Source organism: Bradyrhizobium sp. cir1, from assembly GCF_014198245.1.
Classification (GTDB): domain Bacteria; phylum Pseudomonadota; class Alphaproteobacteria; order Rhizobiales; family Xanthobacteraceae; genus Bradyrhizobium.
Window position 1 is genome coordinate 169,957 of the sequence record NZ_JACIHE010000001.1, and the last position, 56,440, is coordinate 226,396.

Sequence of the window (56,440 nt, forward strand, 5' to 3'; positions counted from 1 at the left end):
AATGGCGTGATGGCCGAGCTCACGGGACGCCGCGGCGGCTATTCCAAGGGCAAGGGCGGCTCCATGCACATGTTCAGCAAGGAGAAGCACTTCTACGGCGGCCACGGCATCGTCGGCGCCCAGGTTTCGCTCGGCACGGGTCTGGCCTTCGCCAATCACTATCGCGGCAACGGCAATGTCAGCGTCACCTATTTCGGCGACGGTGCGGCCAATCAGGGCCAGGTCTATGAGAGCTTCAACATGGCGGAGCTCTGGAAGCTGCCGGTGATCTTTGTCATCGAGAACAACCGCTACGCCATGGGCACCTCGGTGTCGCGCGCCTCTGCGCAGCAGGATTTTTCCAAGCGCGGCGCGTCCTTCAACATTCCCGGCAAGCAGGTCGACGGTATGGATGTCCGCGCCGTGAAGGCTGCGGGCGAGGAGGCGGCGGCCTGGTGCCGCGCCGGCAAGGGTCCCTTCATCCTGGAGATGCAGACCTACCGCTATCGCGGGCACTCGATGTCCGACCCTGCAAAATATCGCACGCGCGAGGAGGTCGAGAAGGTCCGTCACGACCAGGACCCGATCGAGCAGGTGCGCAACCGCCTGCTGGCGGCCAAGGTCAGCGAGGCCGATCTCAAGGCGATCGACGCCGAGGTGCGCGACATCGTCAATGCGTCCGCCGACTTTGCCCAGCATGACCCCGAGCCGGATGCCGCCGAGCTCTGGACCGACGTTTACCGCTGAACGCGCGCAAGCTTTCTTTTGGAGTCGATATGCCAATTCAAGTGCTGATGCCCGCGTTGTCGCCCACGATGGAGAAGGGCAACCTCGCCAAATGGCTGAAAAAAGAGGGCGAGACGATCAAGTCGGGTGACGTGATCGCCGAGATCGAGACCGACAAGGCGACCATGGAGGTCGAGGCGACCGACGAGGGCACGCTCGGCAAGATCCTGATTCCCGAGGGCACCGCCGACGTCGCGGTGAACACGCCGATCGCGACCATTCTCGCCGACGGCGAGAGCGCAGCCGATCTTGCCAAAGCACCTGCACCGGCCGCGAAGGCTGCCGAGTCCGCGCCGCCCGCCGCTGCAAAGGCCGAAGCGCCTGCGCCCAAGCCTTCTGAGATCAAGGCCGCGCCTGCGCCGCAGGCCGTTGCCGAGCCCGATCCCGAAGTGCCCGCCGGCACCGAGATGGTGACGCAGACCATCCGCGAAGCCCTGCGCGATGCCATGGCCGAAGAGATGCGCCGCGACGCGGACGTCTTCGTGATGGGTGAAGAGGTCGCCGAATATCAGGGCGCCTACAAGGTCACCCAGGGCCTGCTCCAGGAATTTGGCGCAAAGCGCGTCATCGACACCCCGATCACCGAGCACGGCTTTGCCGGCGTCGGCGTCGGTGCCGCCATGACGGGGCTGAAGCCGATCGTCGAGTTCATGACCTTCAACTTCGCGATGCAGGCGATCGACCAGATCATCAACTCGGCGGCCAAGACGCTCTACATGTCCGGTGGCCAGATGGGCTGCTCGATCGTGTTCCGCGGGCCCAACGGTGCCGCCGCGCGCGTCGCCGCCCAGCACAGCCAGGATTACTCGTCCTGGTACTCGAACATCCCGGGCCTCAAGGTCGTCGCGCCGTTCTCGGCCGCGGACTACAAGGGCCTGCTCAAGGCTGCGATCCGCGATCCCAATCCGGTGATCTTCCTCGAGAACGAGGTGCTCTACGGCCACACCGGCGAAGTGCCCAAGCTCGACGACTTCGTGATTCCGATCGGCAAGGCGCGCATCGTGCGCGCCGGCAGCCACGTCACCATCATCTCGTGGTCGAACGGCATGACCTATGCGCTGAAGGCCGCCGACGAGCTCGCCAAGGACGGCATCGAGGCCGAGGTGATCGACCTGCGCACGCTGCGTCCGATGGACACCGAGACCATCGTCAACTCGGTCAAGAAAACCGGGCGAGCCGTCACGGTGGAGGAGGGCTGGGCCCAGAGCGGCGTCGGCGCCGAGATCGCCGCGCGCATCATGGAGAACGCCTTCGACTATCTCGATGCGCCGGTCGCGCGCGTCTCCGGCAAGGACGTGCCGATGCCCTATGCCTCGAACCTGGAGAAGCTCGCGCTGCCCTCGGCGGCGGAAGTCGTCGAGGCCGCCAAAGCCGTCTGCTACAGGTAGACCATGGCGGGCCCGAAGGAGCAGCCACTTCCGCCCGACGTCATGACCCGCGACGACGCGGTCGAGATCCTGCGCGTGTTCGTGCTGGACGGCGGGCTGTCGATGGCGTTCCAGCGCGCCTTCGAGGAGCCCGACATGTGGGGCCTGCTGCTCGTCGATCTCGCTCGCCACGCCGCGCGCGCCTATGCGCGCGAGAGCGAATATACCGAGGAGGACGCGCTGAACCGGATCCTCGACATGTTCCAGGCCGAGATCGAGCGTCCCACGGACACCGGCACCACGACGCCCCGCGGGAAGGGACACTGAAAGTGGCGATCGAATCCTACCACTTCAACTTCATGCTGGAGGCGATCCGCGAGGCGGAAGCCTCGATCGCGCAGGGCGGCCTGCCGATCGGCGCCGTGCTGACGCGCGACAACAAGATCATCGCCCGCGGCCACAACAACCGCGTGCAGGAGAACAACGTCATCCTGCACGGCGAGATGAGCTGCCTGCGCGAGGCCGGCGCGATCACGTTCCACGACACCGTCATGTACACCACGCTCTCGCCATGCTCGATGTGCGCCGGCGCGCTCGCACTGTTCAAGGTCAAGCTTGTGGTGATCGGCGAATCCGTCACCTTCGAGGGATCCAAGGACATCCTCGACAAGTTCGGCATCCCCTGGATCGACCTTGCCGACGACCGCTCCATCAACATGATGAAGAATTGGCGTTCCATCCCTGCCAATGAGCGCCTGTGGCAGGGCGACATCGGCAACTAAACCTGGTCTGTTCGTCTCCGCTGTCGGAGACGACGTTTTTGCAAAGTTCTTCTTGAGGTCAGCATGCCCATCAACATCCTGATGCCCGCTCTCTCGCCGACGATGGAGAAGGGCAACCTCGCCAAGTGGCTGAAGAAGGAAGGCGACAAGGTCAAATCCGGCGACGTCATCGCCGAGATAGAGACCGACAAGGCGACCATGGAGGTCGAGGCGATCGACGAGGGCACGATCGCCAAGATCCTGGTCCCCGAGGGCACGCAGGACGTTCCGGTCAACGACGTGATCGCCGTGCTCGCCGGAGAAGGCGAGGACGTGAAGGCTGCGGGTAGCGCCAAGCCCAGCGCGTCGGCCGCGCCGCCGAAGGCCGCTGAAGCTCCTGCTGCCGCACCGGCGCCTGCGCCGGCCGCGCCCAAGGGGGCGCCGCCGCCCGCTGCTCCTGCGCCGCAGGCGACAGCTCCCGCTGCGCAGAGCAACGGCCATGGCGGCCGCGTGTTCTCGTCGCCGCTGGCCCGTCGCCTCGCCAAGGATGCAGGCATCGATGTCTCGATGGTCACCGGCACCGGTCCGCATGGCCGCGTGGTCGCGCGCGACGTCGAGCAGGCCAAGTCCGGCAAGGGCCTCAAGGCGCCCGCCGCGGCGCCGTCAGGCGCACCCGCGATCGCGCCGACCATGTCGGACAAGCAGATCCTGTCGCTGTTCGAGCCAGGCTCCTACGATATCGTCCCGCATGACGGCATGCGTCGCACCATCGCGCAGCGCCTGACCGCGTCGATCCAGAACGTCCCGCACTTCTATCTCACCATCGACTGCGACATCGGCAAGCTGCTCGTCGCGCGCGAGGAGATCAATGCGGCTGCTCCCAAGGACAAGGAGAAGAAGCCGCTCTACAAGATCTCGGTCAACGACTTCGTCATCAAGGCGATGGCGGTCGCGCTGCAGAAGATCCCGAATTGCAATGTCAGCTGGACCGAAAGCGGCATGGTCAAGCACCATCATTCCGATGTCGGCGTCGCCGTGGCGATGCCGGGCGGCCTGATCACGCCGATCATTCGCAAGGCCGAGACCAAGACGCTGTCGACCATCTCCAACGAGATGAAGGATTTTGCCGCGCGGGCCCGCTCGCGCAAGCTGAAGCCCGAGGAGTACCAGGGCGGCACCACGGCCGTCTCCAACCTCGGCATGTACGGCATCAGCCACTTCACCGCCGTGATCAACCCGCCGCATGCGACCATCCTCGCGGTCGGCACCAGCGAGGAGCGCCCCGTCGTGCGCGGCGGCAAGATCGAGATCGCGCACATGATGAGCGTGACCTTGTCCTGCGATCACCGCGCCATCGACGGCGCGCTCGGCGCCGAGCTGATCGGCGCGTTCAAGCAGCTGATCGAAAACCCTGTGATGATGATGGTCTGACGCGGCCGCAGAGGGGGCAATTTTGCATGTCCGGACCCGCTGGCCATGGATATCGCTGCTGCTTGGGGCCGTCGTCGCGCTCAACCCGGTTGGGCTCGATTTTCTTCACTCTGCGTTCTTTGCCGGTGAGCAACTGGCACGGAACATCGCCCAGCCCATCGTGCTCACCGCGCTGGCCATCATGGTCCTGGCGGTGCTGCTCGAATGGCTGGTGAGGTCTTTTCTGGTCAAGCGCCGCGCCCGCGGCGACTCTTGAGTTGAACGGGAGCCGACATGGCCGATACATCCTTCGACGTCATCATCATCGGCTCCGGTCCCGGCGGCTATGTCACCGCGATCCGCGCCGCCCAGCTCGGTCTCAAGACGGCGATCGTCGAGAAATCCTATCTCGGCGGCATCTGCCTGAACTGGGGCTGCATTCCGACCAAGGCGCTGCTGCGCTCGGCCGAGATCTACCACTACATGCAGCACGCCAAGGATTACGGCCTGTCGGCGGAGAAGGTCTCGTTCGATCCGAAGGCGGTGGTGCAGCGCTCGCGCGGCGTCTCGAAGCGGCTGAACGACGGCGTCGGCTTCCTGATGAAGAAGAACAAGGTCAGCGTGATCTGGGGCGCCGCCTCGATCGACGCGCCCGGCAAGGTCACCGTGAAGAAATCCGACGTCGAAGCGCCCAAGGGATCGCTGGGCGAGGGGACCTATCAGGCCAAGCACATCATCGTGGCGACCGGTGCGCGGCCGCGCGTGCTGCCGGGCCTCGAGCCCGACAAGAAGCTGGTCTGGACCTATTTCGAGGCGATGGTACCGGATCGGATTCCGAAGTCGCTGCTGGTCGTCGGCTCGGGCGCCATCGGCATCGAGTTCGCGTCCTTCTTCCACACCTTGGGGTCTGACGTCACTGTGGTCGAGGTACTGCCGCAGATCCTGCCCGTGGAGGACGCGGAGATCGCAGGGCTCGCGCGGAAACGCTTTGAGAAGATGGGCATGAAAATCATGTCCTCGACCAAAGTCACAAAACTCGAGAAGAAGGCCGACAGCGTCGTCGCCACTATCGACGATGGCAAGGGCAAGCCCGTCACCACCGAGTTCGAGCGCGTGATTTCGGCCGTCGGCGTCGTCGGCAACATCGAGAATCTCGGTCTCGAAAAGCTCGGCGTCAAAACCGACCGCGGCTGCATCGTCATCGACGGCTACGGCAAGACCAACGTTCCCGGCATCTACGCCATTGGCGACGTCGCGGGCCCCCCGATGCTTGCGCACAAGGCCGAGCATGAGGGCGTGATCTGCGTCGAGGCGATCAAGGGCCTGCATCCGCATCCAATGGACAAGAACATGATCCCGGGCTGCACCTATTGCCATCCGCAGGTCGCGTCCGTCGGTCTCACCGAAGCCAAGGCCAAGGAGAACGGCCGCGAGATTCGCGTCGGCCGCTTCCCCTTCGTCGGCAACGGCAAGGCGATCGCGCTCGGCGAGGATCAGGGCCTGGTCAAGGTCATCTTCGACAAGAAGACCGGCCAGCTGCTCGGCGCTCACATGGTCGGCGCCGAGGTCACCGAGCTGATCCAGGGCTACGTCGTCGCCATGAATCTGGAGACGACGGAAGAAGAACTGATGCACACGGTTTTCCCGCATCCGACCCTCTCGGAGATGATGAAGGAAGCCGTGCTGGATGCGTATGGACGGGTGTTGAATATTTAATCGTCGCCGTCATTGCGAGCGAAGCGAAGCAATCCAGGCTGCCGCTGCAGAAAGATTCTGGATTGCTTCGCTGCGCTCGCAATGACGAGCAGAGAGAGCTGTTTGCAGAACAAGAAGGAAACCACCCCATGCACGACAACGACAACCTCACCATCGAACGCCCGACCTTCGTCACGCATCTTGAATGTGCGATGGAGGGCGACCACTACGCCGCCGATCAGGTTCACAATCTCTCCAAGGCGGGCAAGCCGCTCTTGGTCCGCTACGATCTCGCCGGCGTGAAGAAGGCGCTGACCAAGGATGCGCTCAGCAACCGTCCCGGCGACATGTGGCGCTACCGCGAGCTGCTGCCGGTGCGCAAATGCAAGGACATCGTCTCGCTCGGCGAAGTCACGACGCCGCTGATCCGGCTGCCGAAGCTCGGCAAGAAGCTCGGGGGCGGCGAGATCATCGTGAAGGACGAGGGGCGCCTGCCCACCGGCTCGTTCAAGGCGCGCGGCCTGGTGATGGCGGTGTCGATGGGCAAGGCGCTCGGCATCAAGCACATGGCGATGCCGACCAACGGCAATGCCGGCGCGGCGCTGGCGGCCTATGCGACGAGCTGCGGCATCAAGACCACGATCTTCTGCCCGGCGGACACGCCTGAGGTGAACGTCAGCGAGATCGAGCTCCAGGGTGCGACCGTCTACCGCGTCAACGGCTATATCGACGATTGCGGCAAGATCGTCGGCGAGGGCAAGGCGAAAGTCGGCTGGTTCGACACCTCGACCTTGAAGGAGCCGTACCGCATCGAAGGCAAGAAGACGATGGGCCTCGAGCTCGCCGAGCAGCTCGGCTGGGACGTGCCCGACGTGATCTTCTATCCGACCGGCGGCGGCACCGGCCTGATTGGCATGTGGAAGGCTTTTGACGAGCTGGAGAAGATCGGCTTCATCGGAAGCAAGCGCCCGCGCATGGTCGCGGTGCAGGCCTCCGGCTGCGCGCCGATGGTGCGGGCTTATGAGGCCGGCACCGAGCATGCGACGCGTTGGGAGGATGCCCACACCATTGCGTCGGGCATCCGCGTGCCGCAGGCGATCGGCGATTTTCTCATTCTGCGCGCCGTGCGCGAGAGCAAGGGCTTTGCCATTGCCGTGGATGACGACAAGATCTCCGCGGCCCTGAACGAGGTCGCGCGCGAGGAGGGGCTGCTGCTGTGTCCCGAGGGCGCAGCCACCTACGCTGCCTACAAGGAGAGCCTTGCCGACGGCCGCGTCAGCAAGACCGATCGCGTCATGCTGTTCAACTGCGCAACCGGTCTGAAATACCCGCTGCCGCCGGTCACCCGTACGCTCGACCGCCACAAGCCGATCGACTACGCGCAGTTCTAGCGCCGAGCAAAGGAGGCCGCGGGCGAGTTCGTAGTTCTCCCTCGCCCCGCTTGCGGGGAGAGGGTTGGGGTGAGGGGGAGTCTCCGCGGGGACGGTGACAGCTGAATTTGCGGAAGCTCCCCCTCACTCGAAATCCGCGCTACGCGCGAATTCCGACCTCTCCCCGCAAGCGGGGAGAGGTGAAAAAGAAAAACGATGGGGAGAACACGAATGAAGAAGGCCGTCTGGGCCGGACTGATCGGTATTCTCGCTATTGCAGGCGCAGCTCGCGCCGACGACTATCCTTCGCGCCCCATCACCATCATCGTGCCCTTTGCGGCCGGCGGCCCGTCGGATGCGATGGCGCGCGTGCTCGCCGAGCGGATGCGGGTCTCGCTCGGCCAGCCCCTGGTGATCGAGAACGTCACCGGCGCGGGCGGCTCGATCGGCGTCGGGCGTGCCGTGCAATCGCCGCCGGACGGCTACACCATCTCCTTCGGTCATCTCGGCACCCATGTCGCCAACGGCGCCGTCTACAAGCTCAGCTACGATCTCGTCACCGATCTCGAACCCGTGGTGCTGCTGCCGAGCAACCCGATGATCGTGGTCAGCAAGAATGCGGTGCCCGCGACCTCGCTGAAAGAACTGATCGAATGGCTGAAGGCGCGGCCGTCGCCGCCAACAGCCGGCACCGCCGGCGCAGGCTCCGGCAGCCACATCGCCGGCGTCTATTTCGAGAGTGTGTCCGGCATCAAGCTGCAATACGTCCCGTACCGCGGCACCGCGCCCGCGCTGAACGATCTGATCGCCGGCCAGATCGATATCATCGTCGACCAGACTTCCAACTCCATCAACCAGGTCCGCGCCGGCACCATCCGCGCCTACGCCATCACCGACAACAAGCGCCTCGCCTCCGCGCCAGACATCCCGACTGCGGAGGAGGCGGGCCTGAAAGGCTTCAACATGACGCTGTGGTCGGGACTGTGGGCGCCGAAGGGTACGCAGAAAGAGATCGTGACCAAGCTCAACGCCGCGGCCGTGGAGGCGCTGAACGATCCCGCCGTGAAGAAGCAGCTCGAAAGCCAGGGCCTGGAGATGACGCCGCAGAACCAGCTCACCCCGGAGGCTCTTGGTGCACGACAAAAGGCCGAGATCGCAAAGTGGTGGCCGATCATCAAGGCAGCCAACATCAAGGTGGATTGAGCGCCCCGCTGTGGCTGCAGCGCACAATGTCCCGGCCGTGAGAACCGGCGGGACGCGGCGCCGCCGCGTCACATCGTGGCTTTACTAGCGCCAGACAGTGCAGTCTCCAGGCACTCGATCAGGGCTCGCGTTGAAAACGGCTTGGCGAGAAAGCAGATCGCGCCGGCCTTCAGCGCGCGGTCGCGCACGGCCTCGTCCGGAAAAGCCGTCATGAAGATGAAGGGCGTGATGCGCCCGAGGCCGCGTATATGCGTCAGCAGCTCGACGCCGCTCATGGCCGACATCTGCACGTCCGTGATCACGCAGGAACTCGTCTCCAGTTCGGCGGATTGAAGAAATTCGTGAGCGGAGCCAAAGGTGTAGACCGTGTATCCTCGCGACGTGAGGAGGTTGTTCGTCGCAAGGCGAACGGAGGGATCATCATCAATGACGGAAATGATCGAAGACACTGACAATAGGATCGCTCCTGCACGGGGGAGCCGCCGGCCGCGGTTCAGGCGCTTGAGGGAAGGTGGGCCACCAGAGCGAGCTTGGAAAGCATACTTAGGTTTGCAAGTGACCCCTATTGCGCGGGATTCCGAGCGCGTCCGTCATTCTGACGAGATCGGCCAATGACTTCGCTCCCATCTTCCGCATGATCTGCCCGCGATAGATCTTCACGGTGATTTCGGCCAATCCGAGCTCGGCGGCGACCTGCTTGTTCATCAGCCCGGATGCAACCAGCGCGAGGACGTCGCGCTCGCGTGCCGTCAGCCCCTCGAAACGGGATCGCACACCTGAGATCGACTTCTCGGCATCGCGCCGCTTGCGATCTCGTTCGATCGCCGCCTGCACCGCATCCAGCATGTCCTGGTCGCGCACCGGCTTGGTCAGAAAATCGACGGCACCGCTTTTCATGGCTCTCACGGTCATGGGGATATCGCCATGACCGGTGATGAAGATAATGGGCGTGTGAATATTGGCCTTGGCGAGGTCCGCCTGGAGGTCGAGGCCGCTCGAGCCCGGCAGGCGGATGTCGAGCACGAGGCAACTGGGGACCGCAGGCGGTTTGGCTTCCATGATCTCCGCTGCCGAACTGAAGGCTTCAACCTTGAGACCGACCGATTGAAAGAGATTGGTGAGCGCGCGGCGCATCGACGGATCGTCGTCGACGATCAGGACGATCGGATCGCCGGCGCTCGCCTCGGTCTGCTTGGCATGGTCGGTCACGACGTGTCCTTGTGTGGCAAGGGCAGGGCGATCTGGAATGTTGCACCGCGCCCCTCATTTTGGAAGGCCGAAAGCCGGCCCGCGTGAGCCTCGATGATCGATCGGCAGATCGAGAGTCCCATGCCCAGACCGCCCGATTTCGTCGTGAAGAAGGGCGTGAAGATGCGCTCCTTGACGTCTTTGCCGAGGCCGATACCGCGGTCCGTCACGGTGAGGAGCAGGCGGTCGTCATCGTCCGCCCGGCACGAGCGGATCGCCAGTTCGCGCGGGCGGTCGACATTGCCCTGCATGGCTTCGATGCCGTTCATCACCAGGTTGATCAGTACTTGCTGGAGCTGAATGCGGTCGCCGCAGATCCGGGGCAGGTCGGACGCCAACTCCATTCGCACCGACACCGCATGGGTCGCGAGCTCGCGCCGGACGAGCGCCACAGCTTCCCTGACGACCTGGTTGACATCGAGTGGAACGACTTCGATCTCGGTCTTCTTCGCAAGCGCCCTGATCCGGCGGATCACCTCGGTCGCCCGGTTGGCGTCCTCGACAATCCATTCGGCGGAACGGCGCGCGGCTTTCAGATCGGCCGGTTCGCGGTCGAGCCAGGCGATGCAGGCGTCCGCATTGGAGATCACCGCGGCAAGAGGCTGGGTGATTTCGTGGGCAATCGAGGTGGTCAATTCGCCGAGCGTCGTGACGCGCGTGACATGGGCGAGTTCGCTTTGCGCCTTGCGCAGCGCCTCTTCCGCCTGCTCGACGCGGATCGCCGCCGTGATGTCGCTGCTGACGCCGCGATAGCCGAGAAAATTGCCTTGCTCATCATGAAGGGGCTTGCCGCTGGTGCGCACGTAGATTGGAGATCCGTTACGATCCCTGCTGCGGTAGATCAGATCTCGGAACGGAACGTGGGCATCGAGCGCCGCGCGATGCTGCTCCCATTTCTCCGGCTCGAACTCGGCATCGGGGGGAATGTCCCAACGGGTCAGGCCGATCCAGCCCGTCGGCGCGGCGCTGGAGGTATCGGCATGTTCCGATATCCGCGTAATGCGGTGGTCCGGCCCGGTCTCCCAGAACCAGTCCGATGCGGTTTCGGCATAGTCGCGGAAACGCTGCTCGGATGCCTTGAGCTCGTCGAACGCCTTATGCAGCGCATCCTTGGCCGCGAGCTGCTCGGTGACGTCCACATGCGTGCCGATGATTTCCACCACCTCGCCGTCGCCGCCTAACACGGGATGTCCCTCGCTGTGGACGCGTCTGATCGAGCCGTCGGGGCGCAAAATCCGGAAGTCGATCTGGAAGGGCTGCTTCTGCCTGATAGCTTCGCGCTCCACCTTGATAATCCGCTGAAAGTCCTCCGGCAGGATGCGTTGCTGAAAAGCCTTGGCTGGGACATCGATCTGGTCCGGCTCAAACCCGAACAGGCGAAAGAGTTCAGCCGATCGGTAGGCGAACTCCTGACGATGAACGTCCCAGGCCCAGCTGCTCGTATGGCTGAGGCGCTGGGCTTCACTCAAATAGGCTTCGCTGCGACGAAGCTTCTCTTCCGCTTCCTTGGCAATCGTGACATCGGTCACCGCGCCGACGAACTCGATGCGCCCGGATGGATGTCGAACCGCGCGCGCCACGGAATGAAGATATTTGACCGATCCGTCGGGCATCAGCAGGCGGTATTCGTGGTCGAAATCCTCCGCCAGGCGGTAGGCCCGATCAAGGGTGCTCCGGACCCTGTCGCGGTCTTCCGGATGGATGCGCTGAAAGACGAAGCGCAGGGTCGGCTTCGTCGCCGGGTCGCACTGGAAGATGCGGAAGGTCTCCCTCGACCAGACGGCCTCGCCGGTCGCAAGGTTCACGCCGAAGCTGCCGGTGTGGCTCAATTCCTGAGCCTGGGCGAGATAGGCCTCGCTCTGCCGCAGCGCGTCCTCCGTCTCCTTGCGCTGGGTGATGTTCTCGCAGGCGACCAGCAGGATCGGCGTGCCGTCGCCGCGCAGCATCGCCTTGGCGTTTTCGCGGACCCAGAGCACCGACCCGTCCTTCCGGAACTTGCGGATCTCCCAGGTATGCGACTGGTTCACGGTCGTAAGGCACAAGGCGACGCATTGACGAACGAAGTCGTGGTCTTCCTCGAAGAAGACGTTCAGCACGGATTGGCCGATCAGCTCGTCCGTCGTGTAGCCCAGTTGTGCGGCGCCGAACGTATTGACGTTGAGCACCGTTCCGGCCGGATCGACCATGAAGTACATGACCGGATTGTGCTCGAACACCTCGCGCCATTGCTTCACGGCGTCACGCAGATCGGTGTTCTGCCGCGCGGCGTCTGCGACCGCGGGCCTATCCTTCTCGCCGTTGCCGAATGATCGAAGCGCCGCAAGGCCGCCGAGCAGGAATTGAGCGGCGGAATTCCCGATTTTCGTGATCTGGCCAGGCATCATCGCAAGCGTCCCGGCTCGCCAGCCGTCGAGGCGAGTAGAGCACTTTGCCATAACAGGGGCAATTCCCTCCGACCAAAGTCGGTTTCCCGGCAGAATTCCCGATTGCCGTGCAACTTGCGCGCGTTGCGCTGTCTCGTTGCGCAGGTGGGGCGGAGGTCCGGAGAACTACGGCACAAACCTACGTATAGCTCGCACAAGCCTAATTCTAGCGCACATTTACCTCCGTACAATTGAGCGGTGCGTTGCGAGGAGCCTAGTCTTGCGGCCAATCGAGAGGAGACGATTGCGGAGCACAATTGCTGAAAAGCTCGGCGTATTGCCTCCAAAGAACCAGCCTCTGCGTCCGCCGCCCTGACTTGCCGGATGAATCAGGCGGTCGCGATTGAGAAGCCGCATTTTCCGTGACGACCGTGGCGACCCCTGCATTTGCGCAAGAGGAAGCCAGGACCCCAAGAGGTCAAGAGGAGAGGATGATGTGCGATAGCCCCGAGTACTCAGAACGCCGTCCCGAGTCCAAAGGCTGTGCCGTCTGTGCCGGGAAGTTTGGCCTGATCCGATACTACTCCTGGCGGACGCCGCTCTGCTCGCGGAAGTGTCTCGACCGGTTCAGGGCGCGTCGCGAGCGCGACCGCAGCTGGCTGTTCCGATGTCAGGCGGCATGACGATCGGCTGCCGCACCTAGCCCGTCAGGCCATTTCTTCGTCCGGAGGCTGTGAGTTGAACCCTGGCTGCAAGCTCCTGTTGGCGATCGCACTGCCGCTTCCGCTGCTGACGGGCGTGCAGGCCGATGAGGTCGCACGGGATGGTTCACATCGTCACCATCCGCCTCAGGATCAGCTGCTGCACGAGAAATTCTATTCGGGCTGGCGCATGCCGGACAATCCGGTTCTGAGCTGCTGCAACAACGCGGATTGCTACCCGACCGAGATACGCTACGTCGACGGCAGGATCTATGCGCGGCGCCGGGAGGACGGGAAATACATCCTGATCCCGTCCCAGAAGGTCGAGCGCAACAGAGACAATCCCGACGGCCGCAACCATATCTGCGCGCCGCCGCCGTCCGCCTCTCTGGTCGACACGGTCTACTGCTTCGCGCTGGGAGGTGCCACGTGAGATTCATATTGGTGAACGGCAGGACCCCGTTCCGCAAGACGTCGTGCCTGTGGTGCTGCGAGGAGGTCGAGGGAGGCTATCTGCGCGACGCCAGGACGCTGCTGCCCTATTGCAGTTACGAATGCTACGCGATTCACCAGGAAGCGGCGCCGTTGATCGAGGGACGAACGCGCGCGGCATCCTGAACAGCCAGCCTGAGAGGCGCATCGACGGATATTCCATCGGCAGGAGAGGACACGGCATTGAGATTCATGCTCGTCAATCAGGAACATCCCTGCCACGACGCCGCATGCAGCGCATGCGCCCGGCCGCTGGGTTCGAGTTACGTCCGGCATGTGTCCAAGCAAGAGCGGTACTGCGACTACGATTGCTATCGCCAGCGGACGACCATGGACATGCTGTGGCCCCGCAGCCCGTTCGAGGCGATCGCGGTGCTGACGGTACTTACGAGCTTGAGCTGGATGATTCAGATGGGCGCGCTGTCGCGCTCACTGGCCGAGGCCTATCTGCGCGAGTACGACCTTCTGACCACGGAAGGAGGTGACCGCTAGCTGCTCGATGCCGGCCGCGCAGAGTTGTCGGCCGCAGTCACCGCGTCCAGCCCGCGCCGCGTCCAGCCCCGGCGGTCGCGAGGCTAGGGCGACGGGGCTGCGGCCGATACCGTTGGCTCCGCGCTCACCTCCTGCGTCGTGACGCGCTGCTCGGATTTCGACGCGACCATGTCGCTGCTCTCGAACCGTGCGCGGTAGACCAGCACGTTCTCAATCACGCGCTGAACGTAATTGCGCGTCTCCGACAGCGGGATGCGCTCGACCCAGTCGACCGGATCGACATTGGGATCCCTGGGGTCGCCGCGCGCCTGCACCCATTCGCGCACCCGGCCACGGCCGGCATTGTAGCCGGCGAAGGTCATGATCTGGTTGCCGCGATATTCCGACAGCAGTGCGCTCAGCTCGGCCGCGCCCATCTGCGTGTTGTAGACGGGATCGGAGACCATCCTGTCCCAGTCATAGGTCAGGCCGAAGCGTTTGGCGGTGTCGCGGCCTGCTTCCGGCGTCACCTGCATCAGCCCGACCGCATTGGCGGGCGACTTGTCGCGCTGGTCGAACGAGCTCTCGGTGCGTGCCACCGAATAGATTACGCTGGTCTCGATCGGCGGAGCGAGCTGCTTGTGCTCGGGGATGCCGATGGTCGGGAAGGCGTAATGGTCGAGCGCGAGCCCGCGCGCCAGCGCCGACTTGCCGACCTCAAGCATCACGCGCGCATCGTTGCGCCGGCCGGCGAGTGCGCCGAGCGCCTCGAGCGCTGCGACGTCGGTGCTCTCCTTGGCAAAATCCTCGGCGTAATAGAACACCATGTCGCGCTCGCCGATCCCGTACAGCATGTCGGCGGCGCGCACGCGATCGTCGGCAGGCGGCGTGTCGGCAGAGGCCAGAACCGGCGAGGGTGCACGCAGCTCGATGCGGTCGAGCCCGAGCTTGGCGCGGGCGAGCTGGCCGTAATAGGCGGTCGAATAGCGCGCCGCGGCCTTGTAGCTCATGCGGGCGTCGGCGGCCGCACCCATGGCTTCCGCCGCGCGGCCGCGCCAGTAATGCGCGCGCGACAGCGCGATCGGATTGGCCGAGCCCTCGTCGATCGCGGCGAAATGCACCATCGCCGTCCTGGGGTCGTTGAGATAGCGCAGCGCGATCCAGCCGCACATGAAGTGATAATCGACGCGATAGACCTCCATCGCCGGCACGGCCGCGGCGCGGACCACGTCGTAAGCGGTCTTGAACTTGCCCTGGTCGAGCAGCTTGCGCGCCAGCAGGCGTCGCTCGCGCCACCAGGCGTCGGTGTCCTGCGCGGCCATCGTGTCGGGCGCGGCGGCGAGGATCACCTCGGCCGCATCGTCGATGCGGTCGTTCTGGAGATGCCATTGGGCGCGGCACAGCACATAGCCGAGATCGCGGCGCGCCTCGGCTGAGACATCGTCGAGATAGTCCTTGGCCTTGTTCGCCTTGCCGGTGACCGCAGCGCAGGCCTTGACGATCGCGAGCGCATCCTCGCCGAGCCGTTTTGCCACGCGCCTTGCGCCGGCGTAGTCCTTGGCGCCGAGCCGCTTGTCCATGCGGGCGCGGTGATCGTCGGCGTTCAGGAGGTCGCGGAACGCCTCGTAGGAATCCTCCTCGCTGCGCTCGGACAATTCGTCCGTGCGCCAGGCCTCGCGTACGAGCCGCGCGGCCCTGTCGGTCTCGCCTTCGCTCAGCAGCACGCGGGCGAGCGCGAACTTGCCCTTGGCGCTGGTCGGGCGGTCCATCGTGAATTTGTGCACGGTGGCGGCGTCTGCCTTCTCCTGCCACAGCCGCGCCTCGGCGCGGCGGCGCAAGAGCGCGCTGCTCGGCCAGTCCGGGTTGGCGGCGAGGAAGCCGGCGTAGCGCCTGAAATTCGCGGTGCTCTCGGAATGGCGCAGCATGAACCAGTCGGCGAGCTTCTGCCCGGCGGGGTCGGCGATGCGGTCGCGCGCCGCGCTCGCGTCGTCGGTCTTGCCCTTGCGCGCGAGATCGATGGCGTCCTTCAGCGCGGCGAGATCGCCGGTGAGCGGCGGGGCGGCCGGCTTGTCCGCGGGCGCGTCGTCCTGCTTCTTCGACTTTCGCTTGGCCTCGGCATGCTTGCCATGACGGGATTTCGCCGCGGCATGGCGCTGCTTGCCGGCTTTCGCCTCATGCGTCTTCTTCGACGCCGACGATTTGTGACTGCTTTTCGCCGCCAACTCGGTGGGAACAAGGGCCAAGGCGGCCACGGCAACGACACACGCGAGCGAGCGTAGGCACTGGTTCATTGGATGGTCCCCCTGCGAAACCACTACAAACCAAGGTCCGCGACGACATGCGGCTTGAGAATCAAAAACGACACCAAAACGATGCCATGACATCGTTTCGCATTCCTCACGCTGTCGCAACAATGCGGCAAAATACGGATGAGGCGAGGGAACTTCCGCAAAGGAGAAAAGGGCAGGCGCTTTAACCTTTGTTAACGATTTGGGCTCGCGCGACGGTTGTGCGCGGTCTGGTGCGTCACAACGGCCAGATTGCGCGTGTTCCCGCCGCCAAATCCGGTGTATTGAGTTCCCTAAGCCGTCCTTTCAGCCTTTGCCCCGCAGCTATGCCAATTTTCAACCAGTCGATCCGGCGCAAGATCGTCGGCATCGCCCTCGGGCTAATCGTCCTGATGCTGGTCACCTCGGTCTTGTCGATGGTGATGTCGAGCCAGGTCGGAATCCTGCTGGACGAGCTGACCAACCGCTACATCCCGGCCTATGGCGATCTGGCGCGCGCCAATATCCGCTCGCTGGAGCGGGCGGTGGCGCTGCGGCGCATGGTCATGATGAGGATGCAGTCGCCGACGGACGAGGAGGCCTATGCGGCGCGTCTGCGCGAGTTCGAGGAAGCGGACCGCAGGATCGAGGAGGAGGCCGAGCGCGCGCGCAAGCTGATCAACGCGATCATCGACGATCCCAGGACGCAGTCCGACAACGCGGCGCTGGCGCGGATCGAGATCCGCATCGAGGCCGCCGTCAGCGAGCTGCGTCGCGACCAGAGCGAGGATCACGCCAAACTCCTCAAGCAGATCGACGCAAAGCAGATGGCGGAGGCCCGCGTCACGCTCGAGCACATCGACCTGCTGCGCGACCAGTTCAACCAGAAGATCGACGGCATCCGCGCCGACATGCTCAAGCAGGTCTTCGCCTCGACGTCGCAGGTGATCAGCCGTCAGCACCAGGCGATCATCGTATCCGGCCTCGTGACTTTGCTCGCAGCGGTGGTCGGCTTTGTCTTCGCGTTGCTGGTCTCCAGCGGCATCACGCGTCCGGTGCGGCTCCTGCTCGCCGGCACCCGCGAGGTCGAGGCGGGTCGGTTCGACAAGCCCATCACGGTCTCGACGCAGGACGAGATCGGCGAGCTCGCCGCCGCCTTCAACCGCATGATCGAGCAGCTCAGGCACAACGAGCGCATCCGCGAGACCTTCGGCCGCTACATCGACCCCAAGGTGGTGGAGGGCCTGATCGACCGGCCGGAGGTCGCCATCGACGGCCAGCGCCGGGTGATGACCATCATGTTCTGCGACATGAGCGGCTTCACCTCGATGAGCGAGGGCATGACCCCGCGCGGCCTCGTCAAGGTGATGAATCACTACTTCACGGTCATGTCCGCGCCCGTCAGGAGCAATCGCGGCGTGATCGACAAATATATCGGCGACGCCATTATGGCCTATTGGGGTCCGCCCTTCATCGAAGGGGACGAGCCGGCGCTGCTCGCCGGCCTTGCCGCCATCGAGATGGCCGACCAGGTGCCCGCGCTGCAGAAGCAGCTGCCGGATCTGCTCGGCATCCGCGCCATGCCGGCGCCGTGCGACCTGCGGATCGGCATTGCCACCGGAGAGGTCCTGACCGGCAGCATCGGCTCAGAGCTGATGATGAGCTTCACCGTGATGGGCGATGCCGTGAACCTCGCCTCCCGGCTCGAGGCCGCCAACAAGGTCTACGGCACCCGCATCCTGATCGCGCAGGCAACGGCGGATGCGATCGGCCCGCAGCTCGAGCTGCGTGAGGTCGATCGTCTCGCGGTCGCCGGCCAGACCGCGCCGCAAGCGATCTTCGAGGTGATGGGCAGGGCAGGCGCGCTGACCGAGGCGCAAGCGAGCCTGGGACAGCACTATGCCGCAGGCCTCGCCGCCTATCGCACCTGCCGCTTCGCCGAAGCCCGCGCCGCCTTCAACGCAGCGCTCCAAGCCGTCCCAGGCGACGGTCCCTCGCGCACGCTGCTCGGTCGCATCGCGCAGTTCGAGGCCAATCCGCCGGAGGCGGGCTGGGACGGCGCATGGCGGTTGGAGCAGAAATAGGTAGCGGCATCCTCTTCTCGCTGCGTAGGGCGGCGAAAATTGATGCTACCCCATAACGATGTTCGTCGTGACCTATTTCCCGGGCTTAGGTTGATTGTCCTTGAGGCGTTTGAATGGGGACACGCCGATGACAGAACTTGAGGACAGGCTGGAACGGTTCGAGACACTCACCGCCGAATGCGAGCTGATCGCCAAGCTCGCCACCGACAGCACCAAGCGCGAATTCTACCTGAAACTGTCAGAACAGTACCGCCAACTCGCGGTGGACATGCGGCAGGCGATCGCGACCAAAGCCGCGGCCTGACGCCAGCTGCAATCCGTTTTTAATCTTTGGCGCGCATCCTCCGGGGATGCGAGCGTCGAGCTTCCATGGTTGCTCGCGGTGGGAATGCCGGGGTCCGTTGCGGTGCAACGTGCCTCGCTGACGTCGCCTTGCCGCTCCTACAGGGCAATCCCATGCGTCTTCTTGCAGTCCTTGTTCTCACGCTCGCAACGGCAGCCTGCAACCAGGAGCAGGACATCACCGGGTCGACCTCGACCTGTCCGATGCGGAACTACAGCTCGTACAATGCGCGCGACATGAACCAGTGCGTTGCCGCCTGCAAGGCGTGCGACCGCGGCACCACGGTCACCTGCACCACCTCCTGCACCCTCAAGGGCGCGCACTGAGCCTTTCGGAGGCCGGCGGATCGGGAACAGCGAGGCTGTTGGCTCCGCAGGGCGCGAGGCTGACGGTGCCACGGCACCGGAACGATTCACTTGGGTTAATCATTGAAGGGGCGGGCAGGACGCGGAGTCCGATGGAATGGGTATGCTCGATCCCGGGCGGTTTCTGGTGTCGTGCTCGAAATGCGAGGCGTGGCCGATGGCGGCCAATGTGAAGCGCTCGAGCTGGTCGACGTCCCCGCATGAGGTTCGTTTCGTGTGCCCGCGCTGCCGCCGCGAGGAAACCGCGATCATCTCCGCCTCGGGCGAATTGACCCCGATCCGGCGCATCGACGTTCCGCCGCGCGACGTTGCCGTGGCCTGGGCTCTGGCGCAACGCCCGAGAGGCCGGACGTAGACGGCCGGCACATCCTTCGCTTTCCGTTTTGGAACCCGGCCGATCGCCACGGCGTTTCCGCCTCCGACGTCAACGCGATCGAGGCCGTGCGAATGATCAGCGAGCATTTCGACACCCGCACCCGTATCAACATGAAGCTGGCGCTGGAACGGGTCTGCCGCAGTCGCCCCCGCGGCGAGGACCATGGCTTCCGCAAATCCGTGGCCGAAAACATCATCCGCTGTGCGCTGGCGGGCCGGACCGGCATCAGCCAGCTTGTCGACGCCGGCGAGCGGGCGGTGATCCGGACGCATACGGAGAAAAAGTTCGGCTAAAGCATGATCCGGAAAAGTGCGAAGCGGTTTTCCGGAAAGGTCATGCGTAAACAACAACCTAAAGCGTGATGACGATTCATCCCAATCTCATCGCGCTTTAGCTCCAACTGCGGCCGCTTCTCGCGTGCATGTCATATCGTGGCCCCTCGGCATATGTGCTAGGATCACCAGCGGAGATCCATGATGCCTGCCGAGATGCTTTCGCCCGACGTTGATCGTTCCCGCCTTCACCCGGTCGCGCCGCGCCTCGCGCCGATGTTCTGCCTTGCGCTGCTGACGATGTCATGCGCGCTGGCAAGCTTCGCGCTCGCCTGCGCAACGCCGTTTGCAGCGTTCGCCGTCGTCGCGGCCGCGATGTTGCCGCTGCGCCCGGCACTGCTCGTCGTCACCGGCGCCTGGCTGGTGAACCAGAGCATCGGCTTCGGTGTGCTGCACTACCCGGTCGATGGCAGCACTCTCGTCTGGGGTTTTGTGATCGGTGCCGCTGCGCTGGCCGCGACCGCGGCGTCGTCTGCCGTGCTCCGCACGCTGCCGCAGGGCCGCACGCCGCTGATGCTGGCGAGCACGCTCGCTGTCGCCTACGCGACCTATGAGTTCGTGCTGTTCGCCGCGACGCCGCTTCTGGGTGGAGAGAGCGCCTTCACCGCCGCCATCGTGATGCGGCTTGGGGTTCTCAGCGCAGTCTGGCTCGCCGGCCTCGTCGCTGCCTGCGAGATCGTCTGCCTGGTCGCTCCGTTCCGGCGCAAGACGACGTCGGCCTGAGCAGCCACCCGGATGGAGCGCCGCGAAATCCGGGAAAAGTGTCTCGCCGAACGAGCGGTCTCGGATTGCGCTTCGCTCCATCCGCGCTACGGACCGGCCTGTGTCGCCCGGCTGTCAACCGGCCACCGTGAAAATATTCCGCTTTACCGAAATTCGGAAATGTCGTATGCCTTGCCCATCCCGGCTCATCCTTGAGGGGCGATCATGTGGTCGTCATTTTCGCGAGCCGGGCTTGCGGTGGACGCGGCAGCGTCGGGCGCGAGAGGTTAGGGCAGGGCGGATTGCTCTCCGTGAGCCCAAAACTTCGCGCGGACGAACGGCGCTGTCAGGTTCGTCTCGTCTGTAAGTTTCCGGCTCCGTCGACAGGGCTGGGAAAACTGCGGCGAAATGGCGGGCCGCGCGTACGGCAAAACCGTGTGGTTCCGGCCGTCGTTGCTACGGTCAAGCTCTTGCGGATGCGGCAGTTGCGTCAACCGGCGCGGTGCCGGTGAATTCCGTGAGAGTGAGGGAGGCCAGAACGAACTCGGCTCCCGGGAGAGCGCGGCATAAGCCGTCCAACCACTGCGCAGGGAAGGCCGTGTGTTGGGCTCCACCTGTATGCTGCTGTGCGGTTCTTTTGCGCACCATTTTTGCGCAGCGGACCGCAGGTGCCAGCCGGCACCCGGCCTTCCCTGTGCCCTCTTGGACAAGAGGGTGGAGAGATCAAGCAAAGCTCGGGCGAAATCAGCCGCGAGACGGCGAAGGCGTGTCTGCGATTCGAAATGCGAGCCGAACGAGCGACGCTGCTGCCTCGTACTCCGTCATTGCGAGCGCCACACTTCGCTCTCGTGCCCCGGACGCAGCGCAGCGTCCCTTCGACGGTGCGCTGCAGAGCCGGGGCCCATCCATCCGTGCGGCGCCGTGCTGCCCTGGGTCCCGGCTCTGCGCCGCAACGCCTTACGCGTTGCGGCTTGTCCGGGACGCGAGCGATGCATCTCACTCGCGAGGGGGGCAGCGACTCACTTCGTGGGTGTGCGTGTCCGCCGGTCCAAGTCGGATGCGCGTTGCCTATCGAAAAACCTCAAGTTGTGCCCCGTCATCTTCGCGGCGGTATCCAAGTAGCCATCTCCGTGTCTTCCCGGTAACGATTGTGCTGTCTACGCAACACCCATTCCGGATTAAGCCCTCATCGCCAGCCGTTCGCATCACCGCCGCTTTTTGGCCACACCCGAACATGAATAAAATCGCTCTAAGTTTTTCAGGGAAGCGGCGGTCCGCGAAGGCGACGGGAAATCCCCAAGGTCGATTCAAATCTTGGCTCTGATTTTTCGGGTCTGAAAGGGTTGACCGGGGAAACTGGTTGCGATGGACGCGAAGAGTAACATCAAGCAGAGGCTGCCGAGCCGTCACGTGACGGAAGGCCCTGCGCGCGCACCCCATCGCTCCTACTTCTACGCCATGGGTCTGACCACCGAGCAGATCCACCAACCCTTCGTCGGTGTCGCCTCGTGCTGGAACGAAGCCGCTCCCTGCAACATCGCCTTGATGCGCCAGGCGCAGGCAGTGAAGAAGGGCGTCGCGTCCGCCGGGGGCACGCCGCGCGAGTTCTGCACCATCACAGTGACCGACGGCATCGCCATGGGCCATGACGGCATGCGCTCCTCGCTGCCGTCGCGCGAATGCATCGCCGATTCCGTCGAGCTGACCGTGCGCGGCCACGCCTACGACGCGCTCGTCGGCCTTGCCGGCTGCGACAAGTCGCTGCCCGGCATGATGATGGCGATGGTCCGCCTCAACGTGCCCTCGATCTTCATCTACGGCGGCTCGATCCTGCCCGGCAATTTCCGCGGACAGCAGGTCACCGTGCAGGACATGTTCGAGGCCGTCGGCAAGCATTCGGTCGGCGCCATGTCGGACGAGGATCTCGACGAGATCGAGCGCGTGGCGTGCCCCTCCGCGGGCGCCTGCGGCGCGCAGTTTACCGCCAACACCATGGCGACCGTCTCCGAAGCGATCGGCCTTGCGCTGCCTTACTCGGCCGGAGCCCCGGCACCCTATGAGATCCGCGACGCCTTCTGCATGACTGCGGGCGAGAAGGTGATGGACCTGATCGCCGAGAACATCCGGCCGCGCGACATCGTGACCCGCAAGGCGCTGGAGAATGCCGCCGCCGTGGTCGCGGCCTCCGGCGGCTCGACCAATGCTGCGCTGCACCTTCCGGCGATCGCGCATGAGTGCGGTATCAAGTTCGACCTGTTCGACGTCGCCGAAATCTTCAAAAAGACACCTTATGTCGCGGATTTGAAGCCGGGCGGCCGTTATGTCGCCAAAGACATGTTTGAAGTAGGTGGCATACCGCTTCTGATGAAGACGCTGCTCGACAACGGATTTCTCCACGGCGACTGCATTACGGTCACCGGTCGAACGATCGCCGAAAACCTCAAAAGCGTGAAGTGGAATCCGCACCAGGATGTGGTGCACCCGGCAGACAACCCCATCACCGTCACCGGCGGTGTGGTCGGTCTGAAGGGCAATTTGGCGCCAGAAGGTGCGATCGTGAAAGTCGCGGGAATGTCCAACCTCAAGTTTACCGGTCCGGCCAGGTGCTTTGACCGGGAGGAGGACGCGTTCGAGGCCGTTCAGAACCGCACCTACAAGGAAGGCGAAGTCATCGTCATCCGCTACGAGGGCCCCAAGGGCGGCCCCGGCATGCGGGAAATGCTCCAGACCACCGCAGTGCTGACCGGCCAGGGCATGGGCGGCAAGATCGCTCTCATCACCGACGGGCGCTTCTCCGGCGCCACCCGCGGCTTCTGCATCGGCCATGTCGGCCCTGAGGCGGCGGTCGGCGGTCCGATCGGGCTGCTCGAGGACGGCGACATCATCGAGATCGACGCGGACGTCGGGACCCTTAACGTAAAATTGAGCGACCAGGAGCTCGCCCAGCGCAAAACCAAATGGAGCGCTCGCGCGACTAACCACACGTCGGGTGCGCTCTGGAAATATGCTCAGCAGGTTGGACCAGCGGTCGGGGGGGCTGTGACCCATCCGGGCGGCGCGCACGAGAAACAGTGCTATGCGGACATCTAGGCGTGCCATAGTTGCGTTTGTGTTGGGGGCCAGTGCGCTGGTCGCGCCTGCGCTCGCCTTTGACGGCGCGCCGGTCAACCAGAAGGACGCGACCATCCCCGTCGTGACCACGCTGCCGGGCGCCGCGGGTGCGGTGCGCGGCAAGGTGGCGCCGGCGACCCAGGAAACCTCGCTCAGCGCCCTGCAATATGCCGCCGAGGGTGGTCATCCCATCGCGCAGTGGAAGCTCGGCCGCATGTACGCCAATGGCGACGGCGTCGCCCAGGACGACGTGCGTGCCTTCGAATATTTCAGCCGGATTGCCAACGCGCATGCCGAGGACAGCCCGTCGGCGCCGCAGGCACAGGTCGTGGCCAACGCCTTCGTCGCGCTCGGCCGCTACTATCTCAGCGGTATCCCGAACTCGAAGATCAAGGCCGACCCGGAGCGGGCGCGGGAGATGTTCTCCTATGCCGCCTCCTATTTCGGCAACGCGGACGCCCAGTACGATCTCGCCCGGCTGTACCTGAAGACGCCGGACGCCTCGCGCGAGGACTTCCGCTACGGCGCCCGCTGGCTCGGCCTTGCCGCACAGAAGGGCCAGCATGAGGCGCAGGCGCTGCTCGGCCAGATGCTGTTCAACGGCGACCGCCTGCCGCGGCAGGCCGCGCGCGGCCTGATGTGGCTGACGCTGGCGCGCGACAGCGCAGGTGCCGAGGAGACCTGGATCAAGGAAAGCTACAACCGCGCCTTCGCCAAGGCCTCCGACGACGATCGCGCCATGTGCCTGCAAATGCTGGAGCAATGGGTGCAGGGCCGTAGGGAGTAATCACGACACGCAGTCATTCCGGGGCGATGCGAAGCATCGAACTACGGTGCGCGCTTGCGCACCTGAGAATCTCGAGATTCCCCGGTGCGCAATTGCGCACCTGAGGTTCGGCTCTTCGAGCCGCCGTGGAATGACGACGCCGCAGGCTACGCCGCCTCCAGATCCAGATCCGCCCACACCGGCACGTGGTCCGACGGCTTCTCCCAGCCGCGCACATAGCTGTCGATCCCGACATTGGCGAGCTTGTCGCTGGCCTGTGGCGACAGCAGCAGATGGTCGATGCGCAGGCCCTGGTTCTTCTGCCAGGCGCCGGCCTGGTAATCCCAGAAGGTGTAGAGGCCCGGCTCGTCGGTCACCGCCCGCAAGGCATCGGTCAGGCCGAGGCCGAGCAGGGACTGGAAGCTCTCCCGCGTCTCGGTCTTGAACAGGGCATCCTCGGTCCAGGCGGCCGGATTGGAGACGTCGCGGGCATGCGGGATGACGTTGAAGTCGCCTGCGAGGATCAGCGGCTCCTCGGCCTTGAGGCGCTCCTTCGAATACTCAAGAAGCCGCGACATCCATTTGAGCTTGTAGGGATATTTGTCGGTCCCGACCGGATTGCCATTGGGCAGATAGAGGCAGGCGATGCGCAGCACGCCGGACTTGAGCGTCACCACGCCCTCGAGGAAGCGGGCATGGGCGTCCTCGTCGTCGCCGGCGAGCCCCGACTTGGTCTCGTCGAAGCGGAGCTTCGAGAGCAGGGCGACGCCGTTGAACGTCTTCTGCCCATGGGTGACGACGTTGTAGCCCAGCGCCTCGATCTCCAGCCGCGGGAAGGCCTCGTCGACGCATTTGATCTCCTGCAGGCAGACGATGTCCGGCTGGCACTCCTTCAGCCAGGTCAGGAGGAGATCGATCCGCTGCCGGACCGAGTTCACGTTCCAGGTGGCAACTCTGATAGGCATTGGGGGAGGCTCCAGGCAGGGGCCATGGTTAGAACAAAATGCAAACGTGCCCGTCAAGGACGCCGCAAAATCTCCCACAAAATTAACCCGGCTTAAGCGGGCCGCAGGCCATTGATACGGAAAAGGTTCCGTGGATGGGATGGCCGGTCAAGACTTCACAACGCATTGAGCCGCGCGACGGCCTCGTCGGCGCGTTCCTGTATTGGCTCGGCGGCTTCGAGATCGAGGACGGCCTGACTGCCGATCTCAGCGAGCGCGAGCTGCGCCGCATCCGCGCCAAGCAGATCGACGCCGTGATACGGCTGATCCCGGTGACGATGGCCGTCACCATGCTCAACGTCGCCATCGTGCTGATCCTGTTCTGGGGCCGGGGCTGGAACGACTTCCTCGCGATCTGGGGCATGACCCTTGCCGTTACCGCCTCACTCGCGGTGCGGGCCTGGCGACGGTCGCATCAAAATCCGCCGCAGGAAGCCTCGCCCCGTGCCGCGCGGCAGATGCTGCGGCAGGCCTTCTTCCTCGCCGCGATCTGGGCCACGCTGCCGCTCGCCCTGTTCAGCCGCATCGAGCCGACCAGCCAGCTCATCCTGGCCTGTCTGATGGTCGGCATGATGTCCGGCGGCGCCTTCACGCTCTCGACCTTCCCCCGCGCCGGCCTCGTCTATCTCGCCACCATGACGATAGGCTGCGCCGGCGCGCTGCTGCTCTGCGGCACCGGGCCGTATCTGGTGACGGCGGTGTTCCTGCTGCTGTTCGCGTTCTTCATGGCGCGCAACATCGTCTCGCAGGGCAATCTGTTCCTCGGCAATCTCAAGGCCCAGCTCGAGCTCGAGCGGCAGACCGAGATCATCTCGCTGCTGCTGAAGGACTTCCAGGAGAACGCCAGCGACTGGCTGTGGCAGACCGATGCCGAGGGGCATCTGGTCGACGTGCCCCAACGCTTTGCCGACGTCGCGCAGCTGCCGCTTCCGCTGCTGAAGGGCTCGCATTTCGCGGACGTGCTCGACATGCTGTGCCCCGAGGACAAGAGCGCTGCCTACAATGTCGTCGGCCTGATGGAGCACAAAGAGCCGCTGCACGAGATGAACCTCAAGGTCGTTGCCGGCGGCGAGGCGCGGCTGTGGTCGCTGACGGCAAAGCCCGCCTATGACCGCGACGGCCAGTTCCTCGGCTATCGCGGCTTCGGCCGCGACGTCACCGAGCGCTGGCGCGCGGAAAAGGCCGAGGCCGAGAGCCGCGCCAAGTCCGACTTCCTCGCGGTGATGAGCCACGAGATCCGCACGCCCATGAATGGTGTGCTTGGGCTCGCCAGCATGCTGCTGGAAACAGAACTCGATCCGGAGCAGCGCGAGGCCGTCACCACGATCCGCGAGTCCGGCGACAATCTCCAGCGCATCCTCAATGACATTCTCGACCTCTCCAAGCTGGAAGCCGGCCGCTTCCAGTTCGAGGCGATCGACTTCGCGCCGCAGGCGCTGGTCGAGACGGTTGCGACCGTGGTGCGCGCGAGCGCCAAGAGCAAGGGGCTCACGGTCAAGGTCGAGCTTGATCCGAACCTGCCGCCGACGCTGCGTGGCGACGTCGCACGCATCCGTCAGGTGCTGCTCAATCTCGCCTCCAACGCGGTGAAGTTCACCGACGAGGGCGAGGTCACGATATCGGCAACGTGCCAGGCGCGCCGCGATCTGCTCGCCACCGTCGAGTGGACCGTGACTGACAGCGGCATCGGCATCGCGCCCGAGAAGCTCGGCCTGCTGTTCAGCGATTTCGCCCAGGCCGACGCCTCGATCAGCCGCCGCTTCGGCGGTACTGGGCTTGGGCTCGCGATCTCCCGGCGTATCATCGAGCAGATGGGCGGCACGATCGGCGTCACCTCGGCGCCGGGCGAGGGCTCGACCTTCCGCTTCACGCTGGTGCTGCCCTGGAGCCAGGCGCAGGCCTCCGATGCCACGGCCGGGCGCGACGAGGCCGAGGAGCTGAAAGCCCGCATCGCCGGCCTCGACCGGCCGCTGAAGGTGCTGGTCGCGGAAGACGATGCCGTCAACCGCATGGTCGTGAGCAAGATGCTGGGGGCCTTCGAGGTCGAGCTGCGCGTCGTCACCGACGGTGTCGAGGCCGTCGCTGCGGCCTCCGAAGTCGACTACGACGTGGTGCTGATGGACGTGCGCATGCCCGACATGGACGGCCTTGCCGCGACCCGCGCGATCCGCGCGCAGGGCGGCCGCTTCGAGGCCCTGCCGATTGTCGCGCTCACCGCTAATGCCTTCCCCGAGGACGTCAAGATCTGCCGCGAAGCGGGAATGTCGGACTTCCTCGCGAAACCGCTGCGCAAGCCCGCGCTGGTCGCAGCCTTGCTGCGCGCGCTGGACGGCCACACGGGGACGGAGGAAGCGCCGCTGCAGCCGGAGCTGATGCCGGGCGACGTGGAATGGACGGATGAGGAAAGGCAGATGACGGGCGCTTAAAGCTTTCTATAGACGCGCCCGGCGACCGCCTTCAGGCGCTCGACCGAGCCGGACTCCGGATGCGGCTTGACCGGCGCGAACAGGATCGAGGCCTGCCTGCGGTTCTTCCAGACATAGATGTTGGTGGCGTTGCCGTTGCCCTTGGTGCAGGAATGCTCGCCGAACGCTTCACTGCCGAGTTCGGGGATCGTCACGTGCTGGCACGGGCCGGTGCGTTTCATCATGCTGACGACCGTGGCGCGCGAGATGTCGATCACCGCGACGGTCATGGTGTTGGCCTCGCGATCGAACATCATGCAGCTGCCCGCGCCGGTCCGCTGCACAGTCAGCGTGCTCTTGTCGAGAAAGCCGTCGGCATCGGCGGCCGTGAGCCACTCGCAATCGCGGAACCGCTCGCTGCTCTTGCTTACGTTGGCGATGGCGACGCGCGCGGCTTCGGTGATCGGTCCGAGCAGCGCATCGTCGGCACGCCGGCCGATCGGATAGACGCTGATCTGCAGAATGTAGTCGCCGGACAGGGCGACGACCGAGGCCTCCTGGCGCTCTGCGCCGGCAGCCCTCGTTCCGCCCTGGCCTTCGTCGCCGATCCCTGCGACTGCGTTGAGCGGCATGCGCTCGCCAAGCGTCTTGACGAAGGTCGCGTACAATTCCCTGGCGCGGCCCTTGTCGGGATTGCGGAACACGGTCAGCATCATCGTGTCGCCGCGCCCGCCCTGGTAGATGCAGCCGCGGCCGTCCTGATTTGAAATCAGCGACCATTTGAGCGCGGCATCGCGCCGCCGAGTTCCTGGGCGCTGATGAACGGGCAGGTTTCGGCCGCGCGCGCGGGAGGCACCGGGACGGCTGCGATGGCAAGGAACAGGACGAGGCAACAGAACAAACGATCGATCATGCGCATTGGATGATTGACTGCCGCTATTGGCGCACCATGGCCGATGAAGATGGGCACTTTTGCTTCGCCGTGGCGCTATGATGCCGCAATTTGGCATGCTCTCCAATGGCAAGGCGATGGGCATGCTCGATCTTGTCGTCGCAGAAGACGTCTCGTGATATTGTACGTTTGACAAGGGTTGGGGGATTGGCGCGATGAGTGGGAGGCTGTCAGCGGAGAATGGGGGGATCTCAGCGGAAGCTATTGATAGAAGGCTCAGGTCAGAAGGCAGACTTCGAGTCGAAGGCGTACCTTTCCTCGCTACATTGCCCGTTATTGAGAGCACGGCTGAGGCGCTGAAACGGTCAAAAGAAGAAGTCGCGCTGCGTACTCTTTGCCTCCTTTTCGTTGCTGCAAAGGGCGAAGGACTTGAGGAGGAATTAGCTGAACGACTTCTGGAATCATACGAACTCCGACCACATCTGACTCCCGAGGAGCTCGCCTTCGTGCTCGACAATTCCCCCTCGCAGCACGACCGGATTCAATTCACCTGGAAGCACGAAGCCGCTTGGACTCTGCTTTGGGCATTGGGCTTCGTAGCCCAACTAGGCAAGCCAGCTCAGATTTGCGACGTAGAATTCGCCGCAAGGACAATGGCTGAACGGACAACCTCCGAGTTCATCGAAGATTCCGTACTTCGTCCGATCGGCGACATTCTTGATCAGGCCGATCTGATCTACAGGTATCACTGGGCTGTTCGAAACGCTGCCATGAAAGGACAGCAGGTACCGGCAGGTCTCGATCCTGGCGTAACGGAAGAAAGACACCACGCTTTGAACTGGCTGATCGGATACCAGGAGCAAACGTGGGATCACGTTACGACTGACACCTAGCAATACATTGGATCTGCGGGGCGGCTCGCTAAGCCGCCGCGCGCGTGTCTGGCCGGGCTCCCAGACTTGGGGATCTCGCGATGATTACATATCACCCCTGTTTTTCCGGGCGCGTCAAGTGATTTTCGCAAAAGCCGAAGTGCGCCCGGCTACTGTGCATGGGGTTGTTTTCAGATTTTGAGTCGGATCAGATCGAGAAGCTGGTCCCGCAGCCGCAGGACGCGGTCGCGTTGGGGTTGTTGACGCGGAACGAGGCGCCGATCAGGTCGTCGACGAAATCGACCTGCGAGCCCGCCAGGAACGGCTGCGAGGCGGAATCGACCAGCACCACCGCATTGTCCTGCTCGATCACGAGGTCGTCGTCGGTGCGGGCACGGTCGATATCGAACTTGTACTGGAAGCCGGAGCAGCCGCCGCCCTCGACCGAGATGCGCAGCATCGCGCCAGAGCCTTCGCCCTTGAGGATCTCCCCAATCCGGCGTGCGGCCCGGTCACTGATGGTCACGGCAGTGCTCATTGCTGGTCTCCGATTAGTCCCGCGGTCATACCAAGTTCACTTGCCCAATTCATTTGGTATCCCGCGCCTGACATAGTTAAGTGCCACCAGACGCAGAATCAAATGGATAGGGACTAAATTCGCCGTGTCCGTCGGAATGGCAGCCCCCCGCGCGCCCTATGCCTGCGACCCCGATCGCAGCCGCGGCCGGCTGGTCGCCGAGCCCCCGAGCCGGACCCGCAGCCCGTTTCGGCGGGATTGCGACCGGGTGATCCATTCCACCGCGTTCCGCCGCCTCAAGTACAAGACCCAGGTGTTCGTGTTCCACGAGGGCGACCACTACCGCACCCGGCTGACCCATTCGCTGGAGGTGGCGCAGATCGCCCGCGCGCTGGCCCGTCAGCTCGGGCTGGACGAGGACCTCACGGAAACGCTGGCGCTCGCCCACGACCTCGGCCATCCACCGTTCGGCCACGCCGGCGAGCGGGCCTTGGACGCCTGCCTGAAGGAGTTCGGCGGCTTCGATCACAATGCCCAGACCTTGCGCGTCGTTGCGGCGCTGGAACACCGCTACCCTGAATTCGACGGGCTCAACCTGACCTGGGAGTCGCTGGAGGGCATCGTCAAGCACAACGGCCCGCTGACCGATCGCAGCGGCGTGCCGGTCGGCCGCTATCGCGAGCACGGCATCCCCGTCGGCATCGCCGACTACATCAAGACCTATGACCTCGAATTGTGGAGCTTCGCCTCGCTCGAAGCCCAGGTCGCCGCGATCGCCGACGACATCGCCTATGACGCGCACGACATCGACGACGGCCTGCGCGCCGGGCTGTTCCATCTCGACGATCTCAAGGTCATGCCGCTGACCGCGGAGATCATCGACGGTATCGCAGCCCACTATCCCGATCTCGAGGACGTCCGGCGCGGTGCCGAGCTGGTACGCGAGCTGATCTCGCACCTGATCGGCGCGGTGTTTGCGGAGGCGCAGAAGAACCTCGCCGCGGTGAAACCGCAATCGGCCCAGGACGTGCGCCAGCAGAACCGGGCGATGATCGCATTCCCCGTCGAGGTCGCCGAGGAGGAAGCCGCCATCAAGAGCTTCCTGTACCAGCACATGTACCGCCACAAGCGGGTGATGCGGGTGATGGGGGAGGCCGAGCAGATCCTGTTCGACCTGTTCGCGAAATACCTGAAATCGCCCGCCGAGCTGCCGCCGGAATGGCTGCTCGGGGCGGAGGCCGACGACGAGGGCGACCGGGCCCGCCGGATCGGCAATTTCATTGCCGGAATGACCGACCGTTTCGCCCTGACCGAGCACCAGCGGCTTTTTGACTCGACCCCGGATTTGCGTTAGGCGGCGGCCATGCCCCAGACATCCTCATCCCTGCATCTGTTCGCTGACGTGCTCGCACGCGTGCACGCCGCCTGCCGCGCACTCGCGACGGACGCCAGCTGGCCTGAGGGCATCGATTTCTCCCGCGTGGTGGTCGAGCCGCCGCGCGATGCTTCCCATGGCGATATGGCGACCAACGCCGCGATGGTGCTTGCGAAAGAGGCAAAGGCAAAGCCGCGTGATCTCGCCGAAAAGATCGCCGAGCGGCTGCGCACTGACGCGCTGATCGCCAAGGTCGATGTCGCCGGTCCGGGCTTCATCAATCTGACGCTGAAGCCGGCGGCCTGGGCCGAGGCGCTGCGCACGGTGCTGCGCGATGGCCCCGATTACGGCCGCGTCCACGGCGGCTCCAAGGTCAATGTCGAATACGTCTCGGCCAACCCGACCGGACCGATGCATGTCGGCCATTGCCGCGGCGCCGTGTTCGGCGATGCGCTGGCGAGCCTGCTCCAGTTCGGCGGCCATGACGTCACGCGCGAATATTACATCAACGACGCCGGTGCGCAGGTTGACGTGCTCGCACGCTCCGCCTTCCTGCGGTATCGCGAGGCGCTCGGCGAGGACATTGGCGCCATTCCGGAAGGCCTCTATCCCGGCGACTATCTGAAGCCGGTCGGGCAGGCGCTCGCGACGGAATACGGCGACAAGCTGATCGCCATGAGCGAGGCCGAATGGCTGCCGACGGTGCGCGCCAAGGCGATCGCGATGATGATGGACGAGATCAAGGACGATCTCGCCGCCCTCAACATCCGCCACGATGTGTTCTTCTCGGAGCGCTCGCTGATCGAGACCGGCAACAACAAGGTCGCCGAGACCATCGATTTCCTGAAGGCCAAGGGCGATATCTATGAAGGCCGCCTGCCGCCGCCGAAGGGCGCGCCGGTGGAGGATTGGGAAGACCGCGAGCAGCTGCTGTTCAAGGCGACCGCCTACGGCGACGACGTCGATCGGCCGCTGATCAAGTCGGACAATTCCTACACCTACTTCGCTTCCGACATCGCCTACCACAAGAACAAGTTCGACCGTGGTTTTGCGGAGATGATCGACGTCTGGGGCGCCGATCATGGCGGCTACATCAAGCGCATGCAGGCGGCGGTGAAGGCGACGACCTCGGGCAAGGGCTCCCTCGACGTCAAGATCGTCCAGCTCGTGAAGCTGCTGCGCAACGGCGAGCCGGTGAAAATGTCGAAGCGGAGCGGGGACTTCGTCACCTTGCGTGAGGTGGTGGATGAGGTCGGCCAGGACGCCGTCCGCTTCATGATGCTTTACCGGAAGAACGACGCGGTGCTCGACTTCGACCTCGCCAAGGTCATGGAACAGTCGCGCGACAACCCCGTGTTCTACGTTCAGTACGGCCATGCCCGGGGCCACTCGATCTTCCGCAACGCCCGGGCAGAGGTATTCCCGGAACTCCCGGAGGACGCCGCCAAGCGCATCGCCTGGCTCGCTGAGTCGGCGGTGGAACAGCTGTCCGACCCCGTCGAGCTCGATCTTCTTAAGCGCCTCGCAATTTATCCGCGCATGCTGGAAGCCGCCGCTGCGGCCCATGAGCCGCACCGAATTGCCTTTTATCTCTATGATTTAGCCAGCGAATTTCACGCGCTTTGGACGAAGGGGCGCGATTTGCCCTATTTACGCTTCATTATCAATAATGATGCAGATCTTACAAAGGCGCGACTGGCCATGGTCCAGGGCGTCGTCTCTGTCCTGGCATCGGGCCTCGCCATCCTCGGCGTCCATGCTCCGGACGAGATGCGGTAGTTTGGGGCGAACTACTTAAGGGGAATTCGGGGGTAACCGGCAGAAGCCGGATCGCTTAGACTTGGTTGAAAGCCTTGTGGGTCGAAAGCCGTGCCTTGGTCGAGGGGCGCGCGGCTTTCCCGAAGGGACGCATCATCACGATGGCCGAACGATATCAGGACAGACAGTTTCCCTCCGATGACTATCGTCGCGGTGGCGATCAGCATGGGAAGGCGGAAAACGATCCCTTGGCCGAGCTCGCCCGCCTGATCGGGCAGACCGATCCATTCGCAGCGCAGGGGCGGCCCGCCGCGCCCCCGCCGGCAGCACCCGCCCAGAGCTATCAGGACGAGGCCTACCGTCAGGACGATTATCAGCAGGACTATGCCGACCCGGCCCCGCGGTCTCCGCCCGGGCCGCCGTCATGGATGCGCCGTGCCAACGTGCAGCCGCAGCCGGCTCCCGCTCCGGAGCCCGACTATCCCGTTTCTGTAAGCCCGGTTCATCCGTTGCACCGCTATTCCGCCCAACCGGCGGCGCCCGAACCTGATTTTCATCAGCCGCAGGCCTATCAGGATCACGCTTACCCGGATCACGCTTACCAGGATCAGGCTTATCAGGCTCAAGCTTACCAGCAGGACCAGGCCTATCAGGAGCCGCACCAGCAGCCTCAGGAGCCGCACCAGCAGCCGGATCCGTCGCGCTACGACGATGCGCTGTACGGACGGCTGGAGTCGGGCGAGCAGGACTATCAGCGCGATCCAGCCTATCCGGACGACCCGTACGCGTTCCAGAGCGACTATCCCGAGGCCGATCTCGACGAGCCGAAGAAGCAGCGCGGCGGCATGATGACGGTCGCGGCGATCCTTGCGCTTGCAGTGGTCGGCACCGGCGCGGCCTTCGCCTACAAGACCTATATGGGCTCGCCCCGCAGCGGCGAGCCGCCGATCATCAAGGCCGACAACACGCCGACCAAGGTCGTGCCGGCGCCGACGGATTCCTCAGCCAAGGTGCCGGATCGCATGGTCACTGGTGACGGCACCGAGAAGATCGTGCCGCGCGAGGAAGCGCCGGTCGACGTCAACGCCAGGGCAGGTGGTCCTCGCGTGGTGTTTCCGCCACTGAACCAGAATGCAAATCCGCCATCGGTGGCGAGTGTGTCGCCGTCTACGGTGCCGCCGCCGAGCGCGGGGCCAACCCCGAGCAACGGCACGCTGCCGAACAATTCGCCGCGCTCGATCAGGACCGTGGCCGTGAAGGGTGATCAGACCGACAGCGCCACGCCGCAATCGGCCGCTGCCAAGCCGGCAGCAGCCGCGCCGAAGCCTGTTGCCGCGCCGCCCGCGCCGCGCAATCCGCCGAGTTCGGCCAATGCCAGCGCCAACCAGCCGCTCTCGCTCGCGCCGCAATCGACGCCCGCCGCCGAGCCGCCGCAGCGGATGGCTGCGACCAACCCGACGCAAATTGCGCCAAGCGCTGCTCCCGAGAGCCAGGGCGTCATGGTGTCGGTTTCGTCCCAGGACACCGAAGCGGCGGCCAGGGAGTCGTACCGCGTGACGCAGGGCAAGTATCCGTCGGTTCTTGGCTCCCGCTCGGCCGTGATCAGGCGGACCGAATTGTCCGATGGCAAGGTCAAGTACCGTGCGTTGGTCGGTCCCTACCGGACGCGCCAGGAGGCCTCGCAGTTCTGCAAGGAGCTGATGGCCGCCGGCGGGCAGTGCTTTATCCCGTAGTATTATCGGCCGTTTCCTTGACCCTCTGACGGGGCAGGGTTAATCGGCCGTTATGAGCACGCGGGCCTTCATTACCGGCGTATCCGGAACGGAACTGACCGCCGCCGAGCGGGAGTTTATCCGCGAGCAGCGCCCGTGGGGCTTCATCCTGTTCAAGCGCAATGTCGCGACACCGGCTCAAGTTGCTGCATTGGTTGCGGAATTGCGGGCGGTTGTGGGCGCCTCCGACGCACCGGTCCTGATCGACCAGGAGGGCGGACGGGTGCAGCGGCTGGGGCCGCCGCACTGGCCGGTCTATCCGCCGGGCGCCGTGTTCGCGACTTTGTACGACACTGATTCGGCACTCGGGCTCACCGCGGCGCGCCTCAGCGCCCGGCTGATCGCGGCCGATCTCGCCAATCTCGGCATTACCGTCGATTGCCTGCCGCTCGCTGACGTGCCGGTGCCGGGCGCCGACGCCGTGATCGGGAACCGGGCCTATGGCACCTCACCGGGCAAGGTCGCAGCAATCGCCCGCGCGGTTACAGAGGGCCTGGAGCAGGGCGGCGTGCTCCCGGTGCTCAAGCATATCCCCGGCCATGGACGCGCCACCGCCGACACCCATTTCAAGCTGCCGACCGTCGATACGTCCCGGGACGAACTCGAACGGACCGATTTCGCGGCGTTCCAGCCGCTCGCGGATCTGCCGATGGCCATGACTGCACATGTTGTGTTTAGCGCGGTCGACCCCGCCCATCCGGCGACGACATCTGCGACAATGATTGCTCAGGTGATTCGCGGCGCAATCGGGTTCCAGGGTTTGTTAATGAGTGATGACGTGTCGATGAACGCGTTGGCAGGAAGCATCGCCGAGCGGACCCGCGCCATCTTCGCGGCCGGCTGCGACGTGGCCCTGCATTGTAACGGCAACATCGATGAGATGCGCGAGGTCGCCAGTCAGACGCCTGAACTGTCCGGCAAGGCGCTGGAGCGGGCGACGGCTGCGCTCGCCGCGCGCAAGGCGCCGCAGCCGTTCGATCGGGCGGCCGCACGCACTGAGCTGGACGCATTGATCGCACGGGCAAACACGGCATCCGCATGACCGCAGAAATCCTATCGTTTGAAACCGGGCGGCCCGCAGAGCTCGCCGAGGGTGAGCCGGCGTTGGTGGTAGACGTCGAGGGCTATGAAGGCCCGCTCGACCTGCTGCTCGCGCTGGCGCGGCAGCAGAAGGTCGATCTCGCCAAGATCTCGATCTTGGCGCTGGCCGACCAGTATCTCCACTTCATCGAAGCCGCGCGGAAGATCCGGCTGGAGCTCGCCGCCGACTATCTGGTCATGGCTGCCTGGCTCGCCTTCCTGAAATCGCGTCTGCTGCTGCCGGAGCCGCCGAGCGCGGAAGGGCCGAGCGCCGAGCAGATGGCGACCGCGCTCGCCAACCGGCTGCGCCGTCTGGAAGCCATTCGCGAAGCCGCCAACCGGCTGATGAACCGGCCGCAATTGCAGCGCGACATCTTCCCGCGCGGCGAGCCCGAGCAGATCGCCGAGATCAAGCATCCGAAATACACCGCAACGCTCTACGACCTGCTCACTGCCTATGCCTCGCAGCGGCAGTCGCGCGTGCTTGCCAGCGTGCATCTGGCCAAGCGCACGGTGTGGTCGCTTGCGGAAGCGCGCGCCACGCTGGAGCGGCTGGTCGGCAGCATCACCGAACAGGACGACTGGGGCGTTCTCGACGACTTCCTGATCCGGCATGTCGCCGATCCCACGCAGCGCGCGACGGTGTTCGCCTCGAGCTTCGCCGCCGCGCTCGAGCTCGTGCGCGAAGGTCAGCTCGAGCTGAATCAGAAAGAGGCATTTGCGCCGATCTATTTCCGGAAAGGGCGCCACAAGCCGGTCCCGGACGCAGCTCCTGCGCCCGACGCGCCGGTCGCTTAAGTGCAAGAAGGAGAATCTGCCATGGCAAGCCTGGCTGAAGTGCGGGTAGAAGAGGCCGAGCCGATGGAGAACGAGACCCAGGCACGTCCCGAAGAGCTACGGCTGCTGGAAGCGCTGCTGTTCGCCTCGAGTGAGCCGCTGGATACCGCGACGCTGGCCAAGCGCATGCCTGACGGCGTGGACGTCAAGGCCGCGCTCGAGCAGCTCCAGGCCGACTATGCCTCGCGCGGCGTCAACCTCGTGCGGGTCGCCAACAAATGGACGTTCCGTACCGCCGGCGATCTCGCATGGCTGATGACGCGCGAGAGCACCGAGACCCGCCGCCTCTCGCGCGCCGCGATCGAGGTGCTGGCGATCATCGCCTATCACCAGCCGGTGACGCGCGCCGAGATCGAGGAGATCCGCGGCGTCGTCACCTCGAAGGGCACGCTCGACGTGCTGCTGGAGACCGGCTGGATCAAGCCGCGCGGCCGTCGCAAGACACCGGGCCGTCCGCTCACCTTCGGAACCACCGAGGACTTCCTGTCGCAGTTCACCCTGGAACAGCTCGGCGATTTGCCGGGCCTGGAAGAGCTGAAGGGCACGGGCCTCCTGGATTCGCGCCTGCCGACGGGCTTCAGCGTGCCGACGCCGTCCGATGACCCGGCGCTGCGCGAGGACGAGGATCCGCTGGAACCGGGCGAGGACCTCGATCTGGCGCTCGCGCCGGCGGTCGAGCCCGAGTCACCGGAAGGCGGCAATGAGGGCGGCGGCGAGGGTGGCAGTGAAGGCGGCGCCGAGGACTGACGTACCGTCCGTTTGCGGGCCCCTGCGACAGGTTAACACTAGCAAGATTACGTAGCGCCAACAGCGAATTGGCGCTGCCTTGGTCCTTGTTTTTGACACCCGCCGCGCCTAGGTTTCGGGGAAGATCGGCCGGGTCCCCGGCCATGCGCGTTTGGAGGGTTGCAGGATGGGTTCACTCAGCATTTGGCACTGGATCTTGGTGATCGCAGTGGTCCTGCTGCTGTTCGGCCGCGGCAAGATTTCGGATCTGATGGGCGACGTGGCGCAGGGCATCAAGGCGTTCAAGAAGGGCATGCAGGACGACGACAAGCCTGCCGAGAAGCCCGAGCCGGCCAAGTCCATCGAGCACAACGCCGCGCCGACCGCGGCTCGGTCCGACGTCGGCAGCAAGGCCGTCTGAGCCAGAGAGCACGCGACGCGGGTAGCGGCCCCGATCCTGTGCGCAAGGGATTGGGCCGGTTGCGGCTTCGCGTGAACGGAAGACCTCATGTTCGACATCGGGTGGAGTGAACTGGTCCTCATCGGGGTCGTGGCCCTGATCGCCATCGGCCCGAAAGAGCTGCCGGGCGTGCTGCGCATGGTCGGGCAATGGATGGGCAAGGCCCGCAAGATGGCCGCCGAATTCCAGGGCCAGTTCCAGGAGGCGATGCGCGAGGCCGAAATGGCCGACCTCAAGAAGAGCTTCGACGAGGTCAAGGAAGCCGCTACGGGATTCAATCCGCTGACCTCGCTCCAGAAGGACGTCAGCGACGCGCTGCGCGTCGATGCGCTGGACAAGCCGGCCGAGACGTCGGCCGCCACTGCTGTCGAAGCGCCGGCGACTCCGACCACCCCGGAAGCCCCGACGCCAGAGACCTTCGTGGAAGCCGAGGCGCATGCGGCCGTGAACGAGCCGCTGGCCATCACCCGTGAGGTCGAGCAAGCAAAGGTCGCACAGGACACCGCGCCATCCGAAGCGATCAAGGACGCCAAAGCGTCATGACCGACGCCGATATCGAAGCCAGCAAAGCCCCTCTGATGGACCATCTGATCGAGCTGCGTTCGCGGCTGATCAAGGCGTTGCTCGGCTTTGGCGTGGCCTTCATCTTCTGCTTCTTCTTCGCCAAGCAGATCTACAACGTGCTGGTCTGGCCGTTCGTGTGGGTCGCAGGTCCCGAGAACTCCAAGTTCATCTACACGGCGCTGCTGGAGTATTTCATCACGCAGCTCAAGCTCGCGCTGTTCGGCGCCGGCTTCATCTCGTTCCCGATCGTTGCGACGCAAATCTACAAGTTCGTGGCGCCCGGGCTCTACAAGCACGAGAAGCAGGCCTTCCTGCCATATCTGGTCGCGACCCCGTTCTTCTTCGTGCTGGGCGCCGCGCTGGTCTATTTCGTCGTGCTGCCGATGCTGGTGCGCTTCTCGCTCGGCATGCAGCAGGCCGGCAGCGACGAGACCGCGCAGATCCAGCTTTTGCCCAAGGTCGGCGAATATCTGTCGCTGATGATGTCGCTGATCTTCGCCTTCGGCATCGCCTTCCAGCTGCCGGTGATCCTGACGCTGCTCGGCCGCATCGGCATCATCACCTCGAAGATGCTGCGCGAGAAACGCCGCTATTTCATCGTGCTCGCCTTCATCATCGCGGCAGTCCTGACACCGCCGGACATACTCAGCCAGTGCTCGCTCGCGATCCCCTTGCTGGCGCTCTACGAGGGCTCGATCATCGCGGTGGCGATGGTGGAGAAGAAGGCGGCGGCCTCGCAGGCCTCGACAGGCACTGACGTGTCGACGCCGGCCAATCCGGCCGAGTAGGGCGCTACAGCCTCCGGTGTCATTCCCCGCGAAGGCGGGGAATCCAGTACGCCGCGGCCCCTCGGAGAATCACGGCCATCACTGGAATACTGGATCATCCGCCTTCGCGGATGATGACAGCTGTGCTAGTGGGAGCAGCCATTTGCTTGAATGCAAATCCATGATTTGCAGGCCTGCAACAAGTCCAGGACCACGGCCATGCACGACATCAAATCGATCCGCGACAATCCGCAAGCCTTCGACGCCGGTCTCGCCAGGCGCGGCCTGAAGCCGTTGTCGGGCTCGCTGCTGGCGATCGACGAGAAGCGGCGGGCGGCGATTCTGGCCTCGGAGCAGGCGCAGGCGCGGCGCAACGCGGCCTCGAAGGAAATCGGCGACGCCAAGAAGGCCAAGGACGAGGCGCGCGCGGCCAAGCTGATGGCGGAGGTGGCCGAGCTCAAGACCACCATGCCCGAGCTCGAAGCGGCCGCGAAGGCCGCCGACGAGGAGCTGGCCAAAGAGCTGTCCGCGATCCCGAACATTCCGTTCGACGAAGTGCCCGATGGCGTCGACGAGCACGGCAACGTGCAGCACCATTTGTTCGGCAACAAGCGCAACTACAGCTTCGCGCCGAAGCTGCATGACGATCTCGGCACCGCGCTCGGCTACATGGATTTCGAGGCGGCGGCAAAACTCTCCGGCGCGCGCTTCGTCGTGCTGAAGAAGGGGCTGGCGCGGCTCGAACGCGCCATCGGCCAGTTCATGCTCGATCTGCACACGACCGAGCATGGTTACACCGAGATCAACCCGCCGCTGCTGGTGCGCAACGAGGTGATGTTCGGCACCGGGCAACTGCCGAAATTCGAGGACGATCAGTTCTGGGCGATCAAGGGCGAGCTGCTCGCTTCGCCAGATCATGAGCGGCTGAAGACCGAGCGCCTCGGCCTCATTCCGACGGCAGAGGTCTCGCTCACCAATCTCGTGCGCGAATCCATCCTCGACGAGAAGCAGTTGCCGATGCGGCTCACTGCGCTGACGCCGTGCTTCCGTGCCGAGGCAGGTGCGGCCGGGCGCGACACGCGGGGCATGATCCGCCAGCACCAGTTCACCAAGGTCGAGCTGGTCTCGATCACGACGCCCGAGACCAGCAAGGACGAGCTGGAGCGGATGCTGTCCTGCGCCGAGCAGGTGTTGCAGAAGCTCGACCTGCATTACCGGGTGATGACGCTCTGCGCCGGAGATATGGGATTTTCGTCGCAGAAAACCTATGACATCGAGGTCTGGATGCCGGGGCAGGGCGATGGCGGGATGTTCCGCGAGATCTCGAGCTGCTCGGTCTGCGGCGACTTCCAGGCACGCCGCATGGATGCGCGCTCGCGCGGGCCCGACGGCAAGCCGCGCTTCGTGCACACGTTGAACGGCTCCGGCACCGCGGTCGGCCGCGCGCTGATCGCCGTGATGGAGACCTATCAGCAGGAGGACGGCTCGATCGCGGTCCCCAGCGTGCTCCAGCCCTATATGGGCGGACTGAAGGTGGTTGCGCGCGACTAAGCGCGTTGTCCGTCTGAAACGCTGGAAACGTTTGGTTGCGAAGATCGGGCGGCCGGTTATCCTGCCGGCCACCCGTCAACGCGGACTGACCGTCCATGGCCTTGCATCGCGACATCTTCTGGGTCGGCCGACAATGGGCGGTGACGGGCGCCGGCATCCAGGCCATCGACCAGCGTTTGCGCGGTGTGCTCGACATCGAGATCGCGCGGCTCTGGGACGACGATCTCGTACAGAGCCGGCGGGCCAAGCCCGGCGTGAATGCCGTTGATTTCGACAGCGCGCTGACGCTCGCCCGCGAACGCTTTCCGCAGACACCGACACCGGACCCGATCGTTGCGCAGCTGGAGGCGCTCGGCGTGGTCGAGGCGCCCGTCGCAAGCCCGGTCCTGCCGGCAATGAAGCTGCATGTCGAAGGCCGGCTGGCGCGCTTCCTGCCGCAATGGCGCGTCCGCCGATAGCGGACTAGGTTCAGGGAACCTGGCCGGCCCCGAAATCGGCCCGGTTTGCCTGATCGGCCATAGCCGGATAAGACGGCTCGGACCCTGTTTCTGGAATCGACCTCTCGCATGCGCATTCTCTGCACCAATGACGACGGCATCCACGCTCCCGGCCTCAAGGTCGTGGAGGAGATCGCGCGTGCCTTGTCCGACGACGTCTGGGTGGTGGCGCCCGAGCTCGACCAGTCCGGCGTGTCGCATTCGCTGTCGCTGAACGATCCCCTGCGCCTGCGCGAGGTCGGTCCGCGGCACTTTGCCGTGCGCGGCACCCCGACCGACTGCGTCATCATGGGGGCGCGGCATATTCTGGGGAGCCAGCCGCCCGACGTCGTGCTGTCCGGCGTCAACAAGGGCCGCAACGTTGCCGAGGACGTGGTCTATTCCGGCACCATCGCCGGTGCGCTGGAAGGCACCATTCTGGGGCTGCCGTCGTTCGCGCTGTCGCAGGAGTTCAGCGTCGAGACCCGCGAACGGCCGCCGTGGGACACCGCGCGGAAATTCGGTCCCGACATTCTGCGCAAGGTGATCGCCGCAGGCATCCCGAAGGACACCGTCATCAACGTCAACTTCCCGTCCTGCGCGCCGGAAGATGTGCTCGGCATTCGCGTCACCCGTCAGGGCAAGCGCAATCTCGGCTTCCTCAGGATCGACGAGCGCAGGGACGGGCGCAACAACCCCTATTTCTGGATCGGCTTCGAGCGCGCGGCGATGATGGATACGCCGGCCGACGGCACGGATCTCGCCGCGCTGCGCGATCGCTATGTCTCGGTCACGCCGCTCAGGCTCGATCGCACCAACGAAGCGTTCTCGGAAGCGCTGAGCGCGACGCTGAAGTAAGAAGATTTGGAAATAGCCGCTAGCCGCCGCGAAGGGCGGCTTCGATGGTCTTGCCGAGCGCGTCGAGCTGGAACGGCTTCTGCAGCGCCGGCCGGTCGCGATACTGTTCGGGCAGGCCGGAGGAGCCATAGCCGGTGGCGAAGATGAACGGGCAGCCCTTCGCCCTGATCACATCGGCGACCGGCGAGATGACCTTGCCGTTGACGTTGACGTCGAGGATGGCGATGTCGAACTCGGTGGCCTGGGCGAGCCGCATGGCCTCGGTGATATCGCCGGCTTCGGCAGCGACCTTGTAGCCGAGCTCTTCGAGCATGTCCGCGACCATCATTCTGATCATCACCTCGTCCTCGACGAGGAATACAGAGCGGCGCGGAAGCCCTGTCGCGGTCATTGTCGGTGAGTCCTTGCCCATTTGCGAAAACGTTCGCAGATAACGCGAATCGACGCAATGCGCGTTTCGGCGAACGAGCGCTCGAAAGTGGCCTTGCGGCCAGACCGCTGCAGGCCAATTTGTGGTCAAATACTGCGGCCAAAGGCTATCATGGGTTCCTGGGCAGGAACAAGATTCCCGCCCGGGCCTTGAGTTCTGCAAACGACGATCCCGACCTGACGAGACGATACAAGCAGCGATGACCCCCAATCAGCCTCCGCCGGAAAAGATGATGTTTCAGCTCACGCTGAGGCGTCGGGGCATCAGCGATCAGGCGGTGCTGAGGACCATGGAGGAGGTACCGCGCGAGCTTTTCGTCGATGAGGCCGATCGCGAGGTGGCCTATCGCGATAGCGCTCTGCCGATCGCGTGCGGGCAGACCATCAGCCAGCCCTTCGTCGTCGCCTACATGACCGAGCAGCTCCAGCTCCGGAAGAAGCACCGTGTGCTCGAGATCGGCACGGGCTCTGGCTATCAGGCGGCGGTGCTGTCGCGGCTCGCAGGCCAGGTGCTGACGGTCGAGCGCTATCGCAAGCTGGCCGATGCCGCACGCGCCAGGCTCGAAAAGCTTGGTTGTCACAATGTCGAGGTGATGCTCGGCGACGGTCTTAACCTGCCGCCCAATATCGGGCCGTTCGACCGCATCATCGTCACCGCCGCGGTGGAGCAGCTTCCGGAGAACCTGGTCGAGCGGCTCGAGGTCGGGGGCATCCTGATCGCCCCCGTCGGGCCGCATCAGGGCGTGCAGACGCTGATCCGCCTGACCCGGACCGAAGCCGGGATCGAGCGCAAGGAACTCGTCGACGTCCGCTTCGTGCCGGCGCTGCCCGGCGTGGCGCGGGAGCTGTAGAATTCCGGATTGGCTGTTCCGCCAACATCTTATTGGGAGGGTTAAGCCGTTATTTACTCGGCGCGTGTTTACTTAAAAAACCAGTTCTGTTGCGTACGAGTGAGTAACCATGTCTGTCGTCGTCGAGTTGCTTTACTCGCGCCGCGTGCCGCAGGTCGCGGTGCTGGCGCTGATCTCCTTCAGCTTCGCAGGGTGCAGCGCCGACATGTCGTCGCGACTGTCCCAGTCGAATTTCTCCAATCCTTTCTCATCTGAATCGACCGGTTCGGTGCAGCAGGCACCGCCGCCGCAGCAGCGTGAGCTGCCGCAATATGCGCGGCCGCAGACTCAGCCCGGATATTACCAGTCGCAGCCCCTGCCGCCGCCGGCGGTCTCCGCGCCGCAATCCTATCCCGTTGCGGGTGGTGGCGGCGTGTCCGGAGGCGGCCGCGGCGTCAGCTCCTACGCGCCCCCGGCGCAGCCACAGCTCGAGACCACGGCCGCCGTGCCGCCGCGCTCGGTCGCGGCCGCCCGGCCGGCCGGCGGGACCAAGATCATCGTCGGCACCAGCGACACGCTCGATGTGCTGGCCAAACGTTATCACGTCACGCCACAGGCGATCCTTGCCGCCAATGGCTACAAGGGCCCGCGCGCGCTCTCGCCCGGCCAGCAGCTGATCATCCCGCAGCCGGCCACGGCCGCTGCTCCTGCGCCGGTGATGGCTCCCGTCGCGGCGGCTCCGGTGATGGTGCCTGCAAAGCCGGTTGCAGCCGTTGCCGCTCCGCCGAGCATGCACTTCGTCAATCGTGGCGACACGCTCGCCAGCATCGCCCGCAAGAACCACATCTCGGCGGCCGAACTCGCTCGTGCCAATGGCCTCGATCCGTCGGCAAAGCTGAAGCTTGGTACCAAGCTCACCGTGCCCGGTGCCAAGACCGCTGCGGTTGCGGCACCGGTTGCCGCGGCTCCCGTCGCGGCGGCCCCGGTTGTCGGAACGCTGCAGCCCGTTGCGGCTGCTCCGGCACCGGCTCCCGCCACCAAGATGGCGGCTGTCGCGCCCGTGCAGAGCGCGCGCCTGGCCCAGGCAACAGCGAATGTCGAGGAGAAGCCCGCCGAGACGCCGGCGAAGGCTGCGGAGGCCACCGGCGCGCTGCCGACCTTCCGCTGGCCGGTGCGCGGCAAGGTGGTCACGACCTACGGCGCCAAGACCAATGGCAAGTCGAACGACGGCATCAATCTCGCAGTGCCCGAGGGGACGCCGGTCAAGGCAGCTGAAGACGGCGTTGTCGCCTATTCCGGCAACGAGCTAAAGGGCTACGGCAATCTGGTCCTGGTTCGGCACTCCAACGGCTACGTCACCGCATATGCCCATGCGAGTGAGCTGCTGGTGAAGCGCGGCGATACCATCAAGCGCGGTCAGGTCATTGCCAAGTCGGGTCAATCCGGGGAGGTGGCGTCGCCGCAGCTTCACTTCGAGATCCGCAAGGGATCGAGTCCGGTTGACCCGCTTCAGTTTTTGAACGGGGCGTGAGGCGAGGGCTCTGAAATCAGGCACAGCCTCTCCACAAGTAAACTGTCATCGCCCGCGAAAGCGGGCGATCCAGTATTCCAGGGACGGTCGTTATTGAGCCGATAAGTCGCGGCGTACTGGATTCCCCGCCCCAGTGCGCAAGTGCGCACAAGGCGGGGAATGACAGTTGGTTGGGCTATAGCTGCCGCTACTTTGCCGTCAGCTTCACGCCCAGCCGACCCGCCAGCTCCTGCACGAACTGCCAGGCAACGCGGCCCGAGCGGGAGCCGCGCGTGGTCGACCATTCCAGCGCCTCGCGCTCCAGGGCCTCGTCGTCGACCTTGATGCCGAAATGGCTGCAATAGCCGCGCACCATGGCGAGATATTCGTCCTGGCTGCAGCGGTGGAAGCCGAGCCAGAGGCCGAAGCGATCCGACAGCGACACTTTCTCCTCGACCGCTTCGCCGGGATTGATCGCGGTCGAGCGCTCGTTCTCGATCATCTCGCGCGCCAGCAGATGACGGCGGTTGGAGGTGGCGTAGAGGATGACATTCTCGGGTCGGCCCTCGATGCCGCCTTCGAGCACGGCCTTGAGCGACTTGTATGAGGCGTCATTGCCGTCGAAGGAGAGGTCATCGATGAACACGATGAAGCGGAAGTCGGCGTCGCGAAGCTTCTCCATCAGCGCCGGCAGGCTCTCGATGTCCTCACGGTGGATCTCGATCAGCTTCAGCCTGTCGGCGGCCTTGCGGTCCGCGTTGATGCTGGCATGTGCCGCTTTCACCAGGGATGATTTGCCCATGCCGCGCGCGCCCCAGAGCAGGGCGTTGTTGGCGGGCAGGCCGCCCGCGAAGCGCTCGGTGTTCTCCATCAGGATGTCGCGCATCCGGTCGACGCCCTTGAGCAGGAACAGCTCGACACGGCTGACCCGCGGCACCGCAGCGAGGCGACCGTCGGGGTGCCAGACATAGGCATCGGCCCGCTCGAACGACTCGGGCACGACGGCGGGCTTGCCCTGGGCGGCGAGGTGCGTCGCAATGGTCTCCAGCGCGCGGACGAGGCGCTCCTGGGAGAGGTCTGGGGCTGCCTTGGCGGGTGCCTTGACGGCTGCCGTGGGGCGTTTTGCCGCGACGCGGGCGGGCTTGCCGGCAGGGGTACGGGGGCCTTTGCCGGCCGGGCTTTTGCTTGGTTTTTTGGGCATGTCCGAAGTTCCTGAGAATGCAGCCTTATCGGGCCTGACGGCGCGCCGCAAGGTGGCCAAATCGACGGTCTGGCGGCGTTGCAATTGGGGCGGTGGCCGCTATAGTCCGCGCGAATTTGACCGAACCGGTCGCCCTTGAGGGCCTGACCGGCTTTCCCCCGTTCTCACGAGGATCGTCCGAATGCTGATTACCCCTGCGTATGCCCAGGCTGCGGGCGCCGGTGACACCAACAGCATGTTGATGTCGCTGCTGCCGTTCGCCCTGATCTTCGTGATCATGTACTTCCTGATTCTGCGTCCGCAGCAGAAGAAGGTGCGCGACCACGCCGACCTCGTGAAGAACATCCGCCGCGGCGACACCGTGGTGACCTCGGGCGGCCTCGTCGGCAAGGTCACCAAGGTCGTCGATGACGACCAGATCGAGTTCGAGATTTCCGACGGCGTGCGCGTGCGGCAGATGCGCCAGATGATCTCCGGCGTGCGCGCCAAGGGCGAGCCGGCGAAAGAATCCAAGGATAGCGCGAAGGAAACCGCCAAGGACGACGCCGCGTCGAAGTGAGCGCTTCCGCGAGTCTCCCGAGTCTCCTGATCTGACAGGTCCAGTCGATGTTGTATTTCACGCGGTGGAGGGCGCTGGGGATTATCCTGACAGCGCTGATCGTGTGCCTCTGCGCGGTCCCGAATTTCTTCCCCGAGGCGACGGTCAAGACCTGGCCAGCCTGGGCGCAGCGCCGGCTCGTGCTTGGCCTCGACCTTCAGGGCGGCTCCTACCTGCTGCTCGAGGTCGATTCCAGCTATGTGAAGAAGGAGCGGCTGGATCAGATCCGCGACGACGTTCGTCGGACGCTGCGCGATGCCAAGATCGGCTTCACCGGCGGCGTGACCGTGCGCAACGACGCGGCCGAGGTTCGCATCACCAAGGAAACCGACGTGCAGCCGGCGCTCGCCAAGCTGCGCGAATTGTCCCAGCCGCTGGGCGGCCTGATGGGATCCAGCGGTCAGCGCGACCTCGAAGTGACTGACGCCGGCGGCGGCGTGATCCGCCTGAGCATTCCGCAGGCCGCGATGCTCGACCGCATGCGCAAGACCATCGAGCAATCGATCCAGATCGTCGAGCGCCGCGTCAACGAGCTCGGCACGGTCGAGCCCGTCATCCAGCGCCAAGGCAATGACCGCATCCTGGTGCAGGTCCCCGGTCTGCAGGACCCGACCCGCCTGAAGGAGCTGCTGGGCAAGACCGCGAAGATGGAATTCCGCATGGTCGACACCTCCGTGCCGCCGGATCAGGCGCAGCAGGGCAGGCTGTCTCCGGAATCCGAACTGCTGATGAGCGCCTCGCCGCCGCCCGTGCCCTACGTGGTCAAGAAGCAGGTGCTGGTCGCCGGCGGCGATCTGACCGATGCCCAGGCGAGCTTCGACCAGCGCACGGGTGAGCCGGTCGTCAGCTTCAAGTTCAACACCTCGGGCGCGCGCAAGTTCTCGCAGGCGACGCAGGAGAACGTGGGGCTGCCGTTCGCGATCGTGCTGGACAACAAGGTGATCTCGGCGCCCGTGATCCGTGAGCCGATTACCGGCGGTCAGGGCCAGATCTCCGGCAATTTCACTGTGCAATCGGCCAACGATCTCGCGATCCTGCTGCGCGCAGGCGCACTGCCGGCGCCGCTCACGGTGGTCGAGGAGCGCACCGTCGGTCCGGGCCTCGGCCAGGACTCGATCGAGAAGGGCGAGCTTGCGGCTTACGTCGGCTCGATCCTGGTCATCGTGTTCATGCTGCTGACCTACCGGCTGTTCGGCGTCTTCGCCAACATCGCGGTGGCCATCAACGTCGCCATGATCTTCGGCCTGTTGTCGCTGCTCAACGCCACGCTGACGCTGCCCGGCATCGCCGGCATCGTGCTCACCGTCGGCATCGCGGTGGACTCCAACGTGCTGATCTACGAGCGCATCCGCGAGGAGCTGCGCGGCGGCCGCAACGCGATCTCGGCGATCGACGCCGGGTTCAAGCGGGCGCTCGCCACCATCCTCGATTCCAACATCACCACCTTCATTGCCGCCGCGGTGCTGTTCTACATCGGCACTGGCCCGGTGCGCGGCTTCGCCGTGACGCTCGGCATCGGCATCATCACCACGGTGTTCACCGCCTTTACCCTGACCCGGCTGATCGTCGCCTGGTGGGTGCGGTGGAAGCGGCCGCAGAGCGTGCCGATCTAGGAGCCTGATCGTGACTCACACCGTTCTCATCGGGCTCGGCGTCCTCATCGCCATCCTCACCGTGGTCGCGGCGCTCGGCCTGGTGCCGTCGCTGCGCATCGTTCCGGACAACACGCATTTCGACTTCACGCGCTTCCGCCGCATCAGCTTTCCGATCTCGGCGGCGCTGTCGATCGTCGCGATCACGCTGTTCTTCACCCACGGGCTGAACCTCGGTATCGACTTCAAGGGCGGCACGCTGCTGGAGGTGAAAGCGAAGTCCGGCACCGCCGACATCGCGGCGATGCGCACCACGCTCGACGCCCTGGGTCTTGGCGAAGTCCAGCTGCAGCAGTTCGGCGGCCCCGAGAACGTCCTGATCCGTGTTGCGGAACAGCCGGGTGGCGATGCTGCACAGCAGGCAGCCCTGCAGAAGCTTCGTGGCGCGCTCGGCGACAGCGTCGACATTCAGCGCACCGAGGTGCTCGGTCCGCGCGTCGCCGGCGAGCTCCTGGCGTACGGCATGCTCGGCCTGATGCTCGCGATCGTCTCGATCCTGATCTATCTCTGGTTCCGGTTCGAGTGGCAGTTCGCGCTGGGCGCCATGATCGCCAACGTGCACGACATCGTGCTGACGATCGGCTTCATGTCGATCAGCCAGGTCGATTTCGACCTCACCAGTATCGCCGCGCTTTTGACCATTCTCGGCTATTCGCTCAACGACACCGTCGTCATCTACGACCGCATCCGCGAAATGCTGCGTCGCTACAAGAAGATGCCGATGCCGCAGCTGCTCAACGAGTCCATCAACTCGACGCTGTCGCGTTCGATCATCACCCACTTCACGGTGACGCTGGCACTACTCGCTCTGCTGCTGTTCGGCGGTCATGCCATCCACAGCTTCACCGCGGTGATGATGTTCGGCGTGGTGCTGGTCGGCACCTATACGTCGATCTTCATCGCGGCGCCGATCCTGATCTATCTCGGCGTTGGCGAGCATCGCGAGGATGCGCCCGATACGGCTACGCCGGCGAAGAAAAACAAGGCATGATCCGAACTGCAGGCCCTCGCAGGCGTTTGCGAGGGCAATAAGCTCATTCGGACGAACCAGATGGCCGGCGATCCCAACGCACCGCATTTCCCGCGCTCGGCGCCGATCGATGCCTATGGCAAGGGCGGCTTCGCCTTTGCCGGCATGTCGCATCGGGGATCGCTGCTCTGCCTGCCGGACGCGATCTGGGCCTGGGACGTGACGGATCCCGTCAAGATCGATCGCTATTCGCTGGACCGGGTGTTCGCGGCCGCCAACAGCATCGACACGCTCCTGATCGGCACCGGAACCGGGCTCTGGCTGCCGCCGCCGCAGCTGCGCCAGGCGCTCAAGGCGGTGAGGGTGGTGCTAGACACGATGCAGACCGGTCCTGCCGTGCGCACCTACAACATCATGATCGGCGAGCGGCGGCGCGTTGCCGCCGCGCTGATCGCCGTGCCATGAGCGCTGCGCCGCCGCCCGATTCCGCGGCCTTCTGCGCCGATCTCGTGCGCAGCCACGACTTTCCGCGCTACGCCGCGACCCTGTTCGCGCCTGCTGCCGAGCGCCGCGCGCTGCTGGCGCTCTATGCCTTCAATGTCGAGATCGTCCGCGTCCGCGACCAGGTGAGCCAGCCCTTGCCCGGCGAAATCCGCCTGCAATGGTGGACCGACATGCTGTCGGGCCATGTCCATGGCAGTGCCGAAGGCAATCCGGTCGCGGCCGAGCTGCTCCGCGCGATCCGCGATTTCGGCCTGCCGGTCGAACCGCTGTCGCTGCTCGCCGATGAGCACCAGTTCGATCTCTACAACGATCCCATGCCGACCATGGCGGCGCTGGAGGGCTACCTCGCCGCGACCTCATCGGCGTTGTTCGGTCTGGCGGCGCAGGTTCTGGGGCCACCGTCGGAGGCGGCCGAGCATCTCGCGAGGCACGCCGGGCTGGCGCAGGGCATCGTGCAAATCATCGCCAATTTGCCGCGCGATGCAGCGCACCGGCAATTGTTCCTGCCGCAGCAGGTGCTGGCGAGCCATGGCTGCAGCATGGAGGATGTCTTCGCCGCCAAGGAGACGCCGAGCCTGCGCGCCGTGCTGGACCAGCTCGCGGGCGAGGCGCAGCAGCATTTGAGCACGGCCCTGTCGCAGCTGGCGCAGCTGCCGCCGTTGGTGCGGCCGGCGTTTCTGCCGCTGAGCCAGGCGCAGGCGGACCTCAAGCGCCTGTCACGGCCCGGGCGCAATCCGTTTGCGCTGCAGCCTTCGTCACGACTGCGAACGCTGTGGACGCTATGGCGGGCTTCACGTTCCCGGGAGTTTACCAAATAGCGGTTGGCTTATCGCCCGGCCCAAGCAAATGCTCTATGCTGTCCCATGGCTGAGTTGTCCCAAACCACGTCCTCCGAAATCAGCGGCCTTCCGGTCGCACCTAGCGACATTCACGCTGCCGCCGCGACCATCCGGGGCGCCGTCGTCGAGACGCCCTGCAGTTATAGCCGCACGCTCAGCAGCATCGGCGGCTGCGATATCTGGCTCAAATTCGAGAACCTCCAGTTCACCTCCTCGTTCAAGGAGCGCGGTGCGCTGAACCGGCTCACCGCGTTGACGCCGGAGGAGCGGGCGCGCGGCGTGATCGCGATGTCCGCGGGCAATCACGCGCAGGGCGTCGCCTATCACGCCAGGCGGCTCGGCATTCCCGCCACCATCGTGATGCCGATCGGCACACCTATGGTGAAGGTCGAGAACACCAGGCATCACGGCGCCGAGGTGGTGGTGACAGGCGCGACGCTGGAAGAGGCGGCCGCCTTTGCACGCAGCCACGGCGAATCCCGCGGCATGATCTTCGTCCATCCTTACGACGATCCGCTCGTCATCGCGGGGCAGGGCACGATTGGCCTCGAAATGCTCAAGGCCGTCCCGGAGCTCGACACGCTGGTCGTCCCGATCGGCGGCGGCGGGCTGATCAGCGGCATCGCCATTGCCGCGAAGTCGATCAAGCCGTCGCTGCGGGTCCTGGGCGTCGAGGCCTGGCTCTATCCGTCGATGTACAATGCGATCCATGACGCCAATCTCCCGGCGCGCGGCGATACTCTGGCCGAAGGCATCGCGGTGAAATCGCCGGGCAAGATCACCACCGAAATCGTCCGCCGCCTCGTCGACGACATCGCGCTGGTCAACGAAGCCGAGCTCGAACGTGCGGTCGCGACCCTGATCTCGATCGAGAAGACGGTTGTCGAGGGCGCCGGCGCCGCCGGTCTGGCCGCGCTGATGTCCGATCCGTCCCGCTTCGCCGGTCAGAAGGTCGGCCTCGTCCTGAGCGGCGGCAACATCGATACGAGGCTGATCGCGTCGGTGCTGACTCGCGAACTCGCGCGCGAGGGTCGCCTGACCCAGCTCTCGCTCGATATTCCTGATCGGCCCGGGCAGCTGGCCGCCGTGGCGGCGCTGCTGGCCGAAGCCGGCGCCAACATCATCGAGGTCTCGCACCAGCGAACGTTCTCCGATCTGCCGGCCAAGGCGACGCTGCTGCAACTGGTGATCGAGACCCGCGACAGCGCGCATCTCGACGAGGTCATGGCGAAGCTCAGCGCATCCGGACTGAGCGCGCGCTGCACGTGAGGAGAGGCGGGCCGCTACTCCGGCAGGCCGGCAGTCCGAAGTGCCTCACCGAGGGACGCTGCAAGCGCGGGCGCGCAATTGACCCCCTGAAACTGACGGCTGTAGCGGAACGCCGGATGTAGCTCGAGCACCTGCGCGGCCGCCGCTCGCGCCTCCTGTAGCCGCCCAAGTTTCACCAGCGCTGCAGTCAACTGAACATAGGTGATGCTGTGGCGGGGATTGGCCTGAACCGACCGGTACGCGGCCCGGCACGCCTCCTCATATCGGCCGTGATGGAAGTGCCCCATCGCCTGCGCATCGAATGCGGCGAAAACCCAGGAATCGAATGGGCTGAGCCGAATGCCTCGTTCACTCCATTCGATGGCGCGGTCGGCATCTCCGCCCCAGGCAAGCATCACGCTGCCGAGGATGTAAGTCAGCGCCGAAGACGGGCTGATCGCGAGAGCGGCCTCGAGCGCGGTGAACGCGGCCGAGCGATCGTGACCATCCATCCCAATCGAGAAACCTGCCAATGTCAGGGCAAGTGCGTCATCCTGGCCGTGCGTGATCGCCGACCGCGCGTGACGGATGGAGGCCGATCGATTGATCTCCTGCAAGCCGGCTCGCAGGAACAGGCAGTGATGGCACATCGCGGCGTTGCCGTGCGCCAGCGCATAGTCAGGTTCGAGCGCGATCGCTCGTTCAAGCAGCACGAGCGCCTGCGTGATCTGCTTCGGCATGCCGGAATCGACATCCGGCTGGGCGCGCAGCACGAGGTCATAGGCATCAAGGCTGTCGGGCCGCTTGCGTTTGACCCGGTTGATCTCGGCACGCCGCAAGCTCGGGGCAATCGCGCCGACGACGGACAGGGCAATGTCGTCCTGGAGTGAGAAAAAGTCTTCCAGGCGGCGATCGTAGCGTTCAGCCCATACATGCGCACCGGTTGCAGTGTCGATCAACTGGCCCGTGATGCGTACCATCGTGCCGGTCTTTCGGACGCTTCCTTCGAGCACGTAGCGCACGCCAAGCTCGTGGCCGACCTGCTTCACGTCGACCGCACGGCCCTTGTAGGTGAACGTCGAATTCCGCGCGATCACGAACAACCAGTTGATGCGCGACAAGCCGGTGATGATGTCGTCGACCATCCCGTCGGCAAAGTAGTCCTGCTCAGCATCGTCGCTCAGGTTCGCAAAGGGCAGAACTGCGATCGACGGTCGATCGGGCAATGCCAGAGGCGGCATATCGGAAGCCGCGGATGCGCGATCCGGACCGGGCGTTGCGACGGCCGGACCGACATAGCGATAACCGCGCCGCGGGAGAGTCTCGATCCAGCGCGGCTCTCCTGAGATATCGGCCAGCGTACGCCGTATGGCGGCGATCTGGACGGTCAGATTGCTGTCTTCGATCGCTTGGGCAGGCCACGCAGCCTCGATCAGATCATCCTTGGACACCGGTGCGCCGGCTCGCTGCACGAGCAGGGCCAAAAGCAGCACAGCGCGCTTCCCAAGCGGGGTCGGCTCGGCACCGTGGAAGAGAATTCCCACATCGGCGTCGACGCGAAACGGACCGAATTCCAGCCTCGTGCCCATCGCCGAAGAAGGGCACGTTTCGGAGGTTTTTTGCAACGATTTCCGAACGGCTTCACCACTTTCCGGCGCGGCCGGGTCACCATTGCACGGGTTCCAGCAATGCCGCAACGAGCCATGGAGGAGCACATGAACGCGAAACCGGTGATCCGTAGAGCCGGCGAGACCAAGGGGGTCATGCTGCGCGGCCAACCGATGACCTTTCTGGTCACCGGGGAGGATACCAAGCATACCAGCATGTTCGACTGGACGATCCCGGCCGGGTTCGCCACGGGGCGGCACGTTCACCGCGTGCAGGAAGAGACCTTCTACCTGCTCGAGGGGGAGTGCGAATGGCACGTTGCCGAACAGGTCGTTCGAGCCAGCCCCGGCACCTATCTCTTCATTCCTCCGGGTATTCCCCACAACATCACCAATGTTAGCGGCAAGCCCGCGCGCGTGCTCATGACAGTGTCCCCGCCGGGACACGAACATTACTTCGAGGAGCTTGCCAAGCTGACCGCCAGCGGAACGCCCGACGCCCAGGCCATCAGCGAGTTGCGCGCGCGCTTCGACACCGACCAACTATCGGCCCTGACCACAAAGCCTTGAAATCCACGCGGGAGGCGGCGCGCCACTATCGTGGCGCCAAGCCCGCGAGGTGACCGATCAGCCGGTCGATCTCCGTTTCCGTGTTGTAGTAATGCGGGGATGCCCGCACCAGCGGCGGCAGCGCGCGGAGTTCCGCGTCGATGCGGGTGCTCGCCGGATCCGAAGCGCCGATGGTGATTCCCGCCGCAGCGGCGCTGCGAACAATGGCGTCCGCCTCATGCCCTTCCATCGTGAAGCTGACGATGGCGGCCGGCGTGCGGCCGAGGTCGCGCATGGTGATGCCCCGAATGGAGGCGAGGCCGCTGCGAAGACGGGCGGCCAGCAGGCGGCAGCGCTGCTCGATAGGTCCCATGCCGATATCGAGCGCATAATCGACGGCAGCGCCGAGCCCGAGCCGGGCCGCGTAATTGTTCTCCCAGGTCTCGAAGCGGCGCGCATCGTCGCGGAGCCGATATTCATCGCGCGAGACCCAGGGCGCCGCGAAATGGTCGATCATCGGCGGCTCGAGCTGCTGCAGCAGCGCGCGGCGGACGTAAAGAAAACCGGTGCCGCGCGGGCCACGCAGGAATTTGCGACCCGTCGCCGACAGCATGTCACAGCCGATGGCTTCCACGTCGACGGCCATCTGGCCGACCGCCTGGCAGGCGTCGAGCAGATAGGGAATGCCGTGCGCGCGCGCGATTCTGCCGATCGCCGCCGCGGGATTGACCAGCCCGCCATTGGTCGGAACCCAGGTGATGGCGATCAGCTTCACGCGCGCGTCGACCATGCGTTCGAGCGCCTGGATGTCGAGCTCTCCGCTGGCATCGCTCGGCACCACGTCGATGCTCACGCCGGTTCTTTTCGCGACCTGAAGAAACGCCACATAGTTGGCGGCATACTCCGCCTCGGCGGTCAGGATGCGGTCGCCCTGGCGGAACGGCAGCGCGTAGAATGCCATCTGCCAGGCAACCGTTGCGTTCTCCACGAGCGCGATCTCGTCGGGCGCGGCATTCAGCAGCCGGGCGACCGAGCCGTAGACCGCTTGAAGTCGATCGGACGCCTGGTCGGCAGCGGTATAGCCCCCGATCTCGCTCTCGAGGTCGATATGCTGCTTTATCGCCGCGACAACGGCAGTTGGCATCAGAGCCGCGCCGGCGTTATGCAGGTAGGCGAGCCGCGAGGCGGCCGGCGTCTCAGCGCGTATCCGGTCGATGTCGATCACTTGCGCCTCCGCTTCTCGCATCTTCGAGCATCAATTAGACGCGTCGAGGAGTGCGAGCAAGACGGCCCGGCTTGGCCTCAGATGCAGAGGCTGAGCAGCTTGATGTGACAGCTGCTGGATTTGGGCTTGCTGGCAGGCGCAACCTCGCGCTTCACGGCAACCAGCGGCTCCGCATCCTTCTTGCCCTTGTTCTTGCCTTTTCCCTTCGGCTCGTAATCGCCGGCAATGACCATCGCCCAATAGGTGCGCTTGCCGCTGGCATTCTTGGCGCTCGCGATGCCGACGCGGGAGGCGTTGTGCAGCAACAGGTTCTTGCGGTGCCCGGAGGAGTCGATCCACTGGCTCAGCGTCTTCTCGAAATTGTCGTAGCCATAGGCGATGTTCTCGGCGGCGCGACCTGCGCCGGCCGGCGCGACGCGCCGGTTGAACGGGCCGAGCGCGTCGTGGCTGAGATCGTCCTTCGCCGCCATCGCACGGGCCTGGTCCATGGCGATGCGGTCGAGCGTGGCATCGCGGACGACGCGGACTTCACCGTGCTTGAGGCGGAAGCCGGAGATCAGCTCGGCCGGGGATTCGGCCATTGCGGGGGCGGCCGCAAGCAGCAGAACGCCGGCGATCAGGCCGCCAACCGCACGCCGCATCGTCGTCCCCCGAGTGCCCATGACCCCGCCAAGCCCAAATTTCCCGACCGCTTCTCTATCGCCAATGTGGACGCTTCAAGGCACGGGCCGCCACACTAGCCGGCCGGCAGGTCCGCCTCGAAATTGAAGCGGTCGCGCAGGTTCTTGCGCTGCTCCAGAATGTCCTTGAGGAAGGCGCGGTCCTGCTCGTTCTTCATCATCGGCTCGATCAGGTCGAGCTGGTTCATGGCGACCAGTTGCAGGATCTCGGTGCGCGGCTTGCCTCTGGTGTCACGCGGCAGCGCGTGGACCACCTGGATGTGCTCCGGTGGCTTGGGACCCTTGGCCGCGGAAAGCTCGCTCCGGAGCTGGCCTTCGAGCGTAGTCTGATCCGCCTCGACGAAGGCATAGAGTCCGACGCCGGAGCGCCGATCGGCAAAGGCGACGATGGCCGTGTCGCGCACCGCCGGATTCTTGCGGATCAGCTCCGCCAGCACCGGCGCGTCGTTGACGAGCCGGCGGCCGCCGCCCTCGCGGTCGGTGAAATTGAAC

At 64.9% G+C, this 56,440-nt stretch carries 57 protein-coding genes (2 of these 57 running past the window's edge); 43 read left to right on the plus strand and 14 right to left on the minus strand.

Features of this window, described 5'->3' with window-relative positions:
• The 9 genes from pdhA to GGD63_RS00840 all read left to right on the plus strand — a co-directional run.
• Nucleotides 1–726, plus strand: the 3' portion of a protein-coding gene (pdhA, locus tag GGD63_RS00800) for a pyruvate dehydrogenase (acetyl-transferring) E1 component subunit alpha (protein WP_183239020.1). 297 nt of this gene lie to the left of the window's left edge; only the last 726 of its 1,023 coding nucleotides appear in the window; its start codon lies beyond the left edge, outside the window; the stop codon is at nt 724–726.
• A 29-nt stretch (nt 727–755) separates the two neighbouring features.
• On the plus strand, nt 756–2,153 hold the full coding sequence (locus GGD63_RS00805) for a pyruvate dehydrogenase complex E1 component subunit beta (protein WP_183239021.1): 1,398 nt from the start codon (nt 756–758) through the stop codon (nt 2,151–2,153).
• Between the two features lie 3 nt (nt 2,154–2,156).
• Entirely contained in the window at nt 2,157–2,459 is a 303-nt protein-coding gene (locus GGD63_RS00810; RefSeq protein WP_008547332.1) for a DUF5076 domain-containing protein, read from the plus strand.
• 2 nt (nt 2,460–2,461) lie between these two features.
• Nucleotides 2,462–2,914: a nucleoside deaminase gene (locus tag GGD63_RS00815; protein ID WP_183239022.1), complete on the plus strand. Its 453-nt coding sequence runs from the start codon at nt 2,462–2,464 to the stop codon at nt 2,912–2,914.
• Nucleotides 2,915–2,977: 63 nt separating this feature from the next.
• Nucleotides 2,978–4,324, plus strand: a complete 1,347-nt coding sequence (locus GGD63_RS00820) for a pyruvate dehydrogenase complex dihydrolipoamide acetyltransferase (RefSeq protein WP_183239023.1) — start codon at nt 2,978–2,980, stop codon at nt 4,322–4,324.
• A gap of 22 nt (nt 4,325–4,346) precedes the next feature.
• Nucleotides 4,347–4,580 (plus strand): hypothetical protein, encoded by a 234-nt coding sequence (locus GGD63_RS00825; RefSeq protein WP_183239024.1) that lies wholly within the window; start codon nt 4,347–4,349, stop codon nt 4,578–4,580.
• 17 nt (nt 4,581–4,597) lie between these two features.
• Nucleotides 4,598–6,019, plus strand: coding sequence for a dihydrolipoyl dehydrogenase (gene lpdA / locus GGD63_RS00830; protein ID WP_183239025.1), 1,422 nt, complete (start codon nt 4,598–4,600; stop codon nt 6,017–6,019).
• Between the two features lie 128 nt (nt 6,020–6,147).
• Entirely contained in the window at nt 6,148–7,389 is a 1,242-nt protein-coding gene (locus tag GGD63_RS00835; protein ID WP_183239026.1) for a threonine synthase, read from the plus strand.
• A 210-nt stretch (nt 7,390–7,599) separates the two neighbouring features.
• Nucleotides 7,600–8,571: a tripartite tricarboxylate transporter substrate binding protein BugD gene (locus GGD63_RS00840; RefSeq protein WP_183239027.1), complete on the plus strand. Its 972-nt coding sequence runs from the start codon at nt 7,600–7,602 to the stop codon at nt 8,569–8,571.
• Nucleotides 8,572–8,639: 68 nt separating this feature from the next.
• Here GGD63_RS00840 and GGD63_RS00845 read toward each other — a convergent pair whose 3' ends face one another.
• From GGD63_RS00845 to GGD63_RS00855, 3 genes are all read right to left on the minus strand, one after another.
• The gene (locus GGD63_RS00845) at nt 8,640–9,026 is read right to left on the minus strand and encodes a response regulator transcription factor (RefSeq protein ID WP_183239028.1); all 387 of its coding nucleotides are present in this window, start codon (nt 9,024–9,026) and stop codon (nt 8,640–8,642) included.
• An 88-nt stretch (nt 9,027–9,114) separates the two neighbouring features.
• Complete coding sequence (locus tag GGD63_RS00850; protein WP_183239029.1) at nt 9,115–9,780, minus strand: response regulator transcription factor; 666 nt, start codon at nt 9,778–9,780, stop codon at nt 9,115–9,117.
• Complete coding sequence (locus tag GGD63_RS00855) at nt 9,777–12,203, minus strand: PAS domain-containing sensor histidine kinase (RefSeq protein ID WP_183239030.1); 2,427 nt, start codon at nt 12,201–12,203, stop codon at nt 9,777–9,779. The genes GGD63_RS00850 and GGD63_RS00855 overlap by 4 nt, the downstream gene beginning before the upstream one ends.
• Before the next feature lie 717 nt (nt 12,204–12,920).
• On the opposite strand from GGD63_RS00855, the gene GGD63_RS00860 reads away from it, so the two are divergent.
• The 3 genes from GGD63_RS00860 (at nt 12,921) to GGD63_RS00870 (ending at nt 13,867) form a co-directional block, all read left to right on the plus strand.
• Entirely contained in the window at nt 12,921–13,316 is a 396-nt protein-coding gene (locus tag GGD63_RS00860) for a hypothetical protein (protein ID WP_183239031.1), read from the plus strand.
• A complete protein-coding gene (locus GGD63_RS00865; RefSeq protein ID WP_183239707.1) occupies nt 13,313–13,501 on the plus strand; it encodes a hypothetical protein in 189 nt (62 codons plus the stop codon). Before GGD63_RS00860 ends, GGD63_RS00865 begins: the two co-directional genes overlap by 4 nt.
• 66 nt (nt 13,502–13,567) lie before the next feature.
• Nucleotides 13,568–13,867 (plus strand): hypothetical protein, encoded by a 300-nt coding sequence (locus GGD63_RS00870; protein WP_246785331.1) that lies wholly within the window; start codon nt 13,568–13,570, stop codon nt 13,865–13,867.
• A gap of 83 nt (nt 13,868–13,950) precedes the next feature.
• Here GGD63_RS00870 and GGD63_RS00875 read toward each other — a convergent pair whose 3' ends face one another.
• A complete protein-coding gene (locus GGD63_RS00875; RefSeq protein WP_183239032.1) occupies nt 13,951–16,137 on the minus strand; it encodes a lytic transglycosylase domain-containing protein in 2,187 nt (728 codons plus the stop codon).
• Nucleotides 16,138–16,460: 323 nt separating this feature from the next.
• On the opposite strand from GGD63_RS00875, the gene GGD63_RS00880 reads away from it, so the two are divergent.
• The 8 genes from GGD63_RS00880 (at nt 16,461) to GGD63_RS00915 (ending at nt 24,213) form a co-directional block, all read left to right on the plus strand.
• Nucleotides 16,461–18,197, plus strand: a complete 1,737-nt coding sequence (locus GGD63_RS00880; RefSeq protein ID WP_183239033.1) for an adenylate/guanylate cyclase domain-containing protein — start codon at nt 16,461–16,463, stop codon at nt 18,195–18,197.
• A gap of 127 nt (nt 18,198–18,324) precedes the next feature.
• Nucleotides 18,325–18,501, plus strand: coding sequence for a hypothetical protein (locus GGD63_RS00885; protein ID WP_183239034.1), 177 nt, complete (start codon nt 18,325–18,327; stop codon nt 18,499–18,501).
• Nucleotides 18,502–18,653: 152 nt separating this feature from the next.
• On the plus strand, nt 18,654–18,866 hold the full coding sequence (locus GGD63_RS00890) for a hypothetical protein (RefSeq protein ID WP_183239035.1): 213 nt from the start codon (nt 18,654–18,656) through the stop codon (nt 18,864–18,866).
• A 136-nt stretch (nt 18,867–19,002) separates the two neighbouring features.
• Nucleotides 19,003–19,260: a hypothetical protein gene (locus GGD63_RS00895; protein ID WP_183239036.1), complete on the plus strand. Its 258-nt coding sequence runs from the start codon at nt 19,003–19,005 to the stop codon at nt 19,258–19,260.
• Between the two features lie 92 nt (nt 19,261–19,352).
• Nucleotides 19,353–19,574 (plus strand): hypothetical protein, encoded by a 222-nt coding sequence (locus tag GGD63_RS00900; RefSeq protein ID WP_183239037.1) that lies wholly within the window; start codon nt 19,353–19,355, stop codon nt 19,572–19,574.
• A 183-nt stretch (nt 19,575–19,757) separates the two neighbouring features.
• Nucleotides 19,758–20,336, plus strand: a complete 579-nt coding sequence (locus GGD63_RS00905) for a hypothetical protein (protein WP_183239661.1) — start codon at nt 19,758–19,760, stop codon at nt 20,334–20,336.
• 1,344 nt (nt 20,337–21,680) lie between these two features.
• Nucleotides 21,681–23,405, plus strand: a complete 1,725-nt coding sequence (gene ilvD, locus GGD63_RS00910; RefSeq protein WP_183239038.1) for a dihydroxy-acid dehydratase — start codon at nt 21,681–21,683, stop codon at nt 23,403–23,405.
• A complete protein-coding gene (locus GGD63_RS00915; protein WP_183239039.1) occupies nt 23,392–24,213 on the plus strand; it encodes a tetratricopeptide repeat protein in 822 nt (273 codons plus the stop codon). Before ilvD ends, GGD63_RS00915 begins: the two co-directional genes overlap by 14 nt.
• 146 nt (nt 24,214–24,359) lie before the next feature.
• On the opposite strand, the gene xth is transcribed toward GGD63_RS00915, so the two are convergent.
• Entirely contained in the window at nt 24,360–25,157 is a 798-nt protein-coding gene (xth, locus tag GGD63_RS00920) for an exodeoxyribonuclease III (RefSeq protein ID WP_183239040.1), read from the minus strand.
• Between the two features lie 134 nt (nt 25,158–25,291).
• Here xth and GGD63_RS00925 point away from each other — a divergent pair, with 134 nt between their 5' ends.
• Nucleotides 25,292–27,622, plus strand: a complete 2,331-nt coding sequence (locus GGD63_RS00925) for an ATP-binding protein (RefSeq protein ID WP_183239041.1) — start codon at nt 25,292–25,294, stop codon at nt 27,620–27,622.
• On the opposite strand, the gene GGD63_RS00930 is transcribed toward GGD63_RS00925, so the two are convergent.
• Nucleotides 27,619–28,317 (minus strand): hypothetical protein, encoded by a 699-nt coding sequence (locus GGD63_RS00930; RefSeq protein ID WP_246785332.1) that lies wholly within the window; start codon nt 28,315–28,317, stop codon nt 27,619–27,621. The genes GGD63_RS00925 and GGD63_RS00930 overlap by 4 nt on opposite strands.
• 53 nt (nt 28,318–28,370) lie before the next feature.
• Nucleotides 28,371–28,571 carry a hypothetical protein gene (locus GGD63_RS40030; RefSeq protein ID WP_246785333.1) on the minus strand — a complete coding sequence of 67 codons (201 nt, stop codon included), beginning with the start codon at nt 28,569–28,571 and terminating at the stop codon, nt 28,371–28,373.
• 137 nt (nt 28,572–28,708) lie between these two features.
• On the opposite strand from GGD63_RS40030, the gene GGD63_RS00935 reads away from it, so the two are divergent.
• Nucleotides 28,709–29,386 carry a DUF4272 domain-containing protein gene (locus GGD63_RS00935; protein WP_183239042.1) on the plus strand — a complete coding sequence of 226 codons (678 nt, stop codon included), beginning with the start codon at nt 28,709–28,711 and terminating at the stop codon, nt 29,384–29,386.
• Nucleotides 29,387–29,573: 187 nt separating this feature from the next.
• Here the strand turns inward: GGD63_RS00935 and erpA are convergent, their stop codons facing one another.
• Nucleotides 29,574–29,903, minus strand: a complete 330-nt coding sequence (gene erpA, locus GGD63_RS00940; RefSeq protein WP_183239043.1) for an iron-sulfur cluster insertion protein ErpA — start codon at nt 29,901–29,903, stop codon at nt 29,574–29,576.
• Nucleotides 29,904–30,027: 124 nt separating this feature from the next.
• On the opposite strand from erpA, the gene GGD63_RS00945 reads away from it, so the two are divergent.
• The 12 genes from GGD63_RS00945 (at nt 30,028) to surE (ending at nt 42,106) form a co-directional block, all read left to right on the plus strand.
• Nucleotides 30,028–31,236 (plus strand): deoxyguanosinetriphosphate triphosphohydrolase, encoded by a 1,209-nt coding sequence (locus GGD63_RS00945; protein WP_183239044.1) that lies wholly within the window; start codon nt 30,028–30,030, stop codon nt 31,234–31,236.
• Nucleotides 31,237–31,245: 9 nt separating this feature from the next.
• Entirely contained in the window at nt 31,246–33,036 is a 1,791-nt protein-coding gene (gene argS, locus GGD63_RS00950) for an arginine--tRNA ligase (RefSeq protein ID WP_183239045.1), read from the plus strand.
• 140 nt (nt 33,037–33,176) lie between these two features.
• Nucleotides 33,177–34,748, plus strand: coding sequence for an SPOR domain-containing protein (locus GGD63_RS00955; protein WP_183239046.1), 1,572 nt, complete (start codon nt 33,177–33,179; stop codon nt 34,746–34,748).
• Nucleotides 34,749–34,800: 52 nt separating this feature from the next.
• Nucleotides 34,801–35,829 (plus strand): beta-N-acetylhexosaminidase, encoded by a 1,029-nt coding sequence (nagZ, locus tag GGD63_RS00960; RefSeq protein WP_183239047.1) that lies wholly within the window; start codon nt 34,801–34,803, stop codon nt 35,827–35,829.
• The gene (locus tag GGD63_RS00965; protein ID WP_080137487.1) at nt 35,826–36,665 is read left to right on the plus strand and encodes a ScpA family protein; all 840 of its coding nucleotides are present in this window, start codon (nt 35,826–35,828) and stop codon (nt 36,663–36,665) included. Before nagZ ends, GGD63_RS00965 begins: the two co-directional genes overlap by 4 nt.
• A 21-nt stretch (nt 36,666–36,686) precedes the next feature.
• Nucleotides 36,687–37,451 (plus strand): SMC-Scp complex subunit ScpB, encoded by a 765-nt coding sequence (scpB, locus tag GGD63_RS00970; protein WP_183239048.1) that lies wholly within the window; start codon nt 36,687–36,689, stop codon nt 37,449–37,451.
• A gap of 166 nt (nt 37,452–37,617) precedes the next feature.
• Nucleotides 37,618–37,851 (plus strand): twin-arginine translocase TatA/TatE family subunit, encoded by a 234-nt coding sequence (locus GGD63_RS00975; protein WP_018642198.1) that lies wholly within the window; start codon nt 37,618–37,620, stop codon nt 37,849–37,851.
• 87 nt (nt 37,852–37,938) lie between these two features.
• On the plus strand, nt 37,939–38,433 hold the full coding sequence (gene tatB, locus GGD63_RS00980; RefSeq protein ID WP_183239049.1) for a Sec-independent protein translocase protein TatB: 495 nt from the start codon (nt 37,939–37,941) through the stop codon (nt 38,431–38,433).
• Nucleotides 38,430–39,242, plus strand: a complete 813-nt coding sequence (tatC, locus tag GGD63_RS00985) for a twin-arginine translocase subunit TatC (RefSeq protein WP_183239050.1) — start codon at nt 38,430–38,432, stop codon at nt 39,240–39,242. The genes tatB and tatC overlap by 4 nt, the downstream gene beginning before the upstream one ends.
• Before the next feature lie 198 nt (nt 39,243–39,440).
• The gene (serS, locus tag GGD63_RS00990) at nt 39,441–40,772 is read left to right on the plus strand and encodes a serine--tRNA ligase (RefSeq protein WP_183239051.1); all 1,332 of its coding nucleotides are present in this window, start codon (nt 39,441–39,443) and stop codon (nt 40,770–40,772) included.
• Between the two features lie 95 nt (nt 40,773–40,867).
• The gene (locus tag GGD63_RS00995; RefSeq protein ID WP_183239052.1) at nt 40,868–41,230 is read left to right on the plus strand and encodes a hypothetical protein; all 363 of its coding nucleotides are present in this window, start codon (nt 40,868–40,870) and stop codon (nt 41,228–41,230) included.
• 108 nt (nt 41,231–41,338) lie between these two features.
• Nucleotides 41,339–42,106 (plus strand): 5'/3'-nucleotidase SurE, encoded by a 768-nt coding sequence (gene surE, locus GGD63_RS01000; RefSeq protein ID WP_183239053.1) that lies wholly within the window; start codon nt 41,339–41,341, stop codon nt 42,104–42,106.
• A gap of 19 nt (nt 42,107–42,125) precedes the next feature.
• Here the strand turns inward: surE and GGD63_RS01005 are convergent, their stop codons facing one another.
• Nucleotides 42,126–42,497 (minus strand): response regulator, encoded by a 372-nt coding sequence (locus GGD63_RS01005; RefSeq protein WP_183239054.1) that lies wholly within the window; start codon nt 42,495–42,497, stop codon nt 42,126–42,128.
• 238 nt (nt 42,498–42,735) lie between these two features.
• On the opposite strand from GGD63_RS01005, the gene GGD63_RS01010 reads away from it, so the two are divergent.
• Together GGD63_RS01010 and GGD63_RS01015 are read left to right on the plus strand one after the other, a co-directional pair.
• Nucleotides 42,736–43,386, plus strand: a complete 651-nt coding sequence (locus GGD63_RS01010; RefSeq protein WP_183239055.1) for a protein-L-isoaspartate(D-aspartate) O-methyltransferase — start codon at nt 42,736–42,738, stop codon at nt 43,384–43,386.
• Between the two features lie 109 nt (nt 43,387–43,495).
• A complete protein-coding gene (locus tag GGD63_RS01015) occupies nt 43,496–44,896 on the plus strand; it encodes a LysM peptidoglycan-binding domain-containing M23 family metallopeptidase (protein WP_183239056.1) in 1,401 nt (466 codons plus the stop codon).
• A 187-nt stretch (nt 44,897–45,083) separates the two neighbouring features.
• Here the strand turns inward: GGD63_RS01015 and GGD63_RS01020 are convergent, their stop codons facing one another.
• Nucleotides 45,084–46,076 carry an ATP-binding protein gene (locus tag GGD63_RS01020; protein ID WP_183239057.1) on the minus strand — a complete coding sequence of 331 codons (993 nt, stop codon included), beginning with the start codon at nt 46,074–46,076 and terminating at the stop codon, nt 45,084–45,086.
• 181 nt (nt 46,077–46,257) lie between these two features.
• Here GGD63_RS01020 and yajC point away from each other — a divergent pair, with 181 nt between their 5' ends.
• Genes yajC through GGD63_RS01050 form a run of 6 tightly spaced genes read left to right on the plus strand, consistent with a single transcriptional unit; the run spans nt 46,258 to nt 51,908 of the window.
• Entirely contained in the window at nt 46,258–46,635 is a 378-nt protein-coding gene (gene yajC, locus GGD63_RS01025; protein WP_028171851.1) for a preprotein translocase subunit YajC, read from the plus strand.
• A gap of 47 nt (nt 46,636–46,682) precedes the next feature.
• A complete protein-coding gene (secD, locus tag GGD63_RS01030; RefSeq protein ID WP_183239058.1) occupies nt 46,683–48,287 on the plus strand; it encodes a protein translocase subunit SecD in 1,605 nt (534 codons plus the stop codon).
• Between the two features lie 10 nt (nt 48,288–48,297).
• Nucleotides 48,298–49,317: a protein translocase subunit SecF gene (gene secF, locus GGD63_RS01035; RefSeq protein WP_183239059.1), complete on the plus strand. Its 1,020-nt coding sequence runs from the start codon at nt 48,298–48,300 to the stop codon at nt 49,315–49,317.
• Nucleotides 49,318–49,377: 60 nt separating this feature from the next.
• A complete protein-coding gene (locus GGD63_RS01040; RefSeq protein ID WP_183239060.1) occupies nt 49,378–49,761 on the plus strand; it encodes an Mth938-like domain-containing protein in 384 nt (127 codons plus the stop codon).
• Nucleotides 49,758–50,618, plus strand: a complete 861-nt coding sequence (locus tag GGD63_RS01045) for a phytoene/squalene synthase family protein (protein WP_183239061.1) — start codon at nt 49,758–49,760, stop codon at nt 50,616–50,618. Before GGD63_RS01040 ends, GGD63_RS01045 begins: the two co-directional genes overlap by 4 nt.
• Before the next feature lie 45 nt (nt 50,619–50,663).
• The gene (locus GGD63_RS01050; protein WP_183239062.1) at nt 50,664–51,908 is read left to right on the plus strand and encodes a threonine ammonia-lyase; all 1,245 of its coding nucleotides are present in this window, start codon (nt 50,664–50,666) and stop codon (nt 51,906–51,908) included.
• Between the two features lie 14 nt (nt 51,909–51,922).
• Here the strand turns inward: GGD63_RS01050 and GGD63_RS01055 are convergent, their stop codons facing one another.
• Nucleotides 51,923–53,476, minus strand: a complete 1,554-nt coding sequence (locus GGD63_RS01055) for a winged helix-turn-helix domain-containing tetratricopeptide repeat protein (RefSeq protein WP_183239662.1) — start codon at nt 53,474–53,476, stop codon at nt 51,923–51,925.
• A gap of 126 nt (nt 53,477–53,602) precedes the next feature.
• Between GGD63_RS01055 and GGD63_RS01060 the strand changes: the two genes are divergently transcribed.
• Nucleotides 53,603–54,064 carry a cupin domain-containing protein gene (locus GGD63_RS01060; RefSeq protein WP_183239063.1) on the plus strand — a complete coding sequence of 154 codons (462 nt, stop codon included), beginning with the start codon at nt 53,603–53,605 and terminating at the stop codon, nt 54,062–54,064.
• Nucleotides 54,065–54,089: 25 nt separating this feature from the next.
• Here the strand turns inward: GGD63_RS01060 and GGD63_RS01065 are convergent, their stop codons facing one another.
• The 3 genes from GGD63_RS01065 to GGD63_RS01075 form a co-directional block, all read right to left on the minus strand.
• A complete protein-coding gene (locus tag GGD63_RS01065; protein ID WP_183239064.1) occupies nt 54,090–55,268 on the minus strand; it encodes an aminotransferase class V-fold PLP-dependent enzyme in 1,179 nt (392 codons plus the stop codon).
• 77 nt (nt 55,269–55,345) lie between these two features.
• Nucleotides 55,346–55,909, minus strand: coding sequence for a CAP domain-containing protein (locus tag GGD63_RS01070; protein WP_183239065.1), 564 nt, complete (start codon nt 55,907–55,909; stop codon nt 55,346–55,348).
• A gap of 95 nt (nt 55,910–56,004) precedes the next feature.
• Nucleotides 56,005–56,440 carry the end of a serine/threonine protein kinase gene (locus GGD63_RS01075; protein WP_183239066.1) on the minus strand. It continues 659 nt past the right edge of the window, so only the last 436 of its 1,095 coding nucleotides appear in the window; its start codon lies beyond the right edge, outside the window; the stop codon is at nt 56,005–56,007.

Coding starts and splice junctions, on each gene's coding strand:
- GGD63_RS00875 (WP_183239032.1), bottom strand. CDS start 16,137: ATGAACCAGTGCCTACGCTCGCTCGCGTGTGTCGTTGCCGTGGCCGCC.
- xth (WP_183239040.1), bottom strand. CDS start 25,157: ATGCCTATCAGAGTTGCCACCTGGAACGTGAACTCGGTCCGGCAGCGG.
- GGD63_RS01055 (WP_183239662.1), bottom strand. CDS start 53,476: ATGGGCACGAGGCTGGAATTCGGTCCGTTTCGCGTCGACGCCGATGTG.
- GGD63_RS00965 (WP_080137487.1), top strand. CDS start 35,826: ATGACCGCAGAAATCCTATCGTTTGAAACCGGGCGGCCCGCAGAGCTC.
- GGD63_RS00810 (WP_008547332.1), top strand. CDS start 2,157: ATGGCGGGCCCGAAGGAGCAGCCACTTCCGCCCGACGTCATGACCCGC.
- GGD63_RS00930 (WP_246785332.1), bottom strand. CDS start 28,317: ATGATGCTGACCGTGTTCCGCAATCCCGACAAGGGCCGCGCCAGGGAA.
- GGD63_RS01070 (WP_183239065.1), bottom strand. CDS start 55,909: ATGCGGCGTGCGGTTGGCGGCCTGATCGCCGGCGTTCTGCTGCTTGCG.
- scpB (WP_183239048.1), top strand. CDS start 36,687: ATGGCAAGCCTGGCTGAAGTGCGGGTAGAAGAGGCCGAGCCGATGGAG.
- GGD63_RS01010 (WP_183239055.1), top strand. CDS start 42,736: ATGACCCCCAATCAGCCTCCGCCGGAAAAGATGATGTTTCAGCTCACG.
- GGD63_RS00835 (WP_183239026.1), top strand. CDS start 6,148: ATGCACGACAACGACAACCTCACCATCGAACGCCCGACCTTCGTCACG.
- GGD63_RS00905 (WP_183239661.1), top strand. CDS start 19,758: ATGCCTGCCGAGATGCTTTCGCCCGACGTTGATCGTTCCCGCCTTCAC.
- GGD63_RS00840 (WP_183239027.1), top strand. CDS start 7,600: ATGAAGAAGGCCGTCTGGGCCGGACTGATCGGTATTCTCGCTATTGCA.
- lpdA (WP_183239025.1), top strand. CDS start 4,598: ATGGCCGATACATCCTTCGACGTCATCATCATCGGCTCCGGTCCCGGC.
- GGD63_RS00900 (WP_183239037.1), top strand. CDS start 19,353: ATGATCAGCGAGCATTTCGACACCCGCACCCGTATCAACATGAAGCTG.
- GGD63_RS01050 (WP_183239062.1), top strand. CDS start 50,664: ATGGCTGAGTTGTCCCAAACCACGTCCTCCGAAATCAGCGGCCTTCCG.
- GGD63_RS00935 (WP_183239042.1), top strand. CDS start 28,709: ATGAGTGGGAGGCTGTCAGCGGAGAATGGGGGGATCTCAGCGGAAGCT.
- GGD63_RS00895 (WP_183239036.1), top strand. CDS start 19,003: ATGGGTATGCTCGATCCCGGGCGGTTTCTGGTGTCGTGCTCGAAATGC.
- yajC (WP_028171851.1), top strand. CDS start 46,258: ATGCTGATTACCCCTGCGTATGCCCAGGCTGCGGGCGCCGGTGACACC.
- surE (WP_183239053.1), top strand. CDS start 41,339: ATGCGCATTCTCTGCACCAATGACGACGGCATCCACGCTCCCGGCCTC.
- GGD63_RS01040 (WP_183239060.1), top strand. CDS start 49,378: ATGGCCGGCGATCCCAACGCACCGCATTTCCCGCGCTCGGCGCCGATC.
- GGD63_RS00820 (WP_183239023.1), top strand. CDS start 2,978: ATGCCCATCAACATCCTGATGCCCGCTCTCTCGCCGACGATGGAGAAG.
- secD (WP_183239058.1), top strand. CDS start 46,683: ATGTTGTATTTCACGCGGTGGAGGGCGCTGGGGATTATCCTGACAGCG.
- GGD63_RS01045 (WP_183239061.1), top strand. CDS start 49,758: ATGAGCGCTGCGCCGCCGCCCGATTCCGCGGCCTTCTGCGCCGATCTC.
- ilvD (WP_183239038.1), top strand. CDS start 21,681: ATGGACGCGAAGAGTAACATCAAGCAGAGGCTGCCGAGCCGTCACGTG.
- GGD63_RS00975 (WP_018642198.1), top strand. CDS start 37,618: ATGGGTTCACTCAGCATTTGGCACTGGATCTTGGTGATCGCAGTGGTC.
- GGD63_RS01060 (WP_183239063.1), top strand. CDS start 53,603: ATGAACGCGAAACCGGTGATCCGTAGAGCCGGCGAGACCAAGGGGGTC.
- serS (WP_183239051.1), top strand. CDS start 39,441: ATGCACGACATCAAATCGATCCGCGACAATCCGCAAGCCTTCGACGCC.
- GGD63_RS00995 (WP_183239052.1), top strand. CDS start 40,868: ATGGCCTTGCATCGCGACATCTTCTGGGTCGGCCGACAATGGGCGGTG.
- GGD63_RS00885 (WP_183239034.1), top strand. CDS start 18,325: ATGACAGAACTTGAGGACAGGCTGGAACGGTTCGAGACACTCACCGCC.
- argS (WP_183239045.1), top strand. CDS start 31,246: ATGCCCCAGACATCCTCATCCCTGCATCTGTTCGCTGACGTGCTCGCA.
- nagZ (WP_183239047.1), top strand. CDS start 34,801: ATGAGCACGCGGGCCTTCATTACCGGCGTATCCGGAACGGAACTGACC.
- tatB (WP_183239049.1), top strand. CDS start 37,939: ATGTTCGACATCGGGTGGAGTGAACTGGTCCTCATCGGGGTCGTGGCC.
- GGD63_RS00915 (WP_183239039.1), top strand. CDS start 23,392: ATGCGGACATCTAGGCGTGCCATAGTTGCGTTTGTGTTGGGGGCCAGT.
- GGD63_RS00890 (WP_183239035.1), top strand. CDS start 18,654: ATGCGTCTTCTTGCAGTCCTTGTTCTCACGCTCGCAACGGCAGCCTGC.
- GGD63_RS01015 (WP_183239056.1), top strand. CDS start 43,496: ATGTCTGTCGTCGTCGAGTTGCTTTACTCGCGCCGCGTGCCGCAGGTC.
- GGD63_RS00955 (WP_183239046.1), top strand. CDS start 33,177: ATGGCCGAACGATATCAGGACAGACAGTTTCCCTCCGATGACTATCGT.
- GGD63_RS00880 (WP_183239033.1), top strand. CDS start 16,461: ATGCCAATTTTCAACCAGTCGATCCGGCGCAAGATCGTCGGCATCGCC.
- tatC (WP_183239050.1), top strand. CDS start 38,430: ATGACCGACGCCGATATCGAAGCCAGCAAAGCCCCTCTGATGGACCAT.
- GGD63_RS00855 (WP_183239030.1), bottom strand. CDS start 12,203: ATGATGCCTGGCCAGATCACGAAAATCGGGAATTCCGCCGCTCAATTC.
- erpA (WP_183239043.1), bottom strand. CDS start 29,903: ATGAGCACTGCCGTGACCATCAGTGACCGGGCCGCACGCCGGATTGGG.
- GGD63_RS00805 (WP_183239021.1), top strand. CDS start 756: ATGCCAATTCAAGTGCTGATGCCCGCGTTGTCGCCCACGATGGAGAAG.
- GGD63_RS01005 (WP_183239054.1), bottom strand. CDS start 42,497: ATGACCGCGACAGGGCTTCCGCGCCGCTCTGTATTCCTCGTCGAGGAC.
- GGD63_RS01020 (WP_183239057.1), bottom strand. CDS start 46,076: ATGCCCAAAAAACCAAGCAAAAGCCCGGCCGGCAAAGGCCCCCGTACC.
- GGD63_RS00925 (WP_183239041.1), top strand. CDS start 25,292: ATGGGATGGCCGGTCAAGACTTCACAACGCATTGAGCCGCGCGACGGC.
- GGD63_RS00870 (WP_246785331.1), top strand. CDS start 13,568: ATGCTCGTCAATCAGGAACATCCCTGCCACGACGCCGCATGCAGCGCA.